The following is a 57,671-nucleotide window of genomic DNA, read 5'->3' on the forward strand; positions in this document are numbered from 1 at the left end:
GACCCGGCAGGCCCGACTGTCGGCACTGCTGACGGGGCGTCAGCGCGGAACACCGTTCTCCACCGCCGCGGCGCCGTCCGGACACGGCAGACCGATGGCCTCGAACTGCTCCCGCGCGGACCGCCACGCCGCGTCGGCGGCCCCGGCCTCTCCGGAGCGGTCGTACGCGTCCCCGAGGATGTGCAGCGCACGGGCCCGGACCAGCCGCTGGCCGCTCACCTCCGACAGCCGCAGCGCCCGCCGGGCCCCGGCCATCGCTCCCTCCCCGTCACCGAGACCGTGGAGGACCCGCGCCAGGACCACATGGGCCTGACCGAGCGACACCCGGTGCCCCTCGTCCCCCAGGCCGACCGCCGTCCGGGCGTGGTGCGCGGCCGACTCCAGCCGCTCCGCACGACGGTGCGCCTCGGCCGCCGCGATGTGGACATCCATCAGCCCGGTGCGGTGACCGGTCCGGCCGACGAGGTACAGCGCCAGCTCCGCATGCCGGACGGCCTCCTCCGTTTGGCCCAGACACGCCTCGGCGAACGCGAGCCCCGACAGGGCGTCGACCTGGCCGTTGGTGTTCTCGGCCGCCCGGGTCATCAACAGCGCCTCGATATGCGCGGCGATCGCGTCCTCGTAGCGGCCCCGGTCGCTGTGCAGACGGCCGAGCGTCTCATGGGCCATCGCTTCCGCACAGCGGAAACCGCCCTTCATCGCGCCGATCTGGGCCCGCTCCAGCAGGGCCGCCGCGGTGCCGAACCGGGCCCGCTTCAGCTGGACACAGCCCAGGCTCACCAGCGCCATCGCCTCGAGGTTGACGTTTCCGGTGGCCGCGGTCAGCGGCAGGGCGAGGGTCAGGCACTCCTCGGCCGCGTCCAGCTCGCCCAGCGCCAGCAGCGCGGACGCCTCGTTGACCAGACCCACCGACTCCCCGCGCCGGTCACCGCGCTCCCGGTCGATCGCGACCGACGCGCGGTGCCGGGGCAGCGCCGTACCGGGCTCGCCGAGCTGCTTGAGCGCCACGCCCGCGCCGCGCAGCGCGTGCGCCTCTCCGGTCCCCCAGCCGGTCGACCGGGCCAGGGCCCCGGCCGCTTCGTAATGGGACTTGGCGGCCTCCAGCCGGCCCATCCGCCAGCGGGCGTGTCCCAGCGACAGCTCCATGGCGGCCTGGCCCAGCTCGCTGCCCTGGGCACGGGCCGCGCCGAGGGCCAGTTCGGCCAGGCGCACCCACTCGGCGAGCGGTCTGCCGTGGTGCAGCAGATCCGTCAGGGCGTCCATCAGCAGCCACGCCATGCACGGCGGGCCGCTCTCCGCCGCGTGGGTGATGGCGGCCGTGACCTCGTCCCACGCCGTGTCCACCCAGGTCAGGGCCGCCGACGGACTGTCGAAGCTCTCCGGGACCACGCCCGTCGCCACAGGCTCGTACGGCAGGGACAGCTCATGGAGCCCATTGGCCCGGGCCGCGTTCCCCACCGAGCGCAGGTAGTACTCGAACAACCTCAGTACGGCCGCCAGGCGGTCCTCCGCGCCGTCCTCCTCCGCCGACCGCTCGGCCGCGAACTCCTTCAGCAGGTCATGGCAGACGAACCGGTGGGCAGCGGTCTCGAAGACGAGGTGGACCTGGGCGATGGCGGCCAGCAGATCCCGGGCCTCCCGGCGCGGGACGTCCGCCAGCGTCGCGGCGGCCGACGTGGTGAGCCCACCGCTGGGTGCCAGCCCCAGCAGCCGGAACATCCGCCGCCCGGCCGGGCCCAGCGCCCGGTACGAGAGCGCGAACGCGGCCCGGACCGCCGCGTGCGCGTCCCCGGCGATGTACAGCTGGTCCAGCCGCCCCCACTCGGTCAACTCCCTGACGTAGTCTCCCACGGTGTGATGCGGCTGGTCGGCGAGTTGTGCCCCGGCCACCGTGAGGGCGAGCGGCAGCCGCCCGCACTGCTCCACCAGCTCCGCCGCGGCCTCGGGCTCGGCCCGCAGCCGCTCCTCGCCCATCCGCAGGGCGACCAGCTCCAGGGCCTCCTGGTTCCCCAGCGCATCGAGCGAGAGCCGGCTCGCCCCGTTCACCGCCACCAGCCCCGGAAGCCGGTCCCGGCTGGTCATCACCACCAGACAGCCCTCGTCGCCCGGCAGCAGCGACCGCACCTGGTCCGGGCAGGCCACGTCGTCGAGCACCACCAGGACCCGGCGGCCCGCCAGTAGCGAACGGTAGAGCTGGATCTGTGCGTCCAGCTGGTGCGGAATGTGCTCGGGCGGCCGCCCCAGCGCACCCAGCAGCAGCGGCAGCGCCTCACCGGGCGACATCGGCTCGCTCGTGTTGAACCCCCGCAGGTCCAGATAGAGCTGACCGCCGGGGAACCGGTCGGACGCCCGCCGTGCCCAGTGCACGGCCAGCGACGACTTCCCCGTACCGGCCGCACCGACGACCAGCACCACCCGGCTGGGTTCCGCGCTCAGCCGGTCCAGCGCGTCCAGTTCGCGCGCCCGGCCGACGAACCGCCCGGTGCTGGGCGGGAGCTGCCGCGGCACCGGAAGCGGAACGGCCGCCGGAGGTGCCTCGGATGTGACGTCCCGGACCGCCCGCTCGGCCATCCGCGGCACCGGCACCGGCACCGCTTCCGCGGCCACCTCACCCCGGAGGACCCGCTGGTGCAGCTCCCGCAGCGGCTCACCGGGTTCGACCCCGAGCTCGGTGATCAGCCGGCCGCGGAAGTTCCGGTACACCTCCAGCGCCTCGCCCTGACGGCCGCTGTGGTGCAGGGCCCGCATCAACTGGGCCCGGGGGTGCTCCCGCTGCGGATCCTCCGCGATCAACACGTTCAGATCGGCGATGACCTCGCGGTACCACCCCAGCGCCAGCTTCGCCTCGGCCTGTCCCTCGAGCGCGTCCAGCCGCTGCTCGCCCAGACGGCGGGCCTCCGCGGACACCAGGGCCCCGCCCTGGACATCGGCGAGCGGACCACCCCGCCACAGCGCGAGCCCGTCCCGGTACGAGGCGACCGCGTCCTGGAAGTCACCCCGTTCGGCCGCCCGCTTCGCCCGGTCAACCAGCTCCCCGAACTCCTGGGTGTCCAGCGCCCCCGGCTCGACCCGCACCAGGTACCCGGGGTTCCGCGTGACCACGACCTCCGACCCGGTCAGCCCGCACGCCCGTCGCAACTCCGCCACCAGCGCCCGCACCCGCGCCGCCGCCGAGGCGGGCGGCTCCTCGCCCCAGATCCCGTCCTTGAGCCGCTCCACCGACACCGGCCGATTGGCCTGGACCAGCAAGAGCGCCAGCAGCGTGCGTTGCTTCCCGGTCAGCCCGACGGGCCGCCCGTGCACGGCCAGTTCCACTGGTCCGAGCAGGCGGAATCGCACTGTGCACTCCGGCACGGTCCGGTCACCCCCTCCCATCCGACCCATCCGACCCATCCGACCCATCCGGCTCTTCCGGACAGACTAGGCCGCCGTCCGACGAAGACAACGCGCCGGCGGCAGCCCGGCGATGTCGGTGAGGTCGGCCACGGCTCCGACCCGGTCTGTACGGCCCACACACGATGCCTTACGTTGCACAGAGGGTAGTGAGGGGGAGTCCGAGACCAGTGACACGGGATTACGACAGCCAGCTCCTCGAGTCCGTGGCGGTACGCCGCCGCAGAATGCGGGACGCGCTGCTGTTCGGGGCTCAGCGGGCGCGGCGTACGGCGGATGAGCGGATCGGCAAGCTGTTCGCCGGAATCGCCATCGCCGCCGTCCTGTGCGCGGGGTGTGTCGGATGGTCGTTCCTCCAGCACACCCTCCAGAAGCAGAAGGACGAGCAGGAGAAACGGCAGCGCCAGGAACAGCAGTACCAGCAGCCGCCACAGGCACCCAAAACGGAGAAATCCGAGAATCCCGATAAGTCCGAGAAGACCGACAAGAGTTCATGATGATGCCGACCCGGTCCCATGCCCTCGACGTCGCGACGATAGGTTCCCGTCAGTGGTGAACACAGCATCGACTTCCCGGGCCCAGCTCAGCCGGGTGACGCTGATCGGCGAGCGCCGCCGGGCCGATATCGTCCTGCCCTCCGACGCTCCGATCGGGCAGCTGCTGCCGGACATCCTCCAGTTGCTGGACGACCGGGCGGCGTCGCGGCCGATGTCACGGCAGTTGATCACGGCCGATGGTTCCGCGCTGCCGCATGACGCCACGCTCTCCTCGGCCGGGATCGCGGACGGAGCCGTACTGCGGCTCGTACGGGCGCATGCGGCGCCGCCCGCGCCCGTGGTGCACGACGTCACCGATCTGGTCGCGGACGACCTCGATCTCCAGACGTGGCGCTGGCGCCCGGCCGCCCGCCGGATCGGCGCGGGCGTGGCGACCGTGGTTTTCGCGGTGCTCACCGGACTGCTCGCCCGCCGCGAGGTCGCGTCCGACGCGCTCGGCACACTCGCGGGCGCCCTCGCCGTCGTCGCGCTCGTCCTCGCCGCGGCCGGTGCCGCCGCCGCCACGGTCGGCCGAGGCAACCGGGGGCTCGCCACGGCGCTGCTGCTCGCCTCCGGCGGGCTCGCCGTCCTGGCCGCGTGGACCGCCGGAGGCCGCGCGTTCGCTGTCCGTCGTGGCGTCCGACGGGGTGCGTATGGCACCCACGCCCGCGGCCGCGCAGCCTGCCGTCGATGTGCTGACCGACAAGGTCGCGGTCGTCATCCAGGACCGCCCGGTGGTCGCCATGACGGCCTGGCTCTCGGACGCGCTCCGCGCCACCGCCCACGCCGAACTCGGCCTCCAGATCGTCACCTCCGCCGACGCCCGCCTCTCCCCCGCCGTCCGCAACAGCCTCGGCGGCTGGCCCTCGCGCTGGGTCGTCCGCGACGCGGAGGAGGGCTACTACGACGGCCTCTCCGGTGCCGTACTGCGCTGGCAGAACGGTCTGTTCGCGCCCGTCGAGTCCGCCGACGCCACCCCCGACGATCCACGCACCCCGGTGGCCGCGGCCTACCGGGCCTTCGAAGACACCGGTGAACGCCAACTGGCCGTCACCTTCCGCACCGTCCATCCCGCCGACGACCGCCTGGTCCTCGGCGGCGCCCTGGAGACGGTCTGGCGCGAACTGACCGGCGAACCCCCGGCCGGCTGGGGCACCGCGGAACCGGCCAATCTGCCATGGTCACTGCGCCAGTTGACGGACCTCGCCCACGAGCGGTCGCCCGAACCCACCTGGCTCGTCGTGGTCGGCACACCCGACCGCCCCGCCCTGGCCACGGTCCGCGTCAGCCGTACGACGGCGGGCGTCGAGGAGGACGTCACCCTGGCCTTCGGTTACGGCCCCGACGAGGAACCCCCGCTGGACGCCCTCCCCCGGACCGCGGAGATCCTGGCCACCCGCCACCACCTCCAGTCCATGCTCCTCCAGCTCCGCAAGGCCCGCCGCGACCTGATGGTCCCGCCCCGCTTCGAGGGCCCCGGCGTCCCGCTGGCCTTCGTCCTCGGCGCGGAGGAGGTCCGCGAGCTCCCCGGCGACCGAGCCCGCCGCACCCCTCTCCCCAACCCCCCACTCCCCCTCGGCCCCGCAACCCGCCCCGCCCTCTACTACCCCCTCCCGGGCGACCCGGGCGATCTCGCGGGCTGGCAGGACTTCGAACGCCTCATGCGCCACCTGAAAGGCGCCTGACACCAACGGAATCCATCGCAGCACCGGCGACGCCGTCGGCGCACTCCCGGACGCCAGAAACCCCAGCTCGGACAGTGTCCGGGCTGGGGTTCCAGTGGAGCCGCCTAAGGGAATCGAACCCTTGACCTACGCATTACGAGTGCGTCGCTCTGGCCGACTGAGCTAAGGCGGCATGCTGCGGTGACAGATTGGCATCAGCAGCGCCGCCAAGTCTACACAGTTTCGGGGGGTGCTCCGTACGGGGCCGGGCGGGGGTCGGGCAGGGGGCGTTTGGGCTGGTCAGCGGCAGCGCTTCTGGGGGGCGGGAGGGCGACCGGAGACGAGGTAGGTGTTGATCGCGGCGTCGATGCAGCGGCTGCCGCGGCCGTAGGCGGTGTGGCCGTCGCCCTCGTAGGTGAGGAGGGTGGCGGAGGAGAGCTGGCGGGCGAGGGCGCGGGCCCAGCGGTAGGGAGTGGCCGGGTCGCGGGTGGTGCCGACGACCACGATGGGGGCCGCGCCCTTGGCGGTGAGGGTGCGGGGGTGGCCGGTGGCGGGGACGGGCCAGTAGGCGCAGTTCAGGGCGGACCAGGCGAGGGCCTCGCCGAAGACGGGGGAGGCCTTCTTGAACGCCGGGAGGGACTTCTCGACCTCGGCCGGGGTGCGGAAGGCGGCGGGGAGATCGAGGCAGTTGACGGCGGGGTTGGCGTACATGAGGTTGGCGTACGAGCCGTCGGTGTCACGCTCGTAGTAGAGGTCGGCGAGGTTCAGCAGACCGCCGCCCTCGCCGCGGATGGCCGCGTGGAGTGCGGTGCGCAGTTGGGGCCATGCGCTCTCGTCGTACATGGCGGCCATCACGCCGGTGGTGGCCAGGGACTCGCCCAGGCGGCGGGATCCGCCGGTGGACACCGGATGGGAGTCCAGGCGGGTGAAGAATGCACCGAGGCGGTCGCGGGCGTCCGTGACCGAGCGGGTGCCGAGGGGGCATGTGGCGCGGCGGACGCAGTCCTTGGCGAAGGCGGTGAAGGCGGTCTCGAAACCGGCGGTCTGGTCCAGGTTCATCCGCCGGGAGTTGAGCGCCGGGTCGAGGGCGCCGTCGAGGACGAGGCGGCCGACGCGGGAGGGGTAGAGATCGGCGTAGGTGGCGCCGAGGAAGGTGCCGTAGGAGGCGCCGACGTAGGTGAGCCGGTCGTCACCGAGCGCGGCGCGCAGCACGTCCATGTCGCGGGCCGCCTCGACGGTGGAGAGGTGGGCGAGGACCTTGCCGGAGCGGTCGGCGCAGCCGCGGGCGAACTTCTTGTAGGCGGCCACCAACCGGTGCTGCTCGGCAGAGACGTCGGGCGTCTGGTCGGTCTGGGTGTAGCGGTCCATCTGCTTGTCGCTCAGACAGCGGACGGGCTCGCTGCCGGCGACACCGCGCGGGTCCATGGCCACCATGTCGTACCGGGCGCGCACCCGCGACGGATAGCCGACCGCGGCATAGCTCTGGAGGTAGCCGATGGCGGAGCCGCCGGGTCCGCCCGGGTTGACCAGCAGCGAGCCCAGCCGCTTCGCGGAGCCGGTGGCCTTCTTGCGGGAGACCGCGAGTTTCAGATCGCGGCCCTGGCCGGGCCGGGCGTAGTCGAGCGGGGCTCTGAGGGTGGCGCATTCGAAGCCCGCGCCACCGCATGTGCGCCAGTGCAGGCTCTGTTCGTAGTACGGCTTGAGGGCCGCCGGGACGCTGGGCGTGGGCAGCGCGGCGGCGCTCGTCGACGGACCGGAGGAGCAGCCGGAGAACAGCAGGGCGGCGGCCGCGAACGCGGTGCCGAACATGCGGAGCGTGCGGCGGCTGATCTCCATGGACTGATCCCTCGGTTCGCGGGCGCGGACGCGGGGATCACTGGCGGCCGACGCGACGCAAGGTACACGGCGCGGGGTCGTACGACGGCCGGACCCGAACCCCTAACGGAGCGTATCCATTCGACTACGCTCCATGCGTATGCCGCCGAACCCGTACGAGTGACACACGAGTGAGTCCGCGCGCGTCCGGACGCGGCTCAGCCCGCGCGCAGCGCCATGGCCATCGCCTCGACCGCGAGCAGCGGCGCCACATTGCGGTCCAGCGCCTCACGGCACGCCGAGACCGCCTCGATACGGCGCAGCGTCCGCTCCGGTTTCGACCCCGACGCCACCCGCTCCAGGGCGTCCCGTACGTCGGTGTTGGCCAGGGCGACCTGGGAGCCCAGCTGGAGCGCCAGCACATCCCGGTAGAAGCCGGTGAGATCGGTCAGCGCCTGGTCGAGGGTGTCGCGCTGGGTGCGGGTGGCCCGGCGCTTCTGGCGGTCCTGGAGGTCCTTCATGGCTCCGGCGGTGCCGCGCGGCAGCCGTCCGCCCGTACCGGCGGCGGCGCCCAGGGCGGCGCGCAGTTCCTCGGTCTCCTTGGCGTCGACCTCCTCGGCGACCTGCTTGGCGTCCTCGGCAGCCGCGTCGATCAGCTCCTGCGCCGCCTTCAGACAGCCGCCCACGTCGTCCACGCGCAACGGCAGCTTCAGGACCGCGGCGCGGCGGGCACGGGACCGCTCGTCGGTGGCCAGACGGCGGGCGCGGTCGATATGGCCCTGGGTGGCACGGGCGGCGGAGGCGGCGCGCTCGGGGTCGATACCGTCCCGGCGGACGAGGAGGTCCGCCACGGCGTCCACCGGAGGCGTGCGGAGCGTCAGCAGACGGCAGCGGGAGCGGATGGTGGGCAGCACGTCCTCCAACGAGGGCGTGCACAGCAGCCATACGGTGCGCGGCGCGGGCTCCTCGACGGCCTTGAGCAGGACGTTGCCCGCGCCCTCGGTGAGCCGGTCGGCGTCCTCCAGGACGATCACCTGCCACCGGCCGCCCGCGGGCGACAGCTGGGCCCGCCGGACCAGCTCGCGGGTCTCCTTGACGCCGATGGTGAGCTGATCCGTGCGCACCACCTCCACATCGGCATGGGTGCCGACCAGGGCGGTGTGGCAGCCGTCGCAGAACCCGCAGCCCGGGGCGGCACCCAGCGCCCGGTCCGGGCTGACGCACTGGAGCGCGGCGGCGAAGGCGCGCGCGGCGGTGGCCCGGCCCGAGCCGGGCGGACCGGTGAACAGCCAGGCGTGGGTCATCTTCGACGCCGTGCCCGTGCCCGGCCCGGCGGCCGGGGCGCCGGCCCCCGCTCCCCCGGTGACCAGGGCGTCCGCGTCCCGCGCGGCAGCCGTGAGCTGGGCCGCTACCCGGTCCTGCCCGACCAGTTCGTCCCACACCGCCATGGCTGCCTCCGCCCCTTGTGCTTCCGGCATCCCATTGTGGGCCACCCCTCGGACACCCGGGCCCACGGCCGGGCCCATGGGCGGATCCACGGCCGGACCGGATACGGCGTCGCCGTACGGCCCCGCGGTACACCGTCGCGACCGGACGACAGGTGGCCCGGTCCGCCGCAGTCAACGGGCCGTCCGGTCCGCCGCCGTCAGCGGGCCGTCCGGTCCGCCGCCGTCAGCGGGCCGTCCGCCTCAGCGGCGCCGGCCGCCGTCCTCGTCGTCATGCGGCCCGAGCAGTTCGTCGGCCAGGGTCGGCAGGTCGTCCAGCGGGGTCTCCTCCGCCCACTCCGGGCGACGGCGCTTACGCCGCGACGCCGACGCGTCGCCCTGGTCCTCGGGCCGGGCCTGCCGCTGCCCCTGGGCGTGGCTCTCGCCGTGCCCATGGCCGTACTGGGGCATCTCGCGGGTGCGCTCGTTTCCGTGGCCCTGTTCCTCCTCGGAGCGGAACATCCACGGCGGAACCCGGTCCGCGGGGTCGGCGGACCGCTCGTCCCCGACGGACGGCAGCACGGCCGTCTCGTCGGCCGCGCCCGACGGCTCCCGCTCGCCCGACGCCTTCGGGAGGACGGTCGTCTCGTCGGCGTCCGGGCCCTGCTGGGGGCGGACCGGGGGCAGTACGGCCGTCTCGTCCGCGTCCCGGCCCGGGGCATCGTGGCCGGTGGCCGCGTTCCACGGGTCGACACGCGGTGTCCGGACGGTCTCCGTGGAGTCCGGCCAGGCCGCGGCACCGGAGCCACCTGACGCGTCATCGGAATCGTCGCGTCCCGGACGGGCCGGGGGCGCGGGCGGTACCGGCGGTGCCGCGGGCGGCTGCGGCGCCGGATGGCCGGGACCGGCCGGAGCCTCGGTCTCCACCGTCGGCGCGTCGTCCGCGGCGGGGCTCCCGGCGCCCGGGGCGTCCGCCGCCATCCGGGCCCGCTCCGCCCGCAGCAGCGCCTCTTCCGCCTTGCGCTGCTCCTCGCGGCGGCGGGCCTCCGCCTCGGCGCGCTGCTGGGCGTCCGCCTCGGCCTGGACGCGGCGGCGCTCCTCCTCGGCGGCGCGGGCGCGGTCCTCGGCCTCGATCCGCCTGCGGTCCTCCTCGGCCCGTCGGCGTGCGTCCTCGGCGCGCTTACGGGCGGCCTCCGCCTGCCGTTCGGCCTCGCGCTGCCGCGCCTCCTCCAGCTCGCGGCGCTTGCGCTCCTCCTCTTCGGCCCGGGCCTTGGCCAGCGCCTCCTGGCGCTCGCGCTCCAGCCGCTCCTCCTCCGCCTTACGGGCGGCCTCTTCCTCGGCCTTGCGGCGGGCCTCCTCCTCGGCGGCCTTACGGGCCTCCTCCTGGGCCTTCACCTCCGCCTCGGACAGCGGCAGCATCTGGTCCAGCCGGTGGCGCACCGCGGAGGTGACCGCCTCGGGCAGCTGCCCGGCGTCCACGACGAGGTAGCGGGCCGGGTCGGCGGCCGCGAGGGCCAGGAAGCCGGACCGTACGCGCTGGTGGAACTCGGCGGGCTCGGACTCCAGCCGGTCCGGGGCCTCGGTGAAACGCTCGCGCGCGGCCTCCGGGGAGACGTCCAGCAGCACCGTCAGATGCGGCACCAGACCGTCGGTCGCCCAGCGGGAGATCCGGGCGATCTCGGTCGCGGAGAGATCGCGGCCCGCGCCCTGGTAGGCGACGGACGAGTCGATATAGCGGTCGGAGATGACGACCGCGCCGCGCTCCAGGGCCGGACGGACCACGGAGTCGACGTGCTCGGCGCGGTCCGCCGCGTACAGCAGCGCCTCCGCGCGGTGCGAGATCCCGGCGGACGAGACGTCGAGCAGGATCGAGCGCAGTCGCTTGCCGATGGCGGTCGCGCCCGGCTCGCGGGTGACGACCACCTCGTGGCCCTTGGCCCTGACCCATTCGGCCACCGCCTCCACCTGTGTGGACTTACCGGCTCCGTCACCGCCCTCGACGGCGATGAAGAAGCCGGTGGCGGCCGGGGCCTCGTCCGCGCCCCCGCCGCGCAGCGCCTCCCGCAGATCGCGCCGCAGCGGCACGCCCTGCCGGTCGTCGGTACGGCCGAGGACGAGTGCCGCGACGGGCAGCAGCAGCGCCCCGACGAGCATCAGGGTGAAGGCCGCGCCGCCATGGGCGAAGACCCACTCGCCGTCGCCGAGCCGGTGCGGTCCGATGACGGCGGCGAGCAGCGGGGCGATGACCGCGCCGAGGCCGACGAAGACACGGACGACCGCGTGCAGATGCTCCGTCATCCGGTGGCGGCGGGACTCCTCGGACTCCTGGTCCAGGAGGGCGTGGCCGGTGTGGGCGGCGACTCCGGCCGACAGCCCGGCGATCAGGGTGATCATCAGGACCGTGGTGGCGTCGTGCACCAGACCCGCGGCGAGCAGCGCCAGCCCGGTCAGCGCGATCGACAGCGCGAGCAGCCGGCGCCGGGAGAGCCCCGGCAGGACGAGCGGCGCCCAGCGGACGCCGAGCGCGGGACCGCCGCTGAGGGCCAGCACGAGCAGGGAGAAGCCGACCGGGCCGCCACCGAGGTCGACCGCCTGGAGCGCGGCGACGCCGACGGCCGCCGCGATCGCGGCCGCCACCGCGGCGCAGGACAGCACCAGCAGCGGCACGGCGCCGGTGCGCCCCTTGTCGGCGCCGGTGCCGGACGCGGCGCGCGGCCGACGCAGCCCCTCGAGGGGCGAGCGGGTGCGGGGCGTCTGCGCGGCGGGCAGTTCGACGAAGTAGAGGATCGAGATGGACGCGGCGAAGAGTCCGGCGCCGACATACGAGCCCAGCGCGGCCTGGTGGTCGTGGAACCACTCCATGCCCGTGCCCAGCAGCCGTCCGAAGAGCGTGACGACGAGCAGTCCGGCGGCGGCGAGCGGCAGCGTCAGGAAGCTGGTGCGCAGCGAGAGCCTGCGCAGCGCGTCGAGGTGGTCGGGCAGTGGCCGCACGGCGGCGCCCTCGGCGGGCGGCGCCGGGAGCAGCGCGGGGGCCGCGTCGTCCTTGGCGACGGTCCAGAAGCGCTCGGCGACCCCGACGACAAAGGCGGTGACGAGCAGCCAGGCGACGGCGTCGTCCGGCCTCCACTCGATCCACAGCGGGGCGATGAGCAGCAGGACCAGCCGCACCCCATCCGCGCCGATCATGGTCCAGCGGCGGTCCAGCGGGCCGGAGGGGGCGAGCAGTGCGGAGACCGGGCCGAGCAGGACCGCGCCGAAGAGCACGGTCGCCAGCAGCCGGACGCCCAGGACCGCGGCGACGGCGAGGGCCGCACCGCGGTAGCCGCCGCCGAAGGAGCCCGCCGCGACGGACGCCTGCAACGACAGCAGGACGAGCACCAGCACGGCGAGCGCGTCCCCGGCCCCGCCGACGAGTTGGGCACTCCACAGCCGTCGCAACGGCGGATAGCGCAACAAGGCCCGTACGGCACGCTCGCGGGAGTCCGCGGCCAGTGCGCCGGAAGTGGGGGTCACGTCCGTTGGCTGCTCTCGCGTCATCCCGCCAGCCTATCCGGATCACGTAAATCCGCGTGCCCCCGGCCGAACAAACGGGCGGGGGCGCGTGGGTTGCGGCGAAATGAGCCGCGATTATTCGGCGTTGGCCGCCGACTTCTTGGCCGCCGTGGTCTTCTTCGCGGCGGTCTTCTTGGCCGTGGTCGTGGTCTTCTTCGCGGCCGTCTTCTTGGCGGCGGTCTTCTTCGCCGTCGTCTTCTTGGCCGCCGTGGTCTTCTTCGCGGCCGTCTTCTTGGCGGTCTTCTTGGCCGGGCCCTTGGCGCGCTTCTCCGCGAGCAGCTCGAACCCGCGCTCGGCCGTGATGGTCTCGACGTCGTCGTCCCGGCGCAGGGTCGCGTTGGTCTCGCCGTCGGTGACGTACGGGCCGAACCGGCCGTCCTTCACCACTACCGGCTTCTCGCTGACCGGGTCGGTGCCCAGCTCCTTCAGCGGCGGCTTGGCGGCGGCCCGGCCGCGCTGCTTGGGCTGGGCGTAGATGGCCAGCGCCTCGTCGAGGGTGATGTTGAAGAGCTGGTCCTCGCTCTCGAGCGACCGCGAGTCCGTGCCCTTCTTCAGGTACGGGCCGTAGCGGCCGTTCTGTGCGGTGATCTCGGTGCCCTCGGGGTCGGCACCGACGACGCGCGGCAGCGACATCAGCTTGAGCGCCTCCGCCAGGGTCACCGTGTCCAGGGACATCGACTTGAAGAGCGAGGCGGTACGCGGCTTGACCGCGTTCTTGCCGGTCTTCGGGGTGTCCTCGGGCAGCACCTCGGTCACGTACGGACCGTAACGGCCGTCCTTGGCGACGATCATGCGGCCGGTCTCCGGGTCGGGACCCAGCTCGAAGTCACCGCTCGGCTTGGCGAGCAGCTCCTCGGCGAACGCCACGGTGAGCTCGTCCGGCGGCAGGTCGTCGGGGACGTCCGCGCGGTGGCCGGTCTGGCCCTCGGTCTCGGAGGGGCGCTCCACATACGGGCCGTAGCGGCCGACGCGCAGCACGATGCCGTCGCCGACGGGGAACGAGGAGACCTCGCGGGCGTCGATCGCGCCCAGGTCGGTGACCAGCTCCTTGAGGCCGCCGAGGTGGTCGCCGTCGCCGTTCCCGGCCTCGGCGGCGGCGCCCGCGCGCCCTTCCGCGGTCTCACCGAAGTAGAAGCGCCTGAGCCACGGCACGGCCTGGGCCTCACCACGGGCGATGCGGTCGAGGTCGTCCTCCATCTTGGCGGTGAAGTCGTAGTCGACCAGTCGGCCGAAGTGCTTCTCCAGCAGGTTGACCACGGCGAAGCTCAGGAAGGACGGCACCAGCGCGGTGCCCTTCTTGAAGACGTACCCGCGGTCGAGGATGGTGCCGATGATCGACGCGTAGGTCGACGGGCGGCCGATCTCGCGCTCTTCGAGCTCCTTGACCAGCGACGCCTCGGTGTAGCGGGCCGGGGGCTTGGTGGCGTGGCCGTCGGCGGTGATGTCCTCGGCGGCGAGCCGGTCGCCCTCGGCGACCTGCGGCAGCCGGCGCTCGCGGTCGTCGAGCTCCGCGTTCGGGTCGTCCGCGCCCTCGACGTACGCCTTCATGAAGCCGTGGAAGGTGATCGTCTTGCCGGAGGCGGAGAATTCCGCGTCCCGGCCGTCGCTCGCCCGGCCGCCGATCTTGACGGTGACGGACTGACCGACCGCGTCCTTCATCTGGGAGGCGACGGTCCGCTTCCAGATCAGCTCATAGAGCCGGAACTGGTCGCCGGTCAGGCCGGTCTCCGCGGGGGTGCGGAAGCGGTCCCCCGAGGGGCGGATGGCCTCGTGCGCCTCCTGCGCGTTCTTGACCTTGCCCGCGTAGGAGCGCGGCTTCTCCGGCAGGTAGTCCGCCCCGTACAGCTGGGTGACCTGCGCCCGCGCCGCCGCCACCGCCGTGTCCGACAGGGTGGTGGAGTCGGTACGCATGTAGGTGATGAAGCCGTTCTCGTACAGCTTCTGCGCCACCTGCATGGTGGCCTTCGCACCGAAGCCGAGCTTGCGGCTGGCCTCCTGCTGGAGGGTGGTGGTGCGGAACGGGGCGTACGGCGAGCGGCGGTACGGCTTGGATTCGACGGACCGCACCGTGAAGGCGGTGTCGGCGAGGGCCGCGGCCAGCGAGCGGGCGTTCGCCTCGTCCAGGTGCAGGACGTTGGCGCCGTCCTTGAGCTGCCCGGTCGAGGTGAAGTCGCGGCCCTGGGCGACCCGGCGGCCGTCGACGGTGCTCAGACGGGCGCCGAAGGTGCCCGGATCGGTGGCGTCACCGGTGCGGCCGGTGGCGAAGGTGCCGGTCAGGTCCCAGTACTCGGCGGAGCGGAAGGCAATGCGCTCGCGCTCGCGCTCGACGACGAGACGGGTGGCCACGGACTGCACACGGCCCGCGGACAGCCCGCGCATGACCTTCTTCCACAGGACCGGCGAGACCTCGTAGCCATAGAGGCGGTCGAGGATCCGGCGGGTCTCCTGGGCGTCGACCAGACGCTGGTTCAGCTCCCGCGGATTGGCCACGGCCTCGCGGATCGCGTCCTTGGTGATCTCGTGGAAGACCATCCGGCGGACCGGGACCTTGGGCTTGAGGACCTCCTGGAGGTGCCAGGCGATGGCCTCGCCCTCGCGGTCCTCATCGGTGGCGAGGAAGAGCTCGTCGGATTCGGCGAGCAGTTCCTTGAGCTTCTTGACCTGGCTCTTCTTGTCCGCGTTGACGACGTAGACCGGCTGGAAGTCATGATCGACGTCCACACCGAGCCGTCGCACCTCGCCGGTGTACTTGTCGGGTACCTCGGCCGCGCCGTTCGGCAGGTCCCGGATGTGCCCGACGCTGGCCTCGACCACGTATCCCGGGCCGAGATAGCCCTTGATCGTCTTCGCCTTGGCGGGCGACTCGACGATGACGAGTCGGCGGCCGCCCTGCGCGGTCTCGCTGGTGGTCGGGGACAACTTCGCTCTTCTCTCCGGTCGACGCCTCGGTGAACGGGCACTGCATCACGGGTTAACGCGCGCACGGTCACCATTTCGGTGACGCTGCGGAGTGTGACGGTACCTCCCGGCACCGTGTCAAACGGAAAAAGCCCGCAACGCCACTCGAACGGTAACCCGACAAGCGTCCTGTCTGCCGCCCGGACCGGCACAAGCCACCGTGGAAGGCCCTGTCAGGCGTAACCCAGGCACCAGATCCCGCCGCCGAGCGCGGCGACGCCGAAGAGAAGGGAGAGCACCGCGGAAGCGACAGGGCTCACACCCTGCGCGACCGGCTGACGCAGCCGCATGCGCGCCGCCGCCCACAGCAGCAGCGCGGCGCCGAACAACACGAATGCCGATCCGGCGAAGATCGCAGGTCCGCTCTCCATGGGCGGATCGTGGCACGCGCGGAAGGCGTCCGCGCGAACCTGGGGTGAACAGCGTGCGACCGGCCTCTTCGGCCATGTTCACGGGATCCGGCCAGGAGATACGCCCGGCATGCGCCGGTACGGGCCGGGCGGGCCCGCGAGGCGTTCGGGCTCCGCTGGGCCGGGCCGCCCAGGTCACCCTCCGGCGTGCTTCCCGTACAGGCCGTACACCGGGGGCCGTCCGTGTGCCCCGCGCGGCCGCATCGGCCGCATGATCCGTCCTCATACGGCAGGTTCCTGCCATACGGAGCGCGGGAGCGGGGCGAGCGCACCGGCGCACGCCCCGTACGGGACGTGCGCCCCGGCCCCGTACGGCTTACGCCCCGTGGGACTCGCCGGGGTCATCCGCGCAGCTCACGCCGTCGGCGCCGCACCACCAGGGCCCTCGGCGCCCTCGGCCCCGTCCGGCTCCAGGAAACCCTGCTCGACGAGCAGCCGGATGGACTCCGGGGTGCGATCGCGCAGCACCACCGGGTCCTCCCCGAGCAGCTGGGCGATGGCGTCCAGGATCCGGCCCGCGCTGAGCGTGCCATCGCAGACGCCCGCGAAGCCCGCGCCCACCGTGTCCACCTTCGTGGCGCGCCGCATCCCGCGGTTCTGCCGCAGCACCACATGCTCCGGGTCCTCCGCCCCGGGCAGCCCCACCTGCTCCTGCACGACCTCGTCGGCCAGCCGGAAGCGTCCGGCAAGCAGTGCCGCGTCGTCGTGCGCCCGCAGGAAGTCCTGCCGGGCGAAGTGGGCCGCGACCACGTCCCCGAGCGGCTGCTCGACCGGGTGCGGCCACTCCTCCACGGTCACCGACGGCCGCTCGGCGCCGGACTTGCGCAGGGTGATCCAGCCGAAGCCGACGCCCTTGGTGCCGCGCGCCTCGAACTCGTCCAGCCAGGCGTCATAACGCGCCGCGTACGCCTCCGGCCCGGCCAGGTGCTCGCCCGCGTCACGCAGCCACAGCTCGGTGTACTGGGTGACGTCCTGCACCTCGCGCTGCACGATCCAGGCGTCACAGCCGCTCGGCACCCACGAGGCCAGCCGCTCACGCCAGTCCTCCCCCTCGATGTGCTGCCAGTTGGCCAGCAGCTGGCACCAGCCGCCGTCCGTGAGGTGGTCGGCGGACTGCCGGACCAGGGTGCGGCACAGGTCGTCGCCGGCCATCCCGCCGTCCCGGTAGACCAGCCGGGCGTCCTCCGGGGAGCGCGGGGAGATCACGAACGGCGGGTTGGACACGATCAGGTCGTACCGCTCGCTCTCGACCGGCTCGAAGAGTGAGCCCTCGCGCAGATCGGGCTCCGGCGCGCCGGAGAGGGCGAGCGTCAGCCGGGCGATGGCCAGGGCGCGCGGATTGGGGTCGGTGGCGGTCACCCGGGTGGCGTGGCGGCTCGCGTGCAGCGCCTGGATCCCGGAGCCGGTGCCGAGGTCGAGGGCGCGGTCGACCGGCGTGCGCAGGGTGAGCCCGGCCAGCGTCGTGGACGCGCCGCCGACCCCGAGCACGAGCTGGGAGCGGTCCACGGCGCTCCGCTCGCCGCCGGGGCCGCCGATGCCGCCCGCGCCGCCGACCGCGCAGCCGAGGTCGGACACGATCCACCAGTCCTGGCCCTCCGGCCCGCCGTAGGGCCGTACGTCCACGGTCGCGCGCACCTCGTCGCCGTCCCCCACCAGCCAGCCGTCGGCGAGGCAGTCCTCGACGGGGAGGGCCGCCGCCGCCCTCCCGTACGGCGCCGGGCGCTGCAAAAGGAAGAGACGCACCAGCGTCTCCAGCGGGGAGTCACCCCGGGTGGCGCGGAGCGCCGGAACGGTTTCGCTCCGCGCCAGGGCGGCATAGGCGGAGGCGCCGAGCAGATCCAGCAGACCGTCGGCGGTGAAGGAGGCGGACGACAGCGCGTCACGGAGACGGGCGGTGCGCGCGGGGTCGGCGGCGGGGAGGCGGAACGGGGGCCGGTTCGTACTCACGCCCCCATTGTCGGGGCAATCACCGACAGCCCGCGACGACCGCCGACGACGCGCGCCACGGGGCCCGGCGCCGTAGCCGGGATGGCGGCCCGGCCGACGGGCCCCAGGGAAGCGCCCTGCCCATGGCTGACAACACGTCACCGGCGGGGCTGACGTGCCGACAGCACGGGCGTGGAACGGGGGCCTTCCCTCCCCGCACCCGCCACGGCGAACCCCCTGTCGGAGAGTTGGCGGAGAGTCCGGGCCGGGCGGTCGCTCAGGACTACGTGGTCGCGCCGCCGGGCGCCTTCGGCTTCTGGCAGCCGGGCTGCTTGGCCATCGCCGTGCCGACCTCCCCCTCCTGGAGCTTCTGGAGGGCCTTGTCACCGGACTTGCTGAGCTTGTCGAGCTCGTCGGCGACGCCCTTGAGCCCCTCGGCGAACTTCGACTTGTCCGACGTGTCGAGCTTGTCGACGCTCGTCTTCAGGTCCTTGTAGGCCACGGAGGTGGAGTTGAGCTCCTTGACCGCCTGGCGCTGGGTCGTCTCGCCCTTGTCGACCGGCGGCGGGCCCGCCTTGTCGACGGCCTTGGCCAGCGCCGCGTACGACTCGGAGATCTGCTGGAACGCCTTGGAGTCGGTCTGCTGGAGCTTCTTGGAGTCCTGCTCGTCGGCGGCCGCCTGGATCGAGGCGTTGGCCCCCTGAATCTTCTTCAGCTGCGGCTGCACCTCGTCGCAGACCGACTTGGCCCAGTCGTTGACCTTCTTGTCGTCCTCATCGCCGTTGCCGCCGCAACCAGTCAGCGCCACGACGAGTGCCGCACCGCCGGACAGCGCCGCCACTAGCTTCTTGTTCACCGGGTTGGTCCCTTCCATGGCTCTCGGCCCCGGAACATACACGGCGATCCGGCGGGGATCGCGAGCTGAGTATCCCGTATGAACACTTTTGAAGCCATTTGCATCAAGCCCGGTGTGCTGTCCGCCTCACTCCGCCGAGGGACCTCCGGTGGGCATACGCGCGGGCGGACGGTGTGCCGGTGCACACCACCCGCCCGCACGTCGTGAGGGCTCTCACAGCCCCATGACCGACCCCGGGGTCAGGAAACCACCGCCGCGTCGGCCGACTTCGCCACGCGCTCGGAGTTGCCTTCGTCACCCACGGCGATTCCGCGCCGCTTGGAGATGTAGACCGCTCCGACGATGATCACGACGGCGGCCACCGCGATGACCGCCCGCAGTCCGGGACTGGCGTCGTCCCCGTACGAGAACTTCACCACCGCCGGGGCGATCAGCAGCGCCACCAGGTTCATCACCTTCAGCAGCGGGTTGATCGCCGGGCCCGCGGTGTCCTTGAACGGGTCGCCGACCGTGTCGCCGATCACCGTGGCGGCATGGGCCTCACTGCCCTTCCCGCCGTGGTGCCCGTCCTCGACCAGCTTCTTCGCGTTGTCCCAGGCACCGCCGGAGTTGGCGAGGAAGACGGCCATCAGGGTGCCGGTGCCGATCGCCCCGGCCAGGAAGGAGCCGAGCGCGCCGACCCCGAAGGTGAAGCCGACGGCGATGGGCGCCAGGACGGCGAGCAGACCCGGGGTGGCCAGCTCCCGCAGGGCGTCCTTGGTGCAGATGTCGACGACCCGCCCGTACTCCGGCGTCTCGCTGTAGTCCATGATCCCGGGCTTCTCGCGGAACTGCCGCCGCACCTCGAAGACCACCGCACCGGCCGACCGCGACACCGCGTTGATCGCCAGCCCCGAGAAGAGGAAGACGACGGCGGCGCCGAGGACGAGTCCGACGAGGTTGTTGGGCTGCGAGATGTCCAGGCTGAGATTCATCTCACCGGCCACGCTCACATGGACATCGTCGATGGCCTCGGCGATGGCGTCACGGTACGAACCGAAGAGCGCGGCCGCGGCGAGCACCGCCGTCGCGATCGCGATGCCCTTGGTGATCGCCTTGGTGGTGTTGCCCACCGCGTCGAGGTCGGTGAGCACCTGGGCGCCCGCGCCCTCGACATCACCGGACATCTCGGCGATGCCCTGCGCGTTGTCGGAGACCGGACCGAAGGTGTCCATCGCGACGATGACGCCGACGGTGGTCAGCAGACCGGTACCGGCCAGCGCGACCGCGAACAGCGCCAGCATGATCGAGGCGCCGCCGAGCAGGAACGCGCCGTAGACGCTGAGCCCGATCAGCACCGCCGAGTAGACCGCGGACTCCAGACCGACCGAGATACCGGAGAGCACCACGGTGGCCGGGCCGGTCAGCGAGGTCTTGCCGATGTCCCGGACCGGACGCCGAGTGGTCTCGGTGAAGTAGCCGGTGAGCTGCTGGATGAGCGCGGCCAGCACGATGCCGATCGCGACGGCGACGAGCGCGAGGACCCGCGGGTCCCCGGCATGGCCGAGGATCTCGCGGTCGGTGACCCCGTCGAGATCGGCGTAGCTGGACGGCAGGTACGCGTAGACCGCGGCCGCCACCAGCACCATCGAGATCACCGCGGAGATGAAGAAGCCGCGGTTGATGGCGCTCATCCCGCTGCGGTCGGAACGGCGCGGAGCCACCGCGAAGATCCCGATCATGGCGGTGACCACGCCGATCGCCGGAACGAGCAGCGGGAAGGCCAGACCGGAGTCGCCGAACGCGGCCTTACCGAGGATCAGCGCGGCCACCAGGGTCACGGCGTAGGACTCGAAGAGGTCCGCGGCCATGCCCGCGCAGTCGCCGACGTTGTCGCCCACGTTGTCCGCGATGGTCGCGGCGTTGCGCGGGTCGTCCTCGGGGATTCCCTGCTCGACCTTGCCGACGAGGTCGGCGCCGACGTCCGCGGCCTTGGTGAAGATGCCACCGCCGACCCTCATGAACATCGCGATCAGCGCCGCACCGAGGCCGAAGCCCTCCAGCACCTTGGGCGCGTCGGCGGCGTAGACGAGCACCACGCAGGAGGCGCCCAGCAGGCCGAGGCCCACGGTGAACATGCCGACCACGCCACCCGTCCGGAAAGCGATCTTCATCGCCTTGTGCGAGACGGCCGTCAGATCCACACCCGGCTGACCGGGCGCGGAGGAAGCGGAGTCCCCATTGACGGATGTGCCGGGTGATGCGGAAGCGGCGGGAGTGGCTTCCCGGGCCGCCGCCGCGACGCGCACATTGCTGCGCACCGCGAGCCACATCCCGATATAGCCGGTGGCCGCCGAGAATCCCGCACCGATCAGAAAGAACGCCGAACGCCCGATGCGCTGCGCCCAGTCGTCCGCAGGCAACAGCATGAGCAGGAAGAACACCACCACGGCGAATCCACCGAGGGTGCGCAGCTGCCGGGCAAGATAGGCATTCGCGCCTTCCTGCACGGCCGCGGCGATCTTCTTCATACTGTCCGTGCCCTCGCCGGCGGCGAGGACTTGTCGTACCAGCACCACCGCGACCGCGAGTGCCGCGATCGCGACGGCGGCGATCACCAGCACGATCACACGGTTGTCATCGGTCAGTTCTGCGGCGGCCAGGGTTGGGGTGAGGTCCAGCTGATGAGGGGTGAGAGGCCCCGCCATTCGTCCTCCTTGACGTTTGGCACATGGGCGCGCAGCAGTTCTGCGACCGCAGAAGAGCCGCCACGCTCAGGCGTCCTGAGCTCGAGATGTGGACGGATTGTAGGGAGCGTCACACGATCAAAACAGGGCGCCGGAATGGGAATTCGCCTGCACCAGTGAAGATCAATAGGTTTGGCGCCCGAGAATTCGCCCGGAAGGAGGACGGTGGACAATTCCCTGACGGGTGTCAAATGATCTACATAAATGATCTCGATGCACTATGAAAAGTGCTGATCAGGGCAGTGCCGCGGATGATCGCCAACGCCGGTGCGCAAGCGAAGCGGAAGATCGCGGAGACGGGTGCGGAGGGGCCGCGAAAGATCATGACAAGCCAAGGCCGGAATCAGCGACCCCGGCACCCCTCCACGGCCGAAACAGTCCGGTACGTCCGAAGTCCGGGTTCGCGGTCCGACGTCGCGGGTCGGGGGTCGGGGGTCGGGATCCGGGCGGGGGGGCGCGAGCGGCGGGGGCAGCGGGGCGGGCGGGCGCAGCCGCTGGCCGGGGCCAGGAGGACAGGAGAAGGAGCAACGGCAGCGGCTATCGCCGATCGGCGCCCCATGCGTGACCGCGAGACACCGCGGACTGTCGCGCAAGGGCAATCAGAGACCCCACAGATGCCGTGCACGACGGCCAGGCCGCCGCACAGAGACGAACCACAGAGGCGAAGACGGGCACAGCGCATCGCGGCACGGCAGACCGGGCCCCGTGCCGAGGCAGCGGTGACGGACGGCCGGTCCAGGCGCCGCTACGACACCAAGGCGTCGGGAGAGGTCGGCCAGCTCATCCGGATCACTCCACCGGTCTCGCTGCTCGTCACCTCGACGTCGTCGACGAGCCCCTTGATCACGGCCAGGCCCATCTCGTCCTCGCCCTCGGGCTCGGACTCCTCGTCGCCACCAGGGGCGCCGGGAGCCAGAGCGGCCGAGGTCGGGGACTCATCGCCGATCTCGATGGAGAACTTCTTCTCCTCCTCGGTCAGCGCCACCCGCACCGGGGCGTCCACCCCATTGCTCAGATGGAGCCCCACCGCACGGGTGCAGGCCTCACCAACCGCGAGCCGCACCTCGTCGAGCACGGCCTCGTCCACCCCGGCCCGGCGTGCCACGGCCGCAGCGACCAAGCGGGCGGTCCTGACGTGCTCGGGCAGCGCGCTGAAGCGGAGTTCGACGGTGGGCATGCCATCCCCCTCGGGCGTATGGGCGTGCATGTCGGGGGGCCGGGCGATGGCGCCCGGTTCCCCCTTCGGTCTTCCTGCGACGACCAGGTCAGTCAGTCGCCGCGACAGCGTCCTCGACCGAGGTGTGAATCGGGAACACCTTGGTCAGGCCGGTGATACGGAAGATCTTGAGAATGCGCTCCTGGTTGCACACCAGGCGCAGTGAGCCCTCATGGGCACGTACGCGCTTCAGCCCGCCGACGAGCACGCCGAGCCCGGTGGAGTCGAGAAAGTCGACGCCCTCCATGTCGACGACCAGGTGGTAGCTACCGTCGTTGACAAGCTCGACCAGCTGCTCGCGCAGCTTGGGCGCGGTGTATACATCAATCTCGCCACCGACCTCGACGACCGTGCGGTCGCCTACGGTCCGAGTCGACAGGGACAGGTCCACGGATCCTCCAGCACCTTGCATCGAGCGGTCGCCCCCCATGGATCGGCAGCCGCGATGGCATTCAATCACTTACCAGCAGGCGTGCACGACGCCTTGAGACCATTGTCCGTCAGACCAGTGACAGACTCGGTGTCGATGGCCCACAACCAACTCCCGCGGCAGGCGGGCATACGCCCCTCACCTCGGGCTGTTCTCGGTCGGCTCGGCGCGGGGGCCGGGCGAGGCGCGCGCATCACTCATACGGAGCACTTGCCCCCGCGTCTCGGGAGCCATGCCGACTGGCCTTCGCCGATCCGGCCGGAAGTGATCGCGGCCATCCGGACCGCCGGAATCGACCGTCCCTGGGCTCACCAGGCGCGTACGGCCGAGCACGCGCTGCGCGGGGAATCGGTGGTGGTCGCCACCGGAACCGCCTCCGGCAAATCCCTGGCCTACCTCGCCCCCGTGCTCAGCACCCTGCTGGAGGGATCCGAGGAACCCAGCGGGCGGGGCGCGACCGCCCTGTATCTCTCGCCCACCAAGGCGCTGGCCGCCGATCAGCGCCGGACGGTGGCCGATCTCGCCGCCCCGCTGGGCACCGCCGTCCGCGCCGCCGTGTACGACGGCGACACGCCGGTCGAAGAACGCGAATGGGTGCGTCAGTACGCCAACTACGTCCTCACCAACCCCGACATGCTGCACCGGGGCATCCTGCCGGGGCACCCCCGGTGGTCCTCCTTCCTGCGCTCCCTGCGCTACGTCGTCATCGACGAGTGCCACACCTACCGGGGTGTCTTCGGCTCCCATGTCGCCCAGGTGCTGCGGCGGCTCCGGCGTGTCTGCGCCCGCTACGGCTCCTCGCCGGTCTTCCTGCTCGCCTCCGCCACCGCGGCCGACCCCGCCGTGGCGGCGACCCGGCTGACCGGTATGCCGGTGGTGGAGATCACCGAGGACTCCTCGCCCCGCGGCGAGGTCGTCTTCGCCCTCTGGGAGCCGCCCCTGACCGAGCTGCACGGTGAGCAGGGGGCCCCGGTCCGCCGCACGGCCACCGCCGAATCCGCGGATCTCCTCACCGATCTGGCCGTCCAGGGAGTCCGCACGGTCACCTTCGTGCGCTCCCGGCGGGGCGCGGAACTGATCGCCCTGATCGCCCAGGAGCGGCTGGCCGAGGTGGACCGCTCGCTGCCGGAGCGGGTGGCCGCCTACCGGGGTGGCTATCTCCCCGAGGAGCGCCGGGCCCTGGAGCGCGCCCTGCACTCCGGTGAGCTCCTCGGCCTCGCCGCCACCACCGCCCTGGAGCTCGGCATGGACGTGGCGGGTCTGGACGCCGTCGTCCTGGCGGGCTATCCCGGCACCCGTGCGTCCCTCTGGCAGCAGGCGGGACGGGCCGGGCGCAGCGGGCAGGGGGCGCTCGCGATCCTCGTGGCCCGGGACGATCCGCTGGACACCTATCTCGTCCACCATCCGGACGCGCTCTTCCGTCAGCCGGTGGAGTCCACCGTGCTCGACCCCGACAACCCGTATGTCCTGGCGCCGCATCTGTGCGCGGCCGCGGCCGAGCTGCCGCTCACCCCGGCCGACCTGGAGCTGTTCGGCCCCGCCGCCGAGGAGCTGGTGCCACAGCTGGAACAGCGCAGGCTGCTGCGCCGCCGGGCGACCGCCTGGCACTGGACCCGCAGGGAGCGCGCCGCCGATCTCACCGACATCCGCGGGGAGGGCGGCAGCCCGGTCCAGGTGGTGGAGGCGGCGACCGGCCGGCTGCTGGGCACTGTGGACGCCTCGGCCGCCCACAGCACCGTGCACGAGGGCGCCGTCCACCTCCACCAGGGCCGGAGCTATCTGGTGAAACAGCTGGACCTCGACGATTCGGTCGCCCTGGTCGAGGAGGCCAGCCCGCCGTACTCCACCACCGCCCGCGACACCACGGCCGTCTCCATCCTGGAGACCACCACCGAGATCCCCTGGGGGGACGCCCGGCTGTGCTTCGGCTCGGTCGAGGTCACCAACCAGGTCGTGTCCTTCCTCCGCCGCAAGCTGATCACCGGTGAAGTGCTCGGGGAGTCCAAGCTCGACCTCCCGCCGCGGACACTGCGCACCCGCGCCGTGTGGTGGACGGTCACCGAGGACCAGCTCGAGGACGCACGGGTGCACCCCCAGGCGCTCGGCGGTGCCCTGCACGCCGCCGAGCACGCCTCCATCGGCATCCTGCCGCTCTTCGCGACCTGTGACCGCTGGGACATCGGCGGGGTCTCGGTGCCGCTCCACCCCGACACCCTGCTGCCGACGGTCTTCGTCTACGACGGTCATCCCGGCGGGGCCGGGTTCGCCGAGCGCGCCTTCCACACGGCGGCCAGCTGGCTGACCGCCACCCGTGAGGCCATCGCCGCCTGTGAGTGCGAGGCCGGGTGCCCCTCCTGCATCCAGTCCCCCAAGTGCGGCAACGGCAATGACCCGCTCGACAAGAGGGCCGCGATCCGCCTGCTGACGACCCTTCTCGCAGGAGCCACCGAGCAGGCCCCCACCGGATGACCCGTTCCGGGCCCCGGCCGCCGATCGCACCGCGCGGGGCCGCTCCGGCCGCTGCCCGGCGCCGTCCGTGACGGACGCGGTCGCGGGCCCGGCCCGTGCCCTGACCCGAAGGGTGAACGGCCCGGTGCGCACCTCCGCCGTGAGATCGGCGGTCTCCCCGCTCAGCACGCACCGCACCACGCGGGCGCCCTGGGCGGAGGCGACCCGCCGGGCGAGGCGGCATGCCGCGCCCCGCCCGTCCAAGCCGTGATCGGCGGCCGCGAGTGCGGCCAGGTCGGCGGCGGCTCCCGCCCGGTGGCGGGCCACCATGGCCTGCCCGGCGGCCAGTACGGCCGCGAACACCGCACACAGGGTCATGGTGGCCACCACGGCCCAGACCGTGGCCGACCCTCGGTCGTCCGTCCTCCTCACGACGCCGTCCTCCATGCGACGGCCACCCCCGGGCGGGGGCCGACGGTGTCCTCGGCGAGGGCGGCCGCCTGGCCCCGCAGCCGCAGCGCGAGCGGGCCGGGGCCGGCCGTGCGGGCCTCGACCCGCACCCGCACCAGATCGCCGTCCCGCCATAGCTCGACCCGGGCTCCGCGCGGGGCGGCCGACCTGGCGGCGGCCACCGCGGCCTCCTTCGGCTCCGAACGCGCCGCCGCCCTCGCACCGGCCCGTGCCGCGTCCACGCACTGCAACTGCGCCGCCGATGCCATCTGACCCCAGATCAGCATCAGCACGAACAGCAACAGCAGCGGCAGGACGACGGCGGTCTCCGCGGTGACATAGCCGCCGTCCCGCCGCGGGCGGGGCAGCCCGGCGGGACCCCGCGCGCCGCTCCCGGCGCGCGAGCCCCTCCGGCCGGACACCTCCGGGCCGGGCCCCTCAGAACTGCGCATCGAGCGCCTGGCCGATCACCGACTCGAGCGCGCCGCTGACCCCTCCGCTCGTCACCACCTTGTAGAGCACCGCGGCGAAGGCACATGCCGCGATCGTCCCCATCGCGTACTCGGCGGTGGTCATGCCCGCCTCGGCCTTGGCGCACATCGCCACATACCGCCGTGTCCACCACTGCTTCACCATGTCCGTTTCCCCCTTGTGATCGTCGTTCGCTGTCATCGTCATGCCGTGTTCGTGGTCGTCGTCGAGGCCGTCTTCGGGCCGTCGTGAGAGTGGTCGCAGGGCTCCTGTCTCCTGGTATTCGCCGGGCGGTGCTCCGCGGCTCGTTCCGCAGGTCAGTGCTCCACGACAGGGCCGGGGCGCCGGACCGGCTCAGCCGCGGCCCATCAGTCCGCCGGCCAGCCCGACCATCACCGGGGCCAGGCCGATCAGCAGATACGCGGGCAAGAAGCAGACCGTGAGCGGCGCGGTGGCCCGCACGGCGGTGCGGTCGGCCCGCTTCAGCGCCTCCCGGGTCTGCTCGGCGCGGCATTCGGCGGCCACCCGGGAAACCGGCTCCACCGCGGGTGCGCCCGTAGTTCCGGCGCGTTCCAAGGCGCGGGCCAGATCTCGCGCCCCGGGCAAGGCGCCCATCCGCCCCCAGACATCGGCCGGTTCACCTCCCAGCCGCAACTCCGCCGCGGTCCGGGCCAGCCGCTCGCCGACCGGGCCGCCCAGCGAGGTGCCCACCGCCTCCGCCGCCCTGCGCGGCCCCGCTCCGGCCGCCAGGCAGGCGGTCAGCAGATCGGCCGCCAGCGGAATCTGGCGTGTCACGGCAGCCTCCGTGCGGCGGCCGTGGCCGGACGGGCCGTCGAGGGCCTGACGGCGCCGCTGCCAGCGCCGGACGCCGTACGCGGTGGCGAACCCGAGCACCCATCCCGCCGGGCCCCCGACCACGAGGGGACCGGCCAGCAGGGCGCCGATGGAGGTCGCCCAGGCCAGGGCCGCGCCCTCATTCGCCGCGGCGCGCCAGCGCTCCCACGGCCGTGGGCACTTCGGCGGTCCGCCGTCGCGGCCCGGCAGCAGGATCGCCGGACGCCGCCGAGCGGTCCGCTCCCGGCGGGACTCGAGCGCGGCCATCACCGTGCACAGGACGGCGGCCGCGACGGACAACACCGTCCCCAGCCTGTGGACAACGTCAGCGCTCATCGGCCACGGCCCCGGAAGAGGCGAGCGCCGAGCGCACCAGCCGACCGGTCCAGAACAGCCCCGCCCACTCCAGCAGCCCGCCCAGCACCAGACAGCCGAGACCGGCCGGGGTGTGCAGCAGTACACGCAGCGGATCGGCGCCCAGCGCACTGCCCAGGGCCAGCCCGACGAGGGGCAGCCCGGCCAAGGCCATCGCGGTGGCCCTGGGGCCCGCCAGTTTGGCGCGCAGATCCTCCCGCTGGTCGCGCTCGGCGCGCAGCGCCGCGGCCACCCGGTCAAGACCGGCCGCCAGCCCCGCGCCCTCGTCGACCGCCACCTGCCAGCAGGCGGCCACCCCGGTCAGCCCCTCGGCCCCGGGCGTGCGGGCCGCTCTGCGCAGCGCTTCGGGGACATCGCCGCCGAACCGGGCGGCGGCCGCCACCAGCCCCCACCGCTCCCCGAGGTCGCTCGGGAACACGGCGAGCAGTGCCTCGCCCGGCTGCCGCCCGGCACGCAGCTCACCCGCCACCGCGGAACACAGCTCGATCACCCCGGCGGCGCGCCGCTCGCGAACCCGTCCGCGCTCCCGGCGCCGCAGCCACCGGCCCACGACCGGCACCGCCGCCACCGCGAGGAGCAGCGGCAGAACCGACGCGCCCAGCAGCGCGACCACGCCCCCGGCCGGTAGACACAGCAGCTCACGGCCCATCCGTCCGCCGTAGCGGACCCGCCACCGCTCCCGCACTCCGGCGGCCGCCTCGGCCAGCCTCCGCACCGGATCCGGTGCGACCGGAGCGGCGGGCGCCGCCGACGCGACCGGGCCGCCGCCCGCGAACAGCAGCCTGGCGCGGCGCAATTCCCGGTCCCGTTTGGCGAGCAGCCATACCGCCGCCCACGCGCACAGCAGCGCGGCGCACAGGGCCATCGCTCCGCGATCCGCTCCCGCGCCCGTCATACGGCGCCTCCGCCCCGTTCACAGCGGGTCCGGAGCCGCTGCCAGCCCTCGGCCCGTTCGAAGCCGTGCGGGCCCCACAGGGCCGCGGGCACGGTGGTGACATAGCCGGCCCGGTCCCGGTCGAGCACATGCAGCTCGGCGATCTTGCGCCGCCCGCCGCGGTCCCGCGTCAGATGGACCACCACCGACAGGGCGGCGGCCAGCTGACTGTGGAGCGCGGCGCGGTCGAGGCCCGCGGTCGAGCCGAGCGCCTCCAGCCGCGCGGGAACGTCCCCGGCGGTATTGGCGTGCACGGTGCCGCAGCCGCCCTCATGACCCGTGTTCAGCGCGCCGAGGAGATCGGTCACCTCGGCGCCCCGTACCTCCCCGACCACCAGCCGGTCCGGGCGCATCCGCAGGGCTTGGCGCACCAGATCCCGCAGGGTGACCTGGCCGCGGCCCTCCTGGTTGGCGGGGCGGGTCTCCAGCCGGACCACATGCGGATGGTCGGGCCTCAACTCGGCGGAATCCTCGGCGAGGACGATCCGCTCATCCGGCGCGACCAGCCCCAGCAGGGTGGACAGCAAGGTCGTCTTGCCCGATCCGGTGCCGCCGCTGACCAGGAACGACAGCCGTGCGTCCAGCATCGCCCGCAGCAGCTCCGCGCCGCCGGGCGGCACCGTACCGGCGGCCACCAGCTCATCGAGCGAGAACGCCCGCGGGCGAACCACCCGCAGCGACAGACAGGTCGAGCCGATGGCGACCGGCGGCAGCACCGCGTGCAGCCGTGTGCCATCGGGCAGCCGGGCGTCCACCCAGGGCCGGGCGTCGTCCAGCCGCCGACCGGCCACCGCGGCGAGCCGCTGGGCAAGTCTGCGCACGGCGGCCGCGTCGGCGAAGGTCACCGCTGTGCGCTCCAGCCCCGAACCCCGGTCCACCCACACCTCATCGGGGGCGGTGACCAGGACGTCCGTGACATCGGGCGCGGCGAGCAGCGGCTCCAGGGGGCCGGTGCCGACCAGTTCGGACCGCAGGGCCGCGACCACGCCGAGCACTTCGGTGTCCCCGAGCAGCCGCCCCTCCTCCCTCAGGGCCGCCGCCACCCGGGCGGGGGTGGGATCGGCTCCGCTCTCGGCGAGGCGCAGCCGCACCGCGTCCAGCAGCTCCTTCGGAGCGGCGCTCATGCGGGCACACCCCCTTCGCCGGCCAGGGCACGCTCCCAGAACTCGGTGCAGAACCGGCTCAGCGGTCCACGCGAACTGCCTCCTGGAGGCTCCCCGCCGTCCAGAGCGGCGGACAGGCCGGGCTCCGGCGGCAGTTGGCCGGCAAGCGGCAGCCCGAGCAGGCCCGCGATCTCCTCGTCGTCGAGCTCGGGTCCGCACGGGCCCCGCACCACCGCGCGCAGATCACGCAGCACCATCCCGACCGTGGACGCCACGCGGTGGGCGGCCGCCACGGCGCGCAGCTCCGGGGGGACGACCAACAGCCCCAGATCGACCTGGGCCAGGGCCTCGGCCGTGGCGTCATCGATCCGCCGCGGCAGGTCCACCACCACGACTCCGCCCCGCCGCCGGGCCGCGGCCAGCACGGCGCGCATGGCCGAGGCGGGAATGACCACCGTGTCCCCCCGGTCCCAGCTGAGCACCCGTAAGGAGTGCAGCTCGGGCAGCGACTCCTCCAGCGCGCTCCCGGCGACCCGGCCCCGCGATTCGGCGAACGCGGGCCATCGCAGACCGTCCGCGCTCTCGCCGCCGAGCAGCACATCGAGCCCGCCGCCGAGCGGATCGCCGTCGATGAGCATGGTGCGCCGGCCCGCGCGCGCCGCGGTGACCGCCAAGGCACAGGCGAGGGTGGAGGCGCCGGCACCACCGCGCCCGCCGATGACCCCGACGGTCAGGGCCTGCCGCCCCACTCCCTCGGCGACGTCGGCGATCCGGTCCACCAGCCAGGTCTCGGCATCGGGCAGAAACGCGACGTGGTCCGCGCCGAGATCGACGGCCCTCCGCCAGATGCCATGGTCGTCGAGGTCGCGCCCGATGAGCAGAACCCCTTCCCGGCGGACGCGGCCGCGCAGCCGGGCCGCGGAGTCATCGCCGACGAGGATCAGGGGCGCGCCCTCCCAACTGCCTCTGCGCGTGGGCGCTCCATGCGCCACTTCCGGCTCGGCTCCGGCCGCCGCGCACAACCGCAGCAGATCGTCGAGAAGTTCCTCGTCCTCGGTGACGATCAGCGGTCCGTTCCGCTCTTCTTCTGTCGACGCCGGTCGTTCCGGTGTGATGGATGCAGCCACGATCCCCTCCGCATATCCGTTACGCGCTCTCACTCCCGCTAACGGCGAGCGCGAACTTCTCGGAGAATCACGATGCGGCGATCCAGAAAATCTTGGGGATCTTGGTCCAAAACTGTGGACAACTCATCAGCTGTGAATATCCCGGTCACCTAAACCAGTGACTTCCAGAGAGCAGTCTGGCGATTACGCACGGTTACCGTTCAGGCTGGTGGGGAGCAGGAGCCGCAAGAGCCCGCAGGAGAGGAAACGGTCTGATGAGAACACCCGAAAAAGCGTCCGGACATGCGACGACCCCCGCCGGGGGGGAGAGCGGGGGTCGTCCCCACGGCCGACTCGGGGGGGGGAGGAGTCGGGCCGGGTTAGCACGGTCGCGAACGATCCGTGACTTCCATGGTGTACCCGAGAGCCTTCTCAGGCAAACCCACGCGCCTCAGCTTACGCCGAATGGTGGGCCCTATGCTCGGCGTCGTGGAAAACCACTCCTTGCCTCGGACAGCTGCCTTCTTTGACCTGGACAAGACGGTCATTGCGAAGTCAAGCACGCTCACCTTCAGCAAGTCCTTCTACCAGGGTGGTCTGATCAACCGCCGCGCCGTACTGCGCACCGCCTATACGCAGTTCGTCTTCCTCGCCGGCGGCGCCGATCACGAGCAGATGGAGCGGATGCGTCAGTACCTCTCGGCGCTGTGCCGCGGATGGAAGGTCCAGCAGGTGAAGGAGATCGTCGCGGAGACCCTGCACGATCGGATCGACCCCATCATCTACGACGAGGCCGCCTCGCTCATCGAGGCCCATCACACCGCCGGGCGGGATGTGGTGATCGTCAGCACCTCAGGGGCCGAAGTCGTGGAGCCGATCGGCGAGCTGCTCGGCGCGGACCGCGTGGTGGCCACCCGCATGGTCGTCGAGGACGGGGTGTTCACCGGCGAAGTGGAGTACTACGCCTATGGCCCGACCAAGGCCGAGGCGATCGCCGAGCTCGCCGAGTCCGAGGGATACGACCTCTCGCGCTGTTACGCCTACAGCGATTCGGCCACCGACCTGCCGATGCTGGAGACGGTCGGCCACCCCCACGCGGTGAACCCGGACCGCGCCCTGCGCCGCGAGGCGACCGCCCGCGGCTGGCCGGTGCTCTCCTTCAACCGCCCGGTCCCGCTGAAGCAGCGGCTCCCCTCGCTCTCCATGCCACCGCGCCCGGTCCTGGCCGTGGCCGCCGCGGTGGGCGCGGCAGCCGCCACCGCGGGCCTGGTCTGGTATGCCAATCGGCGGCGCGCACTGTATGCCCGAGTTTGAGGGCAATAGCAAAGATCTGCGGCAGGGGGTTCCACTTGGCCCCTCGCAGGAGTAGAAAGGAATCGACGGCCCGCGAGACCAGGGGATCCGAGAGGAAACCCCAGACGCACCAAGGCCCCACGGACCGAGCACGAATGTCGGGCACCCACGCGACGCCGACCCGTCGATTACGGGCCAGCCGCACCAGGTAACGGGCAAAGATCCCGGCCTGATGGGCGAATATTTGTGCACGCACTGGTAACCCGACGGACGTGCCAGCGGCGGTACCCCCGTGGTACCGCCGCAACTCTGTCCGCAGCCAACTCCGCTCCGCCCCGGTGCCGTTGGGACCGCGGCCCCGGTATCGGGCGTCGACGTCAGGCCGCCCCGCGTTGCAGCGCCTCGCACACCGCCGTGCTCTCCCGCACCCCGAGCTCAACCGCCCGTCCGCAGTGCGCGATCCACGCCGCCATCCCCTCCGGCGTCCCGGACACATAGCCCTCCAACGCCGCCACATACACCGCGGCACCCTGCTCGGCGTGCCCGACCTCCGCGGGGCAGATCGACTTCGGGTCCAGCCCGCTGCCGACCAGCACGATCCGCTCGGCCGCACGTGCCACCAGACCGTTGCAGGAGACAAAGGGCCGCAGCGCGAGCAGTTCGCCGTGCACCACGGCCGCCGTCACCAGCGCCGGGGCCTCGGTCCCCGCGAGCAGCAACCGCGCCAGCCCGTCCAGCCGCCCCGCCACCTCGTCCGCGCCCGGCGGCTCCGGACCGATCAGCGCCTCGTCCACTCGCTCACCCGCCTGGCGGGGCCGCCCCACGGTGTCATCCGTCGCGGCCCCTCCGGCCGCGACCAGATGCAGCCGCGCCAGCACCCGCAGCGGGGACTGGCGCCACACGCTCAGCAGCTGTCCCGCCTCGGCGGTCAGCCGCAGCGCCGCGCCCACCAGATGCGGTTCGCCCGCGGCCCCGAAGTCGGTGCGGCGACGCACCTCTTCCAGCGCCCAGTCCGCCCCGGCAAGGGCGGCGGAGCCACGCGCTCCGCGCAACGCGGCCTCGGAGGTGACCTCATTGCTGCGGCGGCGCATCACACGATGGCCGTAGACCCGGTCCACGGCCGTGCGTACGGCGTCCACGGACTCGGCCACACCGGGCAGCGCGGCCAGGGCGGCGAGCGGATCTGTCGTACTCATGAGTACGACCCTACGCACCCGCTCCCGGACGCCCCTCGTTGGAGTGGTCTTCTTCACGTAAATCCCTCATCGAAGAGGATCACTCACCTACGCTAGGTGAACATGAAGATCGCTTTCGTAGGCAAGGGTGGCAGCGGGAAGACCACGCTGTCGTCGCTGTTCATCCGCCATCTCGCCGCCACCCGCGCCCCCGTCGTCGCCGTCGACGCCGATATCAACCAGCACCTGGGCGCGGCGCTCGGCCTCGACGAGACGGAGGCCGCCGCGCTGCCCGCCATGGGTGCTCATTTTCCCCTGATCAAGGACTACTTGCGCGGCGAGAACCCCCGGATCGCATCCGCCGACACCATGATCAAGACAACACCGCCCGGCGAGGGCTCGCGGCTGCTGCGGCTCGGCGAGAGCAACCCCGTCTACGACGCGTGCGCCCGGACCGTCCGGCTCGGCGACGGGGAGGTGCGGCTGATGGCGACCGGCCCCTTCACCGAATCCGACCTCGGCGTCGCTTGCTACCACTCCAAGGTCGGCGCGGTCGAGCTGTGCCTCAACCATCTCGTCGACGGCCGGGAGGAGTTCGTCGTCGTCGATATGACGGCGGGCAGCGACTCCTTCGCCTCCGGGCTGTTCACCCGCTTCGATATGACGTTCCTGGTCGCCGAGCCCACCCGTAAGGGCATCGCCGTCTACCGCCAGTACAAGGAGTACGCCCGCGACTTCGACGTGGCGCTGCGCGTGGTGGGCAACAAGGTGCAGGGACCCGACGACCTCGAATTCCTGCGTGCGGAGGTGGGCGATGACCTGCTGATCACCATCGGCCACTCCGACTGGGTCCGGGCGATGGAGAAGGGCCGCCCGCGCCGGTTCGAGGAGTTGGAGGAGCCGAACCGCGAGGCGCTGCGGACGCTGCACGCGGCGGTGGACGGCTCCTACGAGCGGCGCGACTGGCAGCGCTACACCCGCCAGATGGTCCACTTCCACCTGAAGAACGCGCAGAGTTGGGGCAACGCGAAGACGGGGGCCGACCTGGCCGCCCAGGTGGACCCCGCCTTCGTGCTCGATGAGTTCGCCAGGGGCGCCGCGGCGGCTACTCCCGCTCCCGCCTAGCCGATGCGTCCTCGCCGGAGCCCTGGTCGCCACCGGAGTCCCCGCCACCGGAGTCCGCGCTGTCGGAATCCACGCTGCCGGAATCCCCGTAGCGCTCGGACCCCTGGTAGCCGTCCGGCTCCTCGTACCGGCCGGACTCCCGGTAGCTCCCGGGTTCTTCGTCACCCTCGGACATCCGCTCCCGGTCGGGCGCTTCACTCCGCTCGGAGCCTTCCTCCCGGCCGGAGTACTCCCGGTCCGTGTCCTCCTGTTCGCGCCCGTAGGTGTTCTCCCGGCGGGGACCGTCATCCCGGTCGGAGTCCTCCTCCCGGCGGGGGCCCTCCTCCCGTCCGGGCTCGTCGTGCCGCCCGGGTTCGTCCTCGCGCTTGTGGCCGCCCTTCCGCCCGTGGTCGCCGTCCCGGTCCCGTTCGGCCGGGGCGGCCGAGCGCGGGAAGGTCGGCTCGGCGGCGAGGTAGCTCTTCCAGCCGCCCACCGGCCGCTGCCCGACGTCCACCTGTCGCAGCTTCTCCAGGACCAGGGGGTTCTGCGCGTCCAGCCAGTCGGCCAGTTGCTTGAACGACACGCAGTAGACGCCCTCGCGCGGACAGACCTCCTTGATGACCTCCTCGACGGCGTGCATATAGGTTCCGCCGTTCCAGGACTCGAAGTGGTTGCCGACGAAGAGCGGTGCGCGGTTGCCCTCGTAGGCCCGGTCGAAGGCGGCGAGCAGACCGTCACGCATCTGACGGCCCCATGCGGCGCGCTTGGACTTCTTGCCGTTGGTCGACGAACCCGACTGGTTGGCCAGGAAGTTGTAGTCCATCGACAGGGTCTCGAACGACCGGCCCGGCACCGGGATCTGCTGGAGGGGGAAGTCCCAGATGCCGTCGATCTTGCGCGGCCAGACCTGGAGGCCGCCGACGGAGCTCGCGTCATAGCGCCAGCCCATCCGCTTGGCCGCACGCAGGAGGTTCTTCTGTCCCTCCAGACACGGGGCGCGGCCGCCGACCAGCTCCTTTTCGTAGTCGAAGGGCAGCGGTTCCACGTCCTTCAGACCGGTGTTGGTCTTCCAGTTCTTCACGAACGACTCGGCCTGCCGGGTCTCGCTCAGCCACTCGTCCGGCGTCCAGGTGCCGACACCGTCGTCGGGGCCGCAGAAGTGGCCGTTGAAGTGGGTGCCGATCTCATTGCCGTCGAGCCAGGCGCCCCGGAGCTGCTCCACGGTGTCCCGGACGCCCTTGACGTCGTTGAAGCCGATGGACGAGGTGCCGCGCGGATGTCTCGGCGGATCGTAGAGCTCCCGCCTTTCGGTGGGCAGCATGTAGACGCCGCTGAGGAAGTACGTCATCTTCGCGCCGTACTTGTTGCCGACGTCGCGGAAGTGGGAGAACAGCCGCTGCGCGTCCTGGCCCGCACCGTCCCAGGAGAACACGACGAACTGCGGTGGTTTCTTGCCGGGTTCGAGCGTTTTGGTCTTGAACTGGTTCGGCTGCGGACCGGTGTAGGCGGTCGAGCCGTCGCCGATGAGCCGGAGGATCTTCCCGGCGTGGCCCGGGTGCTTCGGCACCGCGGGACCCTTCTGCGGACGTTCGCGATCGTGCGAACCTCCGCTGCCCGCGGTGTTCTGCCCGTCGCCGGAGTCTCCCGAGCAGTTGGCCAGTGCCGCGAGCGCCGCCATCACGGCGAGCCATGCAGTGACGTTTCTCCTGACCCTCATGCCGCCACCTCGTCCCTCTTGTCTCCCTTGGCCCGGGAGGTATCTCCCTTGGTCCGGGAGCTCCGGCCGGATGGGAGCCAACCTCGCACGGACCGAGAAGAAGACAGAGCATGACAAGGCATTTCAAATGACTATTCACCCGATAGATGGAATATCGGCACAGTCGACCGCAAAATGCTTCCCGCTGACTTTACTCAGCATTACCATTCATTTACCAACGCTTGGGATTCTGGGCAGCGCAAGGCCGCCCCGACGATCGCGTTGCGTCCGCGACCACGTAGCCCGGAGAGAACGGGAAGGACGGGAATGGTGAAACTCTTGGACCGGTTCGACGGGGCCTCTCGCCGCAGGGCCCTGCCCGTCGTGATCGCCGTCTTCCTGATCGCCGTCCCTCTCTCCTTGGGTATCGCACTGGCCGCCGGAGCCCCGCTCGAGGCCGGGCTGATGGCCGCCGTCGGCGGCGGGGTTGTCGCCGTGCTGCTCGGCGGCGTTCCCCTGCGCCGGGCCCGCGGCGGCGACCGCGGCGTTCCTGGCAGGACCGCCTCAGGAAGGGCCGCCTCGGGAAGGACCGCGTCCGACGGCCGGACTGGCCACGCCCACCAGACCGTCCGCGATGGCCAGCCCCTCCACAGCGCCCGGGTGGCGCCGCGACCTGCCGTGGAGTCGCCCGGCACCCCTGGCTGCCGACCATGGACGCCGTGGCGCCACCACCGATGCACCCACCCCGGCTCGACGGAGGGGCCGGGCGGCAGACACAGCGGCGGTCAACTGCTGGGCGGGGTGAGCGCGTTCCAGCGCAACACCGCGCCGCTGGTGCGCGGCGAGCTGGCCCGGCTGGCGCGGGAGGGGCAGCGGCCCGGCCAGCTCTTCCTCACCTGCGCCGACTCGCGTCTGGTGACCAGCATGATCACCTCCAGTGGACCCGGCGATCTGTTCACCGTGCGCAATGTGGGCAATCTGGTGCCGCCACCCGGTACCGATGACTCCTGCGATTCGGTGGGGGCGGCGATCGAGTACGCGGTGGAGGTGCTGAAGGTCAGCAGCATCACCGTGTGCGGCCACTCCGGATGCGGGGCGATGCAGGCGCTGCTCGGCGCGTCAGCCCCGGCCCAGGCACCGCCATCGGCACCCGCCCCGCCATCGGCACCGGCACCCGCCCCGCCGTCGGCACTAGTTGCGCAGCCGGCACCGCAACCGGCATCGCAACCGGCCCCCGTACCGGAACTGGCTCCGGCCCCGGCCCCGCCCGGAGCCACCGGGCCGGTCCCGCTCGCCGACCCGGCCCGGGTCCCCGAGCCGTCCGCGCCGTCGGTCGCGGATCCGGCCGGTGGTGCCGCTGGGCAGACCCCGCTGGTGCGCTGGCTGCGCCACGGCCGTCCCGGGCTGGCCCGGATGGAGCGGATCGGGCGGCTGGGCCGCGGTGAGGTCGCGTTGGCCGACCGGCCGGTGGCCGATGATCTGGAGCGGCTGGCGCTGATCAATGTGATGCAGCAGCTCGACCATCTCCGGGCGCACCCCTGTGTCGCCCGGCGGATGGCGGAGGGGGAGCTGACGCTGCACGGGATGTACTTCCATGTGGCGGAGGCCCAGGCGTATGTACTGGAGGGCGGTTCCGGCCGGTTCCTTGCCGTCCGGCCGGGCGACGGCGCGCCGATGACCACCGCCTGTGTCAGTGCGCACACCGAAGGCGTCCAGGCCGAGGCCGTCCCCGGTGTCCTGGGGGTAAGTTGATCAATAATCCACTACAGGTCTAAACCAATTTTCGTCAACAACCCTTGTCAGGGTGTGCCGCGGGCTGATGAGCTATGGCCTGGGACACAACGGACACCCTGGGAATGGGAGATGTCGTGAGCAACGAAAGCCTGGCCAACCTTCTTCGGGAGGAGCGTCGCTTCGCGCCGCCCGCCGAGCTGGCCGCCGGCGCCAATGTCACCGCGGAGGCGTATGAGCGGGCGAAGGCGGACCGCCTGGGCTTCTGGGCCGAGCAGGCCCGTCGGCTGACCTGGGCGACCGAGCCGAACGAGACACTTGACTGGTCCAATCCGCCGTTCGCGAAGTGGTTCGCCGACGGCAAGCTCAATGTCGCGTACAACTGCGTAGACCGTCATGTCGAGAACGGTTTGGGCGACCGTGTCGCGCTCCACTTCGAGGGGGAGCCCGGCGACACCCGCTCCCTGACCTACGCCGACCTCCAGCGCGAGGTCTCCCAAGCGGCGCACGCCCTGACCGAGTTGGGCGTCGAGACGGGCGACCGGGTCGCCATCTATATGCCGATGATCCCGGAGACCGTCGTCGCGATGCTGGCCTGCGCCCGTATCGGCGCCCCGCACTCCGTGGTCTTCGGCGGCTTCTCGGCCGACGCTCTCGCCACCCGCATCCAGGACGCCGACGCCCGCGTCGTCATCACCGCCGACGGCGGCTACCGCCGCGGCAAGCCGTCCGCGCTCAAGCCCGCCGTCGACGAGGCCCTGACCCGTCCCGGCACCGAGAACGTGCGCAGCGTGCTGGTGGTCCGGCGCACCGGCCAGGAGGTGGCCTGGGCCGAGGGCCGCGACGTGTGGTGGCACGAGATCGTGGACCGTCAGCCGGAGCAGCACACCCCCGAGGCGTTCGACGCCGAGCACCCGCTGTTCATCCTCTACACCTCGGGCACGACCGGTAAGCCGAAGGGCATTCTGCACACCACCGGCGGCTATCTCACCCAGGTCTCCTACACCCACCACGCCGTCTTCGACCTCAAGCCGGAGTCGGACGTCTTCTGGTGCACGGCGGATGTCGGCTGGGTCACCGGCCACTCGTACATCGTCTACGGCCCGCTCTCCAACGGCGCCACGGAGGTGCTCTACGAGGGCACCCCGGACACCCCGCACCAGGGCCGCTGGTGGGAGATCGTCCAGAAGTACGGGGTCACCCTGCTGTACACCGCGCCGACCGCGATCCGCGCCTGTATGAAGTGGGGCGACGACATCCCGGCCAAGTTCGATCTGTCGTCGCTGCGGATCCTCGGCTCGGTCGGCGAGCCGATCAACCCCGAGGCATGGATCTGGTACCGCAAGCACATCGGCGCGGACCGGACGCCTGTGGTGGACACCTGGTGGCAGACCGAGACCGGCGGCATGATGATCACGCCCCTGCCGGGGGTCACCGCCACCAAGCCCGGCTCGGCGCAGGTCCCGCTCCCCGGCATCGCCGCCACCGTCGTCGACGACGAGGCGCACGAGGTGCCGGACGGCGCCGGCGGCTATCTGGTGCTCACCGAGCCATGGCCGGCCATGCTCCGTACGATCTGGGGCGACGACCAGCGCTATCTGGACACCTACTGGTCCCGCTTCGAGAACCGCTACTTCGCGGGCGACGGCGCCAAGAAGGATGACGACGGCGACATCTGGCTGCTCGGCCGGGTCGACGATGTGATGCTGGTGTCCGGCCACAACATCTCCACCACCGAGGTCGAGTCGTCGCTCGTCTCCCATCCCAAGGTCGCCGAGGCCGCCGTGGTCGGTGCGACGGACCCGCAGACCACCCAGGCCATCTGCGCCTTCGTCATCCTGCGCGGTGGCGCGGCCGAGGACGAGGGCCTGGTCGAGGAGTTGCGGGCGCATGTCGCCAAGCAGCTCGGCCCGATCGCCAAGCCCAAGCGGATCCTGCCGGTGGCCGAGCTGCCCAAGACCCGCTCCGGCAAGATCATGCGCCGTCTGCTGCGCGATGTCGCCGAGAACCGCGCGCTGGGTGATGTCACCACGCTCACCGACTCCTCCGTCATGGAGCTGATCCAGACCAAGCTGCCATCGGCGCCCAGCGAGGACTGAGCGGAGCTGACCGCCGAGCGAGGACTGAGCGGTCAGGTCGGCGTCGGCGCACCGGGTCACCGCGGTGCACGGATGAGGGGCGCCCCCGCCCGGCGGGGGTGCCCCTCACGCATCCGGGTTAAAGTTGAGGTCAGTCGCGTCAAGGCCGCGACAAGAAGATGAGGCGCGCCGGGAAGTCTGGTCGGCACACAGGATCTGTGTATCCGTTCCCACCGACCCCAGGAGGCTCCCCCGTGGCCGCGCCCTCCCGCCGCACCTTCCTCGGACGCCAGTCGCTGCCCGAGCGGACGTTCGTCACGGACGCGCTGCGTACCGAGACCGTCGGCGGGGTCATCCTGCTCGTCGCCGCGATCGCCGCGCTGATCCTCGCGAACACCCCGCTCAGCGACGTCTACGCCGATGTCAGGGACTTTTCCTTCGGTCCCGAGGCGCTGCATCTGCATCTGTCGGTCGCCTCCTGGGCCACCGACGGGCTGCTGACCGTCTTCTTCTTCGTGGCCGGGATCGAGCTCAAGCGTGAGCTGGTCGCCGGCGAGCTGCGCGATCCCAAGGCGGCGGCGCTGCCCGTGGTCGCGGCCGTATGCGGAATGGCCGTCCCCGCGCTGGTCTACGTGGCCGTCGGCGCGGCCGGAGGCGGCAGTCTCCAGGGCTGGGCGGTGCCGACCGCCACCGATATCGCGTTCGCGCTCGCCGTCCTCGCCGTCATCGGCACCGCGCTGCCCGCCGCCCTGCGCGCGTTCCTGCTCACTCTGGCCGTCGTCGACGACCTCGGCGCGATCCTGATCATCGCGGTCTTCTTCACCAGGAACATCCACTTCCTGCCCCTGGTGCTGTCCTTCGCCGGGCTCGCCGTCTTCTGGCTGCTGCACCGCAAGGGCGTGCGCGGCGGCTATGTCTATGTGCCGCTCGCCCTGGTGATCTGGGCCCTGATGCACGCCAGTGGGGTGCACGCCACCGTCGCGGGCGTCGCAATGGGTCTGATGCTGCGCTGCACCGTGCGCGAGGGCGAGGAGCACTCCCCCGCCGAGCGGATCGAGCACCGGGTACGGCCCCTGTCGGCCGGTCTCGCCGTACCGCTCTTCGCCCTCTTCGCCGCCGGTGTGCCCCTCTCCAGGGGCGCGGTCGCGGATGTCTTCACCCGCCCCGAGACGCTCGGGATCGTCCTCGGCCTGCTGGTGGGCAAGACCGTCGGTGTCTGGGGCGGCTCCTGGCTGGCCGCCCGCTTCACCAAGGCCGAACTCAACGAGGATCTGGCCTGGGCGGATGTGTTCGCGGTCGCCTCGCTGGCCGGAATCGGCTTCACCGTCTCCCTCCTCATCGGCGAACTCGCCTTCGCCGAGAACCCGGTGCTCGCCGAGGAGGTCAAGGCGGCCGTGCTCATCGGCTCGCTGTGCGCCGCGCTGGTCGCGGGCATCCTCCTCAAGCTGCGCAACAACAGGTACCGGCGGCTGTGTCAGGAGGAGGACCGGGACGACGACATGGACGGCATCCCCGACGTCTATGAACTCGACAGCCCGGAATACCACCTTCGGATGGCCGCGATCCACGAGGCGAAGGCCGCCGAGCACCGGCGGCTTGCCGAAGTGGCTGCCGCTGGGGACTCCGGCGACGATGGTCCGGCATGATCTGAGAGGCTTGACACCCGCGGAATCGCGCAGAAGAGGCAGCAAGTGCGCACCACGCGGCACATCGCAGGAGCGGAAGACGCACAAGAGCAGAGGGAGATGGCGATGAGCGCAGCCGACGACGGCGGCAACCGCGGCCTCGGCCAGGACGACGGCGGCAACCGCAGCCTCGGCCAGCTGATGGCCTCGGCGACCACCGAGCTGTCCGCGCTGGTGCACGACGAGATCGCGCTGGCCAAGGCCGAGCTCCGGGTGGGGGCCAAGCGCGCCGCGGTCGGCAGCAGTGCCGGGATGGTGGCCGGTGTGCTGCTGCTGTTCTCGCTGCCGGTGCTCAGCTTCGCCCTCGCCTACGGTCTGCGCTCGTGGACCGGTCTCGGCCTCGCCTGGTGCTTCCTGATCGTGGGCGGCATCTACTGGCTGATCGCCGGGATCCTGGGTCTGCTGGCGATGGTGAAGTTCAAGAAGGTCAAGCCGCCGAAGCGGTCCATCGCCTCGTCCAAGGAGACGGCCTCGGTCCTGGGGAGCGTCAAGCCGCATCCGCGCGCTTCGAGCAACGGCGGACGCTCCGCACGGGATGTGACACGCTCGTCGGCATGACCGCCCCTGATACCTCCGCGTCGGTCGTCCGGCTCGACGGCCCCTGGACCCACCGGGACGTCGCGGCGAACGGCGCGCGCTTCCACATCGCCGAGCTGGGTGACGGCCCGCTGGTGATGCTGCTCCACGGCTTTCCGCAGTTCTGGTGGACCTGGCGGCACCAGCTGACCGCGCTCGCCGACGCCGGCTACCGGGCGGTCGCCATGGATCTGCGCGGGGTGGGCGGCAGCGACCGTACGCCCCGTGGTTACGACCCGGCCAACCTCGCGCTCGACATCACCGGGGTGGTGCGCTCGCTCGGTGAGCCGGACGCCGCGCTCGTCGGCCATGACCTGGGCGGGTATCTGGCGTGGACGGCCGCGGTGATGCGGCCGAAGCTGGTCCGGCGGCTCGCGGTGGCCTCGACGCCGCATCCGCGCCGCTGGCGCTCGGCCATGCTCGCCGATATGCGGCAGACCACCGCCAGCTCCCATATCTGGGGCTTCCAGCGGCCCTGGCTGCCCGAGCGCCGGCTGGTCGCGGACGACGCGGCGGCGGTGGGCGAGCTGATCCGCGACTGGTCCGGTCCCCGGCTGCCCGACGACGAGGCGGTGGAGATCTACCGGCGGGCGATGTGCATCCCGTCCACCGCGCACTGCTCGATCGAGCCGTACCGCTGGATGGTGCGCTCGCTGGCGCGGCCGGACGGTTTCCAGTTCAACCGGCGTATGAAGCGCCCGGTGCGGGTGCCGACCCTGCATCTGCACGGATCCCTCGACCCGGTGATGCGCACCCGCAGTGCGGCGGGCTCCGGGGAGTATGTGGAGGCGCCCTATCGCTGGCGGCTCTTCGACGGGCTCGGTCACTTCCCCCACGAGGAGGACCCCACGGCCTTCTCCACCGAGCTGATCAACTGGCTGAAGGACCCGGAACCGGACCGCTGAGCCCGCCCGTTGGGCATCGTCGCGGGTATCCACCGACCCCGGCCGAGCACCGCTGAGTGTGGTCCGGTGTGCGGATAGCGACCACCCCGCGGCCGCCGTGCGAACAGGTGTCTTACGAACGGCCAATTGCCTGCCGCATAGGCCAATTGCCGCAGCCAGCGGCGATTACGGACCTTGGGCCAGGGGCAGACTCCGGCGTATGGGCTGGACTCACGACTTCCGTGACGCACCAAGCGGCCGCGGCCCCGAAGCCGCCGCTGCTGCCAATGCCGCGCTGACCGTTTCCGAGCGGGGCGGCTCCGGGCCTATCCAAGGCCATGACCCCACCATCGGGATTCCCCGCATCATCCGCCGCCGTGCCCGCTGGGTGTCGGCGCGGCTGCGTCATCCACGCAGTCGCTAGCACCACCGGCACCGCCACCACCTGCACCGTCACCGTCCACCGACGGCAGCTCCGTCATGCCCGGCGGGCATGGGTGCCCGGCCCCCGTGCTCCACCTAGCGGCTCCGCTGGAGGGCGCACCCCTGGCTTAGAGGGCGCACCCCTGGCTGTCCACCGGCTGCTCGGCCGTACGCCCTTCCTCGGCGTCCTTGGCCACCTCGTCCGCGGTCAGCGCGTACCCGGTGTCCGCGTCGTCGAGGGACTTGGCGAAGACGACGCCGTAGACCCGGCCCGTCGGGGTGAGCAGCGGGCCTCCGGAGTTGCCCTGGCGCACGGTCGCGAACAGCGAGTACACATCGCGGTCGACGGTGCCCCGGTGGTAGATGTCCGGGCCGTTGGCGTCGATACGGTCGCGGACCCGGGCCGCGCGTACGTCGAAGGCGCCGTTCTCCGGGAAGCCGGCGACGATCGCGTCATCGCCGCTGTCCGCGTCCTCCTGGGCGAACTGGAGCGCCGGTGCGCGCAGCGAGGGCACATCGAGGACCGCGATATCGCGCTTCCAGTCGTAGAGCACGACCTTCGCGTCGTAGAGCCGGCCCTCGCCGCCTATCTGCACGGTCGGCTCATCGACCCCGCCGACGACATGCGCGTTGGTCATCACCCGGTTCGGGGCGTAGACGAAGCCGCTGCCCTCCAGCACCTTGCCGCAGCTGGGAGCGGTGCCGACGACCTTCACGATGCTCCGCTGGGCCTGGGTGGCCACCGGGGACTGAGCCAGCGCGGGGTCCGGCTGCGGCACCGAGGTGATCCGCTCATTGGCGAAGGGCGAGAAGACCTGCGGGAAGCCGTTCTGGGCGAGCACCGAGGAGAAGTCGGTGAACCAGGTGTTCGCCTCGTTGGGGACGACATGGTCGACTCCGAGGAGCACCTTCGAGTTGCGGACTTCCTTGCCGACCGTGGGCAGCGAGGTCCCGGCCACCAGGGAGCCGATCAGCCAGGCGACCATCAGCATCGCCAGGACGTTCACCAGGGCGCCGCCCGTGGCGTCCAGGGCGCGCGCCGGTGACCAGGTGATGTACCGGCGCAGCTTGTTCCCCAGGTGGGTGGTGGCCGCCTGCCCGACCGAGGCACAGACGATCACCAGGGCGAGCGCCATCACGGCGCCGAACGTGCCGGGGGACGCTCTGTCGGTCGCGCCGTCCCAGATAACGGGCAGCAGATAGACCGCGACCAGCCCACCGCCGATGAACCCCGTCACCGACAGCACACCGACGACGAAGCCCTGGCGGTAGCCGATGATCGCGAACCAAACGGCGGCGAGCAGCAGCAGGAAGTCCAGCACGTTCACCGAGACACCGTCTCATGCACGCCAGTCGAGTGGGACGCGCTTGGCGCGGTCCCAGGGCTGTTCCCATCCCGCGAAATGCAGAATGCGATCGATCACCCCGGCGGTGAAACCCCAGACCAAAGCGGATCCGACCAGGAACGCGGGCCCTGTGTGACCGCTCGGATGCACAGTGGTTGCCCGATTCGCCGGATCCGTGAGATCCGCCACGGGAACCGTGAAGACGCGGGCCGTCTCGGCCGGATCCACCGGCCCGACCGGGCTCGGGCGGTGCCACCAGCCGAGGACCGGTGTGACCACGAACCCGCTGACCGGGATGTAGAGCCGGGGCAGCACGCTGAAGAGCTGAACGCCCTCGGGGTCGAGCCCGGTCTCCTCCTCGGCCTCGCGCAGCGCTGCGCGCAGCGGCCCGGAACTGTCCGGATCGCCGTCCTCCGGATCGAGCGCACCACCGGGGAACGACGGCTGGCCCGCATGGGAGCGCAGCGAACCGGACCGCTCCATCAGCAGCAGCTCGGGGCCGTGCGCGCCCTCCCCGAAGAGCACCAGCACGGCGGACGGGCGGCCTCCGGTCCGCGGCGGCAGAAACCGGCTCAGCTGGGTCGGCTCGATCGTCTCGGCCGCGCGGGCCAGGGGCAGCAGCCACTCGGGCAGCCCCTGCGCGCTGACGCGCACCCCTCCGCCGTACGTGCTCGTCACTCGGCGGCTCCCAGCGGGGCCGCCGGACGGCCCGGATAGTCGGCCGGGGGACGCAGCCGCTGCCCGGGCTGGCCGCCCATCTCGTACTTCAGCAGCTTCCTCGCCTTGTCCGGGTCGGTCTCGCCCTCCCCGTACGACGGGCAGAGCGGGGCGATCGGGCAGGCGCCGCACGCGGGCTTACGGGCATGGCAGACGCGGCGGCCATGGAAGATGATGCGGTGCGAGAGCATCGTCCAGTCGCTCTTCGGGAAGAGCGCGGCGATCTCCGCCTCGACCTTCTCCGGATCCTCCTGGTCCGTCCACTTCCAGCGCCGCACCAGCCGCCCGAAGTGGGTGTCCACGGTCAGCCCCGGCACCCCGAAGGCATTACCGAGCACCACATTGGCCGTCTTACGGCCGACGCCGGGCAGGGTGACCAGGTCCTTCAGCCGGCCCGGCACCTCACCGCCGAAGTGATCGCGCAGTGCGGCGGACAGCCCCAGCAGCGACTTGGCCTTGGCGCGGAAGAAGCCCGTTGGCCGGATCAGCTGCTCCAGGACCTCGGGGTCGGCGGCCGCCATGTCCTCGGGGGTCGGATAGGCGGCGAAGAGCGCGGGGGTGGTCTGGTTGACCCGCAGATCGGTGGTCTGTGCGGACAGGACCGTGGCGACCAGCAGCTGGAACGAGTTCTCGAAGTCCAGCTCGGGGTGGGCGTACGGGTACACCTCGGCGAGCTCGCGGTTGATCCGCCGGGCCCGGCGGACGAGGGCGGTCCGGGACTCGGTCTTGGTACCGGCCTTGCTCTTGTGCCGGGGCGGGGAGGCGGAGGCGGAGGCGGCCGTGGACGCCGTGGTGGATTTGCGCGGCTTCGCCGCTTTCGCCGATTGCTCGGAGCGCTGTTCGCCCACAGCAGAATTACGAGGTGCGGCCACCTGTCCGGCCCCCTTGCCCTGTGCTCTCACCGGCGTATTGGACACCCGGCCAGCCTAAGCCCAGCCACCGACATACGGCCCGGCCAGAGCCGAGAGGGCGCCCAATCGGACCCCCACCGTTCGGTCCGGAAGACCGGTGCGTCAAACTTGTGATTGATCGCACTGTTTTACCGTCCGGCATCATGGGGACGACGGTCCCCTGTGCATGTCGACAAGGAGAGACTCGTGGACGACGTTCTGCGGCGCGCCCCGCTTTTCGCGGCGCTCGATGACGAGCAGGCCGCTGAGCTGCGCGCCTCCATGGGAGAGGTCACCCTCGCGCGGGGTGACGCACTCTTCCACGAAGGGGACCCCGGCGACCGGCTGTACGTGGTCACCGAGGGCAAGGTGAAGCTCCACCGCACCTCTCCCGACGGCCGCGAGAACATGCTGGCCGTGCTCGGCCCCGGCGAGCTCATCGGCGAGCTGTCGCTGTTCGACCCCGGCCCGCGCACCGCCACCGCCAGCGCCCTCACCGAGGTCAAGCTGCTCGGCCTCGGCCACGGCGACCTCCAGCCCTGGCTGAACGCCCGGCCCGAGGTCGCCTCCGCGCTGCTGCGTGCGGTGGCCCGCCGTCTGCGCAAGACCAATGACCAGATGTCCGACCTGGTCTTCTCCGATGTCCCCGGTCGCGTGGCCCGCGCCCTGCTGGACCTCTCGCGCCGCTTCGGCGTGCAGTCGGAGGAGGGCATCCACGTCGTCCACGACCTGACCCAGGAGGAGCTGGCCCAGCTGGTCGGCGCCTCCCGCGAGACCGTGAACAAGGCGCTCGCCGACTTCGCGGGCCGTGGCTGGCTGCGGCTGGAGGCCCGCGCCGTGATCCTGCTCGACGTCGAGCGGCTGGCGAAGCGCTCCCGCTGACGGAACGACCCCGGGACCGCATCCCGGAAGTCGCCTCCCGCACCGCGGAAGACAGAGAAGACACAGCCGAAGGGCCCCTGCCGGAATCTCCCGGCCGGGGCCCTTCGGCCGTTCTCGGCTGTTCGCCCCCTCGTCCGCGGCACGAGCCCGGAACGCGTTCGGGGGCGCCCCGGGACGCTTCCGGTCGGCCAGGGGCCCGGCCAGAACCAATGACGCGCCCCACGCGCCCCTGGACGCCTTCACGCGGGCGCGCGCACCTACGCAGGGGGCGCGCAGCCATCCGACAAGCGCCGGGCCGTACCGCCGCGTCCGCCTCGCCCGCCGCACCAGTCGCGTCCGCCTCGACGGCCGCGTCTCCGCCGCTCAGATCAGCCCGTGCTCCCGCAGATAGTCCAGCTGTGCCCGCACCGACAGCTCCGCCGCGGGCCAGAGCGACCGGTCCACATCCGCGTACACATGCGCCACGACCTCCGCCGGCGTGCGATAGCCGTCCTCGACGGCCGTCTCCACCTGCGCCAGCCGGTTCGCCCGGTGCGCGAGGTAGTACTCCACCGCGCCCCGCGCGTCGTTCAGTACCGGCCCGTGGCCCGGCAGCACCGTGGACACCCCGTCGTCCACCGCCAGCGAGCGCAGCCTGCGCAGCGAGTCCAGATAGTCGCCGAGCCGCCCGTCCGGGTGCGCGACCACGGTCGTACCGCGCCCGAGCACCGTGTCACCGGTGAGCACCGCCCCGTCCGCCGGGAGGTGGAAGCACAGCGAGTCGGCCGTGTGGCCGGGTGTGGGCACCACCCGCAACTCCAGCCCGCCGGTGGTTATGACGTCCCCCAGCTCCAGCCCCTCGTCCCCCAGCCGCAGCGCCGGGTCCAGGGCACGCACCCGGGTCCGCGTGAGCTCCGCGAAGCGCGCCGCGCCCTCCGAGTGGTCCGGGTGGCCATGGGTGAGCAGCGTCAGCGCCACGCGCTTGCCCGTCCGCTCCACCGTGGCGATGACCTCGGCGAGGTGGCCCTCGTCGAGCGGCCCGGGGTCGATGACCACCGCGAGGTCGGAGTCCGGCTCGGCGACGATCCAGGTGTTGGTGCCGTCCAGCGTCATGGGCGAGGGGTTGGGGGCCAGGACGCAGACGGCCCGGTCGGTGGCCGGGCCGCCGATCGCGCCTCCGCGCGGCTGGCCGGGCAGCGAGGCTGCGTTGGTCATGCGGAGGATCCCCCCGTGGTGCCCGTCTGGATGTGCTTGGTGAACTCGTCGTGTCCCGGCCAGCTCAGGACCAGCTCGCCGTGCTCCAGCCGCGCCTGCGCGAGGACCGGGGTCAGATCGCGGTCGGCGGCCCCGGCCAGCGCCTCGCCGACCGAACCGTACGGCCGCAGCTGGCGCAGTGTCGCGATGGTCGGCGGCATCATCAGCAGCTCGCCCCGGTCGTAGCCGTCGGCCGCCTCACCCGGCCGGATCCACACCGTCCGGTCCGCCTCGGTGGAGGCGTTACGGGTGCGCTGCCCCCGCGGCAGCGCAGCCACGAAGAACCAGGTGTCGTAGCGGCGGGGTTCGAACTCCGGGGTGATCCAGCGGGCCCAGCAGCCCAGCAGGTCCGAGCGGAGCACCAGCCCGCGGCGGTCGAGGAACTCGGCGAACGACAGGTCCCGGGCCACCAGCGCCGCGCGGTCCGCCTCCCAGTCGTCGCCGGTGGTGTCCGCGACGACCGTATGAGGGGTGGGCCCGGCGAGCAGCACCCCGGCTTCCTCGAACGTCTCGCGGACCGCCGCGCACACGATGGCCTGGGCCTGCGTCGCGTCGTTCGCCTCGAGCCCCAGCCGCCGCGCCCACTGGGCGCGCGAGGGCCCGGCCCAGGCGACCATCCGCTCGTCGCGCGGATCGACGGAGCCGCCCGGATAGGCGTACGCGCCTCCGGCGAAGGCCATGGAGGCGCGTCTGCGCAGCATGTAGACGGCGGGGCCCCCGGGGGCGTCCGGCCCGTCGTGTCCGTCCCGCCCGTCGCGTCCCTCGTGCCCGTCGCGTACGGACCCCTCGGGCTCACCGGGCACCGCGGACGCACCGCTCTCCCGGGTCTCCCCCGCTTCTTCGGTCTCCTCGGTCTTCCGGGTCTCCCCGGTCCCTGTGGTTCCCCCGTCGCCCCCGGCACCCCGCTCGGCAGTCTCGGACCGCTCGGGTGCGGACGCGCCGTCCCCGTCCCGCCCGTCCTGTCCGTCCCGCAGCAGCAGCACGGTGGCGGCCCGGCGGGGTGTCACCGGTGTGAGCTCACCGGTCGACAACAGCCGGATCCGCTCTGGCCACTCGGGCGGGTACCACTGGCCATTCGTAGTGGACATGGCCGGATGCTATGCGTTTGTGGGCGGATGTTCGAGGGGCACCCACCGCACCTGCCCCGCCCCGGCGGCCGGACGCGGCCGATGCGCCAGCCGGATCCGGTTGACGCATCCGCCGGACAGGACCTAGTCCGCGACCTCGACCTGGATCTCGACCTCGACCGGCGCGTCGAGCGGCAGCACCGCCACGCCGACCGCGCTGCGCGCGTGCACACCCGCGTCGCCGAGGACCTGGCCCAGCAGCTCACTCGTGCCGTTGACGACGCCCGGCTGTCCGGTGAAGTCGGGTGCCGAGGCGACGAAGCCCACGACCTTGACCACCCGCACGACCTTGTCGAGATCGCCGATGACCGACTTCACGGCGGCCAGGGCGTTCAGCGCGCAGGTCCGCGCCAGCTCCTTGGCCTCCTCCTGGGTCACCTCGGCGCCGACCTTGCCGGTCACCGCCAGCTTGCCCTCCACGAGCGGCAGCTGACCCGCCGTGTAGATGTACGAACCGGTGCGGATCGCGGGCACGTACGAGGCGAGGGGCGCGGCGACCTCGGGCAGCGTCAGACCGAGTCCGGCGAGCTTGGTCTCGACGGCGCTCATGCCTTCTCCCGCTTCAGGTAGGCCACCAGCTGCTCGGGGTTGTTCGGCCCCGGAACGACCTGGACGAGCTCCCAGCCGTCCTCGCCCCAGGTGTCCAGAATCTGCTTGGTGGCGTGCACGAGCAGCGGCACGGTCGCGTATTCCCACTTCGTCATGAGCCGACTGTAATGCCTCTCCGCCGGGCCCTCGTGCGTAGGCCGTGGGAGGACTGGTTAGGCTCCCCAGTGTGAGCAGGCTCCATGTCGTCAGTGGCAAGGGCGGAACCGGCAAGACCACGGTCGCCGCGGCACTCGCGCTGGCCCTCGCGGCCGAAGGCAGGCGAACGCTGCTGGTCGAGGTCGAAGGCCGCCAGGGCATCGCGCAGCTCTTCGAGACGGAAGCGCTGCCCTATGAGGAGCGGAAGATCGCGACCGCGCCGGGCGGTGGTGAGGTGCACGCCCTCGCGATCGATCCGGAATTCGCCCTCCTCGACTACCTCCATATGTTCTACAAACTGGGCTCGGCCGGACGGGCCCTCAAGAAGCTGGGCGCGATCGACTTCGCGACCACCATCGCCCCCGGGCTGCGCGATGTGCTGCTGACCGGTAAGGCGTGCGAGGCGGTGCGCCGTAAGGGCAAGGACGGGCGGTTCGTCTATGACTCCGTCGTCATGGACGCCCCGCCCACCGGCCGGATCACCCGCTTCCTGAACGTCAACCATGAGGTCGCGGGGCTGGCCAGGACCGGCCCGATACACAACCAGGCACAGGCGGTGATGCGCGTCCTGAAGTCTCCCCAGACAGCGGTCCACCTGGTGACACTGCTGGAGGAGATGCCGGTCCAGGAGACCGCGGACGGCATCACCGAGCTGCGCGCCGACGGCCTGCCGACCGGCGCGGTCATCATCAACATGGTGCGGCCCGCGATCCTCGACCACGACGCCGTCGAGATCGCCGCGAACGGGCAGCGTGCGGCGGTCGCGAAGGCGCTCTCGAAGGCGGGTCTGGGCGGCGCGCGCCGCGGCGGCCTCGCCGAGCGCCTCGTCGATCCGCTGCTGGAGCAGGCGCGCGAGCACGCGGAGCGGGTCGCGCTGGAGCGGACGCAGCGGGCCGAACTGTCCGGTCTGGGGCTGCCGCTGCATGAGCTGGAGCTGCTCACCGACGGCGTCGACCTGGCCGGGCTCTACCGGCTGGCGGCGGATCTGCGCAAGCAGTGGCCGTCGTGAGGGCGCACGTCGTGAACGCGGGCGTCCCGAAGGCGGGCGTCGTGAGTGCGCTCGCCCTGAAGGCGGGCGTCCCCGAGGCGCGCGGTACGAGCCGGACGCAGGAGGCGGCATGAGCATGGACGTGGCACCCCGGCTGGAGACCGACGCGCTCCTGGACGACCCGCAGACCCGCATCGTGGTGTGCTGCGGCTCCGGAGGCGTCGGCAAGACCACCACGGCCGCCGCGCTGGGCGTACGGGCAGCGGAGCGCGGCCGCAAGGTCGTGGTCCTCACCATCGACCCGGCACGCCGGCTGGCCCAGTCGATGGGCATCGACGCGCTCGACAACATCCCGCGGCGGGTGGCGGGAGTCGGCGACGACAACGGCGGCGAACTGCACGCCATGATGCTGGACATGAAGCGGACGTTCGACGAGTTCGTCGAGGCGCACGCCGACCCCGAGCGGGCCCGAGCGATCCTGGCGAACCCGTTCTACCAGTCGCTCTCGGCCGGTTTCGCGGGCACGCAGGAGTACATGGCCATGGAGAAGCTCGGCCAGCTGCGCGCCCGCGACGAGTGGGACCTGATCATCGTCGACACCCCGCCGAGCCGGTCCGCGCTGGACTTCCTGGACGCGCCGAAACGTCTCGGCTCGTTCCTGGACGGGAAGTTCATCCGGGTGCTGATGGCACCGGCGAAGGTCGGTGGCCGGGCCGGGATGAAGTTCCTGAACGTGGGCGTCTCGATGATGACGGGCACCGTCAGCAAGGTGCTGGGCGGACAGCTGATGCGCGATGTGCAGACGTTCGCAGCCGCGATGGACACCATGTTCGGCGGATTCCGTACCCGCGCGGAGGCCACCTACCGGCTGCTCCAGGCGCCGGGCACGGCCTTCCTGGTGGTGGCCGCCCCGGAGCGGGACGCCCTGCGCGAGGCCGCGTACTTCGTCGAGCGGCTGGCGGCGGACCGGATGCCGCTGGCCGGGATGGTGCTGAACCGGGTACACGGCAGCGGGGCCGAACAGCTCTCCGCGGAACGGGCGCTGGCGGCCGCGGAGATCCTCGCCATGGCGGACGCCGCCACCGAACCGGCGACGCAACCGGAACCGGAACCGGAACCGGACACAGAACCGGAACCAGATGCGAGCGATTCGGCCAACCCCGACGACGGCCAAGAAAATCTTGCCGACGGCGGATTTGTCGATCGCGACTCAGGGAAGGCTCAAGCGCGGAACCCCTCGGCAGCGGACCCCGACGTCTCCCCCACGTCGGCGGACACGTCGGCGGAGCGGCTCGCCGCGGGAATGCTTCGGCTGCACGCGGAGCGTATGCAGGTGCTCGGACGCGAGCAGCGCACGCACGACCGCTTCACGGCCCTGCACCCCGAGGTTCCGGTGGCCCAAGTGGCCGCACTCGCGGGAGACGTACACGATCTGACAGGGCTGCGGGCGATCGGTGATCGCTTGGCGGTCCCGGTGGAGCGCCCCCAGCGCGCGGGCTGAGCGCCCGGCAAGGAACAGAGCCCAGCGGGTGGCCGCGCGCGCAGCATGGCACCGGCTGGCCCGCACCTGGTGTGTGCGCCTGGCACGGCGCATGCCGAGGTACGCGGCTGACGCCGCCGATGCTGACGCCGCCGACGCCGAGGGCACCCCCCATGGCGCCCTCGCAGCGCTCACACGCCGTACTCACCTACGTCGTACTCACTACGCCGTACTCACACCTCGGCGTCGCGCTCAGGGTGGGCAGACCCCCTAGGTCGCGGGCCGCACCGCCCGTCCATCGGGACACGCCCCACGGCCGGATGACCGAAGCGGCCCATGACCGCATCCGTCCATGACCGCATCGGCGCCTGGCCGACCGCGACCGTCCATGGCCGCGACCGTGCTCGTCCCGGACGGAACCCGCACATACCCGCGCCCGTCCCTGAGACCGACCGACCGATACCGCCCACCGCTATCCGACGGCGGCGAAGCGCTCGTACTCCTCGTCGTCGAAGGGCAAAATGCCCGCGCTGCGCTCGTATTCGGTGCGCGCGGTCTCCAGCAGCCTGCGCCACGAGGTCACCGTCGGCCGGCGGCGCAGCAGTGCCCGCCGCTCGCGCTCGGTCATCCCTCCCCACACACCGAACTCCACGCGGTTGTCCAGGGCGTCCGCAAGGCACTCGGTGCGCACCGGGCATCCGGTGCAGACCGCTTTGGCCCTGTTCTGTGCCGCGCCCTGGACGAACAGTTCATCTGGATCAGTAGTGCGGCAGGCGGCCTGCGCACTCCAGTCGGTTACCCAGCCCATGCTGGCGCCGTCCTCTCCCGAATCGGAGCTCCCCCACGGCGACAAACGGCATATTCACCGTCGCCAGTTGAGGACGTTACGGAAGGCGGGCAGGGCGCAACACCCCCTGCGGGCCCAATCTTGGATGGCCCGAACGGACTATGGGTACGCGGCAGATCACCCAACGGAGTGAGCTGACGACATTTGCGATTACTAGTGCAAATACGGGCAGTTCACCCAGGACGCAAAGGGCAGCGTGGGGCAGGGGGCCGCAATCCGGGCAGGTCTCATCACTCACTTGAGTGAGGGTGGGGGTGTGGCGCAGCCGTGCATCTGTGACTGGCGTGAAACAGCGTATGCGAACACGCGGTCCCCTGTCCGGCGATTCGACACGTAGGCTGCCCCTTATGGGTAACACGCGTTCGGGCGGGGGGCTGTCCACCGCTCAACAGGCCGCCAAGTTCCTCGGCGTCAGCGTGCTGGCCGGTGCGGTCATGGCCGGGCTCGCGCTGCCCGCGGTCGGGGCGTTCGGCCTGGCCGCCAAGGGAACGGTCGAGGAGTTCGACGAGATTCCGGCCAATCTCAAGACTCCGCCGCTCAGCGAGCGGACCACCATCCTGGACGCCAAGGGCGGCGAGATCGCGAAGGTCTACTCGCGCGACCGCACGATCGTGAAGCTCAAGGACGTCTCCCCCTATATGCGGCAGGCGATCGTCGCGATCGAGGACGCCCGCTTCTACGAGCACGGGGCGGTCGACCTCAAGGGCGTACTGCGCGCCGCGAACAAGAACGCCCAGAACGGCGGCGTCTCGCAGGGGGCCTCCACCCTCACCCAGCAGTATGTGAAGAACGTCTTCGTCGAGGAGGCGGGCGACGACGAGAAGAAGGTCGCCCAGGCCACCGAGCAGTCCATCGGCCGCAAGATCAAGGAACTGAAGTACGCGATCCAGGTCGAGAAGGAACTGGGCAAGAAGCGCATCCTCGAGAACTACCTGAACATCACGTTCTTCGGGCAGCAGGCGTACGGCGTCGAGGCCGCCGCCCAGCGCTACTTCAGCAAGTCCGCCAAGGACCTCAAGGTGGAGCAGGCCGCGCTGCTGGCCGGGCTCGTCCAGTCACCCAGCCGCTACGACCCGGTGGCCAATCCGGAGACGGCGAAGACCCGGCGCGACACCGTGCTCCAGCGCATGGCCGAGGTGAAGGACATCAGCCAGGCGCAGGCCGACGCCGCCAAGAAGAAGCCACTCGGGCTGAAGGTCAGCACACCCCGCAGCGGCTGCATCACGGCCGTCGACGGCGCGGGCTTCTTCTGTGACTACGTCCGCGAGGTCTTCCTCAACGACCGGGTCTTCGGCAAGACCCGCGAGGCGCGTGCCAAGCGCTGGACCCAGGGCGGAATGACGATCCGTACGACGCTGGACCCCAAGGCGCAGAAGTCGGTCCAGAAGTCGATCAAGGCGCATGTCTACCAGTCCGACTCGGTCGCCACCGCCGTCTCGCTCGTCGAGCCGGGCAGCGGCAAGGTGCTGGGGATGGGCCAGTCCCGGCCGTATGGCTTCGGCAAGGACGAGACGCAGATCAACCTCTCCGCGGACAAGTCCATGGGCGGCTCGAACTATGGCTTCCAGGTCGGCTCGACCTTCAAGCCGATCACCGCCGCGGCCGCCATCGAACGGGGCACCAAGCCGTACAAGCGCTACTCCTCGCCGTACAAGATGGAGTACCCGAGCCCGGTCAGCACCTGCAAGGGCTCCTGGAGCAACAGCGAGGGCGCGACCGTCGAGAACGAGAACGAGCGCGAGGTCGGCCCGTACGGGATGAAGGAGGCGACCGCGAAGTCGGTCAACACCTACTTCGTCCAGCTGATCAGTGAGATCGGGGTCTGCCCGGTGACCGAGCTGGCCGACAAGATGGGCGCGGAGCGGGCCGACGGCAAGGAGCACAACCAGGTGCCGTCCCTCACCCTCGGCACCGAGGGCTTCTCCCCGCTCACCATGGCCAACGCCTACGCGACCTTCGCCAACCGCGGTGTCTACTGCTCCCCGGTCCTCATCGAGTCGATCACCGGGCCCGGAGGCAAGGCGCTGAAGGTCCCGAAGTCCACCTGCAAGCGCGCCATGTCGCAGAAGACCGCGGACACCATCAACACCCTGCTGCGCGGCGTGGTCGAGGACGGCACCGGTAAGCAGGCCGGGCTCGAGAACCGCGCGAGCGCCGGAAAGACGGGTACGACGGACGAGCGGAAGGCCGCGTGGTTCGTCGGCTACACCCCGAACCTCGCGGGCGCCGTGTGGGTCGGCGGCCCGGGTGCGCAGGGCGTCAAGATGGAGAACATCACCATCGGCGGCGTCTTCCACGACAAGGTCTTCGGCGCGGACACCCCGGGCCCGATCTGGAAGGACGCGATGAGCGGCGCGCTGGAGGGCAAGCCCGCGCCGGGCTTCGTCAGCGTCCCGATCAAGGACCCGTCCGACAAGCCGGACCGCCACCACAAGCCGGGGCACGACAAGCCGGGCCGCGGTGGTGGCAACGGCGGGAACGACCCCTGGCCGGACATCTCCCTTCCCCCGGACCTGATCGGCGGGGGCAATGGGAACGGCGGCAAGGGAAACGGCGGGAACGGGAACGGCGGCTGGCACTTGCCGCGGTAGCGACAGCTGAACGCAGAGGGGGCCGGGCATGGCATGCCCGGCCCCTCGTCTCTCCGCGTATCTCCGCTCAGCGCTCCTGACCTGCGGAAATCCCACCGCGATCCCAGATATCGGGGAACGACAGGCGGGCGCCGAACGGGCGCCGAGCGTCGGCTCAGCCCGCGAGCTGGCGCTTCACCGCGGCCGCGACCCGGCCGCCCTCGGCCCGCCCGGCGATCCTGGGGTTCACGATCTTCATGACCGCGCCCATGGCCCGCTGGCCCTCGGCACCGGCCGCCGCGGCCTCCCGTACGGCCTCGGCCACCAGCGCGTTCAGCTCGTCATCGGTCAGCGGCTTCGGCAGGTACTCGGCGAGCACCTCCCCCTCGGCCTGCTCCCTTGCGGCCTGCTCGGGGCGATCGCCCTTGGTGAAGGCGTCGGCCGCCTCACGGCGCTTCTTCGCCTCCCGCGCGACGATCTTCTCCACCTCGGCGTCGGACAGCTCACGGGCACTCTCCCCCGCGACCTCTTCCTTCTGGATCGCGGTGAGGGTCAGCCGGAGAGTGGAGGAGCGCAGCTCGTCGCGCGCCTTGATCGCTGCGGTGAGGTCGTCCTTCAGCCTGGACTTGAGCGTGGTGGTCATGGCGTCGAGTCTGCCAGCACTGGCCGGGAATCACCCGAAGATTTCTCCCCCACCCGCGTTCTGCGACCATGGTGACCATGCGCGCGCGATACGGAGTACCCCTGGGAATCACGGCGGTCGGCGCAGCCGGTCTCGCCTACGCGGCCGGCTTCGAAGTCCGCTCCTTCCGGCTCCGACGGATCACCGTCCCGGTGCTGCCCAGCGGAATGCGGCCGCTGCGCGTCCTCCAGATCTCGGACATCCACATGGTGGGCGGCCAGCGCAAGAAGCAGCGCTGGCTCCAGTCGCTCGCCGGACTGCGCCCCGACTTCGTCGTCAACACCGGCGACAACCTCTCGGACCCCGAGGGCGTACCGGAGGTGCTGGACGCGCTGGGCCCCCTGATGGAGTTCCCGGGCGCGTATGTCTTCGGCTCCAACGACTACTACGGACCGAAGCCGCGCAATCCCGCCCGCTACCTGTTGGAAAAGGTCAGCGGCCGCCACGGCCTCAACGGCAACGCCCCGGTCGTCGGGGCGATCCACAACCCCTGGCACGAGCTGCGCGACGCCTTCGACGCGGCGGGCTGGGTCGGGCTGTCGAACACCCGGGGCCGGCTGAAGCTGAACGACATCGAGATCGCCCTCACCGGTCTCGACGACCCCCACATCAAGCGCGACCGCTACGCCGAGGTGGCCGGTGGCCCCGAAACGGACGCGGACCTCTCCCTGGCCCTGGTCCACGCCCCCTACCTGCGCGCCCTGGACGCCTTCACCACGGACCGCTACCCCCTGATCCTCGCCGGCCACACCCACGGCGGGCAGCTGTGCATCCCCTTCTACGGCGCCCTGGTCACCAACTGCGACCTGGACACCCAGCGGGTCAAGGGCCTCTCCAGCCACCACGCCGGGGGCCACACCTCCTACCTCCACGTCTCCGCGGGCTGCGGCACC

The 57,671-nt window shown here is 71.8% G+C and carries 42 protein-coding genes, 1 tRNA gene and 4 pseudogenes (1 of these 47 running past the window's edge); 17 read left to right on the forward strand and 30 right to left on the reverse strand.

Going from position 1 to position 57,671, the window contains the following annotated elements; all coding sequences use genetic code 11:
- Positions 1 to 39: 39 nt before the first annotated feature.
- The gene (locus AB0C66_RS12745) at positions 40 to 3,339 is read right to left on the reverse strand and encodes a BTAD domain-containing putative transcriptional regulator (RefSeq protein WP_362436428.1); all 3,300 of its coding nucleotides are present in this window, start codon (positions 3,337 to 3,339) and stop codon (positions 40 to 42) included.
- A gap of 224 nt (positions 3,340 to 3,563) precedes the next feature.
- On the opposite strand from AB0C66_RS12745, the gene AB0C66_RS12750 reads away from it, so the two are divergent.
- The 3 genes and pseudogenes from AB0C66_RS12750 to AB0C66_RS12760 all read left to right on the forward strand — a co-directional run.
- Entirely contained in the window at positions 3,564 to 3,890 is a 327-nt protein-coding gene (locus AB0C66_RS12750; RefSeq protein WP_362436430.1) for a hypothetical protein, read from the forward strand.
- Positions 3,891 to 3,942: 52 nt separating this feature from the next.
- Positions 3,943 to 4,536: pseudogene (locus AB0C66_RS12755) on the forward strand (EsaB/YukD family protein); the annotation flags it as partial.
- Positions 4,532 to 5,614 (forward strand): annotated as a pseudogene (locus AB0C66_RS12760) (DUF6177 family protein); the annotation flags it as partial. The pseudogenes AB0C66_RS12755 and AB0C66_RS12760, both read left to right, overlap by 5 nt.
- Positions 5,615 to 5,709: 95 nt before the next feature.
- Here AB0C66_RS12760 and AB0C66_RS12765 read toward each other — a convergent pair.
- From AB0C66_RS12765 to bldG, 11 genes are all read right to left on the reverse strand, one after another.
- Positions 5,710 to 5,786, reverse strand: a tRNA-Thr gene (locus AB0C66_RS12765).
- 107 nt (positions 5,787 to 5,893) lie between these two features.
- On the reverse strand, positions 5,894 to 7,429 hold the full coding sequence (locus AB0C66_RS12770) for an alpha/beta hydrolase (RefSeq protein ID WP_362436432.1): 1,536 nt from the start codon (positions 7,427 to 7,429) through the stop codon (positions 5,894 to 5,896).
- Positions 7,430 to 7,626: 197 nt separating this feature from the next.
- Entirely contained in the window at positions 7,627 to 8,856 is a 1,230-nt protein-coding gene (locus AB0C66_RS12775; RefSeq protein ID WP_362436434.1) for a DNA polymerase III subunit delta', read from the reverse strand.
- 240 nt (positions 8,857 to 9,096) lie between these two features.
- A complete protein-coding gene (tmk, locus tag AB0C66_RS12780; protein WP_362436436.1) occupies positions 9,097 to 12,369 on the reverse strand; it encodes a dTMP kinase in 3,273 nt (1,090 codons plus the stop codon).
- A gap of 90 nt (positions 12,370 to 12,459) precedes the next feature.
- Complete coding sequence (gene topA, locus AB0C66_RS12785) at positions 12,460 to 15,303, reverse strand: type I DNA topoisomerase (RefSeq protein WP_362436438.1); 2,844 nt, start codon at positions 15,301 to 15,303, stop codon at positions 12,460 to 12,462.
- Between the two features lie 212 nt (positions 15,304 to 15,515).
- The gene (locus tag AB0C66_RS12790; protein WP_362436440.1) at positions 15,516 to 15,713 is read right to left on the reverse strand and encodes a hypothetical protein; all 198 of its coding nucleotides are present in this window, start codon (positions 15,711 to 15,713) and stop codon (positions 15,516 to 15,518) included.
- A 393-nt stretch (positions 15,714 to 16,106) separates the two neighbouring features.
- Positions 16,107 to 17,699 carry a class I SAM-dependent methyltransferase gene (locus AB0C66_RS12795; RefSeq protein ID WP_362436442.1) on the reverse strand — a complete coding sequence of 531 codons (1,593 nt, stop codon included), beginning with the start codon at positions 17,697 to 17,699 and terminating at the stop codon, positions 16,107 to 16,109.
- A gap of 262 nt (positions 17,700 to 17,961) precedes the next feature.
- Entirely contained in the window at positions 17,962 to 18,534 is a 573-nt protein-coding gene (locus AB0C66_RS12800) for a small secreted protein (RefSeq protein WP_362436444.1), read from the reverse strand.
- A gap of 239 nt (positions 18,535 to 18,773) precedes the next feature.
- The gene (locus AB0C66_RS12805; RefSeq protein ID WP_362436446.1) at positions 18,774 to 21,221 is read right to left on the reverse strand and encodes a sodium-translocating pyrophosphatase; all 2,448 of its coding nucleotides are present in this window, start codon (positions 21,219 to 21,221) and stop codon (positions 18,774 to 18,776) included.
- Between the two features lie 784 nt (positions 21,222 to 22,005).
- Positions 22,006 to 22,437: an ATP-binding protein gene (locus tag AB0C66_RS12810; protein ID WP_362436448.1), complete on the reverse strand. Its 432-nt coding sequence runs from the start codon at positions 22,435 to 22,437 to the stop codon at positions 22,006 to 22,008.
- Positions 22,438 to 22,525: 88 nt separating this feature from the next.
- Positions 22,526 to 22,867, reverse strand: coding sequence for an anti-sigma factor antagonist BldG (bldG, locus tag AB0C66_RS12815; protein WP_009716787.1), 342 nt, complete (start codon positions 22,865 to 22,867; stop codon positions 22,526 to 22,528).
- 54 nt (positions 22,868 to 22,921) lie between these two features.
- Between bldG and AB0C66_RS12820 the strand changes: the two genes are divergently transcribed.
- A complete protein-coding gene (locus AB0C66_RS12820; protein ID WP_362436451.1) occupies positions 22,922 to 25,375 on the forward strand; it encodes a DEAD/DEAH box helicase in 2,454 nt (817 codons plus the stop codon).
- Positions 25,376 to 25,447: 72 nt separating this feature from the next.
- On the opposite strand, the pseudogene AB0C66_RS12825 reads toward AB0C66_RS12820, so the two are convergent.
- The 7 genes and pseudogenes from AB0C66_RS12825 to ssd form a co-directional block, all read right to left on the reverse strand.
- Positions 25,448 to 25,801, reverse strand: a pseudogene (locus tag AB0C66_RS12825) (Rv3654c family TadE-like protein); the annotation flags it as partial.
- Positions 25,783 to 26,256 (reverse strand): TadE family type IV pilus minor pilin, encoded by a 474-nt coding sequence (locus tag AB0C66_RS12830; protein WP_362436453.1) that lies wholly within the window; start codon positions 26,254 to 26,256, stop codon positions 25,783 to 25,785. The pseudogene AB0C66_RS12825 and the gene AB0C66_RS12830, both read right to left, overlap by 19 nt.
- On the reverse strand, positions 26,243 to 26,440 hold the full coding sequence (locus AB0C66_RS12835; protein WP_362436682.1) for a DUF4244 domain-containing protein: 198 nt from the start codon (positions 26,438 to 26,440) through the stop codon (positions 26,243 to 26,245). The genes AB0C66_RS12830 and AB0C66_RS12835 overlap by 14 nt, the downstream gene beginning before the upstream one ends.
- Positions 26,441 to 26,629: 189 nt before the next feature.
- A complete protein-coding gene (locus AB0C66_RS12840; protein ID WP_362436455.1) occupies positions 26,630 to 27,445 on the reverse strand; it encodes a type II secretion system F family protein in 816 nt (271 codons plus the stop codon).
- Complete coding sequence (locus AB0C66_RS12845; RefSeq protein WP_362436457.1) at positions 27,435 to 28,379, reverse strand: type II secretion system F family protein; 945 nt, start codon at positions 28,377 to 28,379, stop codon at positions 27,435 to 27,437. The genes AB0C66_RS12840 and AB0C66_RS12845 overlap by 11 nt, the downstream gene beginning before the upstream one ends.
- Positions 28,376 to 29,542, reverse strand: coding sequence for a TadA family conjugal transfer-associated ATPase (locus AB0C66_RS12850; protein ID WP_362436459.1), 1,167 nt, complete (start codon positions 29,540 to 29,542; stop codon positions 28,376 to 28,378). The genes AB0C66_RS12845 and AB0C66_RS12850 overlap by 4 nt, the downstream gene beginning before the upstream one ends.
- Positions 29,539 to 30,648: a septum site-determining protein Ssd gene (gene ssd / locus AB0C66_RS12855; RefSeq protein ID WP_362436461.1), complete on the reverse strand. Its 1,110-nt coding sequence runs from the start codon at positions 30,646 to 30,648 to the stop codon at positions 29,539 to 29,541. Before ssd ends, AB0C66_RS12850 begins: the two co-directional genes overlap by 4 nt.
- Positions 30,649 to 31,104: 456 nt before the next feature.
- On the opposite strand from ssd, the gene AB0C66_RS12860 reads away from it, so the two are divergent.
- A complete protein-coding gene (locus AB0C66_RS12860) occupies positions 31,105 to 31,941 on the forward strand; it encodes an HAD family hydrolase (RefSeq protein WP_362436463.1) in 837 nt (278 codons plus the stop codon).
- A 356-nt stretch (positions 31,942 to 32,297) separates the two neighbouring features.
- Here AB0C66_RS12860 and AB0C66_RS12865 read toward each other — a convergent pair whose 3' ends face one another.
- Complete coding sequence (locus AB0C66_RS12865; protein WP_362436465.1) at positions 32,298 to 33,116, reverse strand: oxidoreductase; 819 nt, start codon at positions 33,114 to 33,116, stop codon at positions 32,298 to 32,300.
- A 102-nt stretch (positions 33,117 to 33,218) separates the two neighbouring features.
- Between AB0C66_RS12865 and AB0C66_RS12870 the strand changes: the two genes are divergently transcribed.
- Positions 33,219 to 34,220, forward strand: a complete 1,002-nt coding sequence (locus AB0C66_RS12870; protein WP_362436467.1) for an ATP-binding protein — start codon at positions 33,219 to 33,221, stop codon at positions 34,218 to 34,220.
- Here AB0C66_RS12870 and AB0C66_RS12875 read toward each other — a convergent pair.
- Positions 34,201 to 35,916 (reverse strand): hypothetical protein, encoded by a 1,716-nt coding sequence (locus AB0C66_RS12875; RefSeq protein WP_362436469.1) that lies wholly within the window; start codon positions 35,914 to 35,916, stop codon positions 34,201 to 34,203. The two genes, AB0C66_RS12870 and AB0C66_RS12875, sit on opposite strands and share 20 nt — an antisense overlap.
- A gap of 777 nt (positions 35,917 to 36,693) precedes the next feature.
- Here AB0C66_RS12875 and AB0C66_RS12880 point away from each other — a divergent pair.
- The 6 genes and pseudogenes from AB0C66_RS12880 to AB0C66_RS12905 all read left to right on the forward strand — a co-directional run.
- Positions 36,694 to 37,647: pseudogene (locus tag AB0C66_RS12880) on the forward strand (carbonic anhydrase); the annotation flags it as partial.
- 116 nt (positions 37,648 to 37,763) lie between these two features.
- Entirely contained in the window at positions 37,764 to 39,725 is a 1,962-nt protein-coding gene (gene acs / locus AB0C66_RS12885; protein ID WP_362436471.1) for an acetate--CoA ligase, read from the forward strand.
- Between the two features lie 233 nt (positions 39,726 to 39,958).
- Positions 39,959 to 41,350, forward strand: coding sequence for a Na+/H+ antiporter NhaA (gene nhaA, locus AB0C66_RS12890; RefSeq protein WP_362436473.1), 1,392 nt, complete (start codon positions 39,959 to 39,961; stop codon positions 41,348 to 41,350).
- Between the two features lie 105 nt (positions 41,351 to 41,455).
- Entirely contained in the window at positions 41,456 to 41,947 is a 492-nt protein-coding gene (locus AB0C66_RS12895; RefSeq protein WP_362436475.1) for a phage holin family protein, read from the forward strand.
- Positions 41,944 to 42,870 (forward strand): alpha/beta hydrolase, encoded by a 927-nt coding sequence (locus AB0C66_RS12900; RefSeq protein ID WP_362436477.1) that lies wholly within the window; start codon positions 41,944 to 41,946, stop codon positions 42,868 to 42,870. Before AB0C66_RS12895 ends, AB0C66_RS12900 begins: the two co-directional genes overlap by 4 nt.
- A 199-nt stretch (positions 42,871 to 43,069) precedes the next feature.
- On the forward strand, positions 43,070 to 43,273 hold the full coding sequence (locus AB0C66_RS12905; RefSeq protein WP_362436479.1) for a hypothetical protein: 204 nt from the start codon (positions 43,070 to 43,072) through the stop codon (positions 43,271 to 43,273).
- A 127-nt stretch (positions 43,274 to 43,400) separates the two neighbouring features.
- Here AB0C66_RS12905 and AB0C66_RS12910 read toward each other — a convergent pair whose 3' ends face one another.
- Genes AB0C66_RS12910 through nth form a run of 3 tightly spaced genes read right to left on the reverse strand, consistent with a single transcriptional unit; the run spans position 43,401 to position 46,183 of the window.
- Entirely contained in the window at positions 43,401 to 44,600 is a 1,200-nt protein-coding gene (locus AB0C66_RS12910) for a MarP family serine protease (protein WP_362436481.1), read from the reverse strand.
- 12 nt (positions 44,601 to 44,612) lie between these two features.
- Positions 44,613 to 45,296 (reverse strand): CoA pyrophosphatase, encoded by a 684-nt coding sequence (locus AB0C66_RS12915; protein ID WP_362436483.1) that lies wholly within the window; start codon positions 45,294 to 45,296, stop codon positions 44,613 to 44,615.
- Complete coding sequence (gene nth / locus AB0C66_RS12920; protein WP_362436485.1) at positions 45,293 to 46,183, reverse strand: endonuclease III; 891 nt, start codon at positions 46,181 to 46,183, stop codon at positions 45,293 to 45,295. Before nth ends, AB0C66_RS12915 begins: the two co-directional genes overlap by 4 nt.
- Before the next feature lie 249 nt (positions 46,184 to 46,432).
- On the opposite strand from nth, the gene AB0C66_RS12925 reads away from it, so the two are divergent.
- Positions 46,433 to 47,107 (forward strand): Crp/Fnr family transcriptional regulator, encoded by a 675-nt coding sequence (locus tag AB0C66_RS12925; RefSeq protein ID WP_046088179.1) that lies wholly within the window; start codon positions 46,433 to 46,435, stop codon positions 47,105 to 47,107.
- A 363-nt stretch (positions 47,108 to 47,470) separates the two neighbouring features.
- Here the strand turns inward: AB0C66_RS12925 and AB0C66_RS12930 are convergent, their stop codons facing one another.
- The 4 genes from AB0C66_RS12930 to AB0C66_RS12945 all read right to left on the reverse strand — a co-directional run bounded on the left by AB0C66_RS12930 (position 47,471) and on the right by AB0C66_RS12945 (position 50,171).
- A complete protein-coding gene (locus AB0C66_RS12930; RefSeq protein ID WP_362436488.1) occupies positions 47,471 to 48,301 on the reverse strand; it encodes an MBL fold metallo-hydrolase in 831 nt (276 codons plus the stop codon).
- A complete protein-coding gene (locus AB0C66_RS12935; protein WP_362436490.1) occupies positions 48,298 to 49,428 on the reverse strand; it encodes an NUDIX hydrolase in 1,131 nt (376 codons plus the stop codon). The genes AB0C66_RS12930 and AB0C66_RS12935 overlap by 4 nt, the downstream gene beginning before the upstream one ends.
- A gap of 123 nt (positions 49,429 to 49,551) precedes the next feature.
- Positions 49,552 to 50,016: a RidA family protein gene (locus AB0C66_RS12940; protein WP_362436491.1), complete on the reverse strand. Its 465-nt coding sequence runs from the start codon at positions 50,014 to 50,016 to the stop codon at positions 49,552 to 49,554.
- Complete coding sequence (locus tag AB0C66_RS12945) at positions 50,013 to 50,171, reverse strand: DUF4177 domain-containing protein (protein ID WP_003967454.1); 159 nt, start codon at positions 50,169 to 50,171, stop codon at positions 50,013 to 50,015. Before AB0C66_RS12945 ends, AB0C66_RS12940 begins: the two co-directional genes overlap by 4 nt.
- 71 nt (positions 50,172 to 50,242) lie before the next feature.
- On the opposite strand from AB0C66_RS12945, the gene AB0C66_RS12950 reads away from it, so the two are divergent.
- Together AB0C66_RS12950 and AB0C66_RS12955 are read left to right on the forward strand one after the other, a co-directional pair.
- Positions 50,243 to 51,220, forward strand: a complete 978-nt coding sequence (locus AB0C66_RS12950) for an ArsA-related P-loop ATPase (protein WP_362436492.1) — start codon at positions 50,243 to 50,245, stop codon at positions 51,218 to 51,220.
- 109 nt (positions 51,221 to 51,329) lie between these two features.
- Positions 51,330 to 52,700 carry an ArsA family ATPase gene (locus tag AB0C66_RS12955; RefSeq protein WP_362436493.1) on the forward strand — a complete coding sequence of 457 codons (1,371 nt, stop codon included), beginning with the start codon at positions 51,330 to 51,332 and terminating at the stop codon, positions 52,698 to 52,700.
- A gap of 451 nt (positions 52,701 to 53,151) precedes the next feature.
- Here the strand turns inward: AB0C66_RS12955 and AB0C66_RS12960 are convergent, their stop codons facing one another.
- Positions 53,152 to 53,487 (reverse strand): WhiB family transcriptional regulator, encoded by a 336-nt coding sequence (locus AB0C66_RS12960; protein WP_030829787.1) that lies wholly within the window; start codon positions 53,485 to 53,487, stop codon positions 53,152 to 53,154.
- Positions 53,488 to 53,873: 386 nt separating this feature from the next.
- Here AB0C66_RS12960 and AB0C66_RS12965 point away from each other — a divergent pair, with 386 nt between their 5' ends.
- A complete protein-coding gene (locus AB0C66_RS12965) occupies positions 53,874 to 56,117 on the forward strand; it encodes a transglycosylase domain-containing protein (RefSeq protein ID WP_362436495.1) in 2,244 nt (747 codons plus the stop codon).
- Between the two features lie 154 nt (positions 56,118 to 56,271).
- On the opposite strand, the gene AB0C66_RS12970 is transcribed toward AB0C66_RS12965, so the two are convergent.
- Positions 56,272 to 56,739: a GatB/YqeY domain-containing protein gene (locus AB0C66_RS12970; RefSeq protein WP_362436497.1), complete on the reverse strand. Its 468-nt coding sequence runs from the start codon at positions 56,737 to 56,739 to the stop codon at positions 56,272 to 56,274.
- 77 nt (positions 56,740 to 56,816) lie between these two features.
- Here AB0C66_RS12970 and AB0C66_RS12975 point away from each other — a divergent pair, with 77 nt between their 5' ends.
- A protein-coding gene (locus AB0C66_RS12975) for a metallophosphoesterase (RefSeq protein WP_362436498.1) crosses the window boundary here: on the forward strand, positions 56,817 to 57,671 show its 5' portion. Its footprint extends 75 nt past the window's final position; only the first 855 of its 930 coding nucleotides appear in the window; the start codon lies at positions 56,817 to 56,819; its stop codon lies off the right edge, out of view.

This window comes from Streptomyces sp. NPDC048636, assembly GCF_040650655.1.
Taxonomy (GTDB): Bacteria; Actinomycetota; Actinomycetes; order Streptomycetales; family Streptomycetaceae; genus Streptomyces.

What these genes read in the sequence shown, in the direction of transcription:
- AB0C66_RS12770 (WP_362436432.1), bottom strand. Translation starts at nt 7,429, where the DNA reads ATGGAGATCAGCCGCCGCACGCTCCGCATGTTCGGCACCGCGTTCGCG.
- AB0C66_RS12775 (WP_362436434.1), bottom strand. Translation starts at nt 8,856, where the DNA reads ATGGCGGTGTGGGACGAACTGGTCGGGCAGGACCGGGTAGCGGCCCAG.
- tmk (WP_362436436.1), bottom strand. Translation starts at nt 12,369, where the DNA reads ATGACGCGAGAGCAGCCAACGGACGTGACCCCCACTTCCGGCGCACTG.
- AB0C66_RS12790 (WP_362436440.1), bottom strand. Translation starts at nt 15,713, where the DNA reads ATGGAGAGCGGACCTGCGATCTTCGCCGGATCGGCATTCGTGTTGTTC.
- AB0C66_RS12805 (WP_362436446.1), bottom strand. Translation starts at nt 21,221, where the DNA reads ATGGCGGGGCCTCTCACCCCTCATCAGCTGGACCTCACCCCAACCCTG.
- AB0C66_RS12810 (WP_362436448.1), bottom strand. Translation starts at nt 22,437, where the DNA reads ATGCCCACCGTCGAACTCCGCTTCAGCGCGCTGCCCGAGCACGTCAGG.
- AB0C66_RS12820 (WP_362436451.1), top strand. Translation starts at nt 22,922, where the DNA reads ATGGCATTCAATCACTTACCAGCAGGCGTGCACGACGCCTTGAGACCA.
- AB0C66_RS12830 (WP_362436453.1), bottom strand. Translation starts at nt 26,256, where the DNA reads ATGCGCAGTTCTGAGGGGCCCGGCCCGGAGGTGTCCGGCCGGAGGGGC.
- AB0C66_RS12835 (WP_362436682.1), bottom strand. Translation starts at nt 26,440, where the DNA reads ATGGTGAAGCAGTGGTGGACACGGCGGTATGTGGCGATGTGCGCCAAG.
- AB0C66_RS12840 (WP_362436455.1), bottom strand. Translation starts at nt 27,445, where the DNA reads ATGAGCGCTGACGTTGTCCACAGGCTGGGGACGGTGTTGTCCGTCGCG.
- AB0C66_RS12845 (WP_362436457.1), bottom strand. Translation starts at nt 28,379, where the DNA reads ATGACGGGCGCGGGAGCGGATCGCGGAGCGATGGCCCTGTGCGCCGCG.
- AB0C66_RS12850 (WP_362436459.1), bottom strand. Translation starts at nt 29,542, where the DNA reads ATGAGCGCCGCTCCGAAGGAGCTGCTGGACGCGGTGCGGCTGCGCCTC.
- AB0C66_RS12860 (WP_362436463.1), top strand. Translation starts at nt 31,105, where the DNA reads ATGCTCGGCGTCGTGGAAAACCACTCCTTGCCTCGGACAGCTGCCTTC.
- AB0C66_RS12865 (WP_362436465.1), bottom strand. Translation starts at nt 33,116, where the DNA reads ATGAGTACGACAGATCCGCTCGCCGCCCTGGCCGCGCTGCCCGGTGTG.
- AB0C66_RS12870 (WP_362436467.1), top strand. Translation starts at nt 33,219, where the DNA reads ATGAAGATCGCTTTCGTAGGCAAGGGTGGCAGCGGGAAGACCACGCTG.
- AB0C66_RS12875 (WP_362436469.1), bottom strand. Translation starts at nt 35,916, where the DNA reads ATGAGGGTCAGGAGAAACGTCACTGCATGGCTCGCCGTGATGGCGGCG.
- AB0C66_RS12895 (WP_362436475.1), top strand. Translation starts at nt 41,456, where the DNA reads ATGAGCGCAGCCGACGACGGCGGCAACCGCGGCCTCGGCCAGGACGAC.
- AB0C66_RS12900 (WP_362436477.1), top strand. Translation starts at nt 41,944, where the DNA reads ATGACCGCCCCTGATACCTCCGCGTCGGTCGTCCGGCTCGACGGCCCC.
- AB0C66_RS12905 (WP_362436479.1), top strand. Translation starts at nt 43,070, where the DNA reads ATGGGCTGGACTCACGACTTCCGTGACGCACCAAGCGGCCGCGGCCCC.
- AB0C66_RS12930 (WP_362436488.1), bottom strand. Translation starts at nt 48,301, where the DNA reads ATGACCAACGCAGCCTCGCTGCCCGGCCAGCCGCGCGGAGGCGCGATC.
- AB0C66_RS12935 (WP_362436490.1), bottom strand. Translation starts at nt 49,428, where the DNA reads ATGTCCACTACGAATGGCCAGTGGTACCCGCCCGAGTGGCCAGAGCGG.
- AB0C66_RS12940 (WP_362436491.1), bottom strand. Translation starts at nt 50,016, where the DNA reads ATGAGCGCCGTCGAGACCAAGCTCGCCGGACTCGGTCTGACGCTGCCC.
- AB0C66_RS12945 (WP_003967454.1), bottom strand. Translation starts at nt 50,171, where the DNA reads ATGACGAAGTGGGAATACGCGACCGTGCCGCTGCTCGTGCACGCCACC.
- AB0C66_RS12955 (WP_362436493.1), top strand. Translation starts at nt 51,330, where the DNA reads ATGAGCATGGACGTGGCACCCCGGCTGGAGACCGACGCGCTCCTGGAC.
- AB0C66_RS12960 (WP_030829787.1), bottom strand. Translation starts at nt 53,487, where the DNA reads ATGGGCTGGGTAACCGACTGGAGTGCGCAGGCCGCCTGCCGCACTACT.
- AB0C66_RS12965 (WP_362436495.1), top strand. Translation starts at nt 53,874, where the DNA reads ATGGGTAACACGCGTTCGGGCGGGGGGCTGTCCACCGCTCAACAGGCC.
- AB0C66_RS12970 (WP_362436497.1), bottom strand. Translation starts at nt 56,739, where the DNA reads ATGACCACCACGCTCAAGTCCAGGCTGAAGGACGACCTCACCGCAGCG.